This is a genomic window from Aeromonas sp. S15(2024) (genome assembly GCF_041402265.1).
Lineage (GTDB): Bacteria > Pseudomonadota > Gammaproteobacteria > Enterobacterales > Aeromonadaceae > Aeromonas > Aeromonas dhakensis.
This window is the reverse complement of sequence record NZ_JBGLQY010000002.1, coordinates 1-57,671: the sequence shown is the minus strand read 5'-3', so window position 1 is coordinate 57,671 and position 57,671 is coordinate 1. Positions and strand designations below refer to the sequence as shown.

General features: G+C 60.9%; 43 protein-coding genes (1 of these 43 running past the window's edge). 29 read left to right on the top strand and 14 right to left on the bottom strand.

All coding sequences use genetic code 11. The features are described from left to right. The 3 genes from glgC to ACB033_RS04290 all read right to left on the bottom strand — a co-directional run. Positions 1 to 849: the 5' portion of a glucose-1-phosphate adenylyltransferase gene (gene glgC / locus ACB033_RS04300; protein ID WP_139726036.1), read on the bottom strand. 423 nt of this gene lie to the left of the window's left edge; 849 of the gene's 1,272 nt are visible here — the first part of the coding sequence; the start codon lies at positions 847 to 849; the stop codon falls past the left edge of the window. Positions 850 to 1,107: 258 nt separating this feature from the next. Further along, positions 1,108 to 2,247 carry a type IVa pilus ATPase TapW gene (gene tapW, locus ACB033_RS04295; protein WP_139726035.1) on the bottom strand — a complete coding sequence of 380 codons (1,140 nt, stop codon included), beginning with the start codon at positions 2,245 to 2,247 and terminating at the stop codon, positions 1,108 to 1,110. A 59-nt stretch (positions 2,248 to 2,306) separates the two neighbouring features. After that, a complete protein-coding gene (locus ACB033_RS04290) occupies positions 2,307 to 2,663 on the bottom strand; it encodes a DMT family protein (protein WP_005302630.1) in 357 nt (118 codons plus the stop codon). A gap of 113 nt (positions 2,664 to 2,776) precedes the next feature. Between ACB033_RS04290 and ACB033_RS04285 the strand changes: the two genes are divergently transcribed. The 3 genes from ACB033_RS04285 (at position 2,777) to ACB033_RS04275 (ending at position 5,387) form a co-directional block, all read left to right on the top strand. Beyond that, entirely contained in the window at positions 2,777 to 3,508 is a 732-nt protein-coding gene (locus ACB033_RS04285) for an ABC transporter substrate-binding protein (protein ID WP_024942579.1), read from the top strand. A gap of 99 nt (positions 3,509 to 3,607) precedes the next feature. Next, a complete protein-coding gene (btuC, locus tag ACB033_RS04280) occupies positions 3,608 to 4,615 on the top strand; it encodes a vitamin B12 ABC transporter permease BtuC (protein WP_042052043.1) in 1,008 nt (335 codons plus the stop codon). Further along, on the top strand, positions 4,602 to 5,387 hold the full coding sequence (locus tag ACB033_RS04275) for an ATP-binding cassette domain-containing protein (protein ID WP_162519939.1): 786 nt from the start codon (positions 4,602 to 4,604) through the stop codon (positions 5,385 to 5,387). Before btuC ends, ACB033_RS04275 begins: the two co-directional genes overlap by 14 nt. A gap of 79 nt (positions 5,388 to 5,466) precedes the next feature. Here the strand turns inward: ACB033_RS04275 and ACB033_RS04270 are convergent, their stop codons facing one another. Beyond that, the gene (locus ACB033_RS04270) at positions 5,467 to 6,528 is read right to left on the bottom strand and encodes a 3-deoxy-7-phosphoheptulonate synthase (RefSeq protein WP_005302620.1); all 1,062 of its coding nucleotides are present in this window, start codon (positions 6,526 to 6,528) and stop codon (positions 5,467 to 5,469) included. 155 nt (positions 6,529 to 6,683) lie between these two features. Between ACB033_RS04270 and ACB033_RS04265 the strand changes: the two genes are divergently transcribed. Then, complete coding sequence (locus tag ACB033_RS04265; protein WP_010633544.1) at positions 6,684 to 7,064, top strand: diacylglycerol kinase; 381 nt, start codon at positions 6,684 to 6,686, stop codon at positions 7,062 to 7,064. 207 nt (positions 7,065 to 7,271) lie between these two features. Here ACB033_RS04265 and serA read toward each other — a convergent pair whose 3' ends face one another. The 4 genes from serA to ACB033_RS04245 all read right to left on the bottom strand — a co-directional run bounded on the left by serA (position 7,272) and on the right by ACB033_RS04245 (position 11,644). Further along, a complete protein-coding gene (gene serA, locus ACB033_RS04260; RefSeq protein WP_005302616.1) occupies positions 7,272 to 8,504 on the bottom strand; it encodes a phosphoglycerate dehydrogenase in 1,233 nt (410 codons plus the stop codon). A 238-nt stretch (positions 8,505 to 8,742) separates the two neighbouring features. Beyond that, positions 8,743 to 9,396: a ribose-5-phosphate isomerase RpiA gene (gene rpiA / locus ACB033_RS04255; protein WP_010633545.1), complete on the bottom strand. Its 654-nt coding sequence runs from the start codon at positions 9,394 to 9,396 to the stop codon at positions 8,743 to 8,745. 185 nt (positions 9,397 to 9,581) lie between these two features. Continuing rightward, positions 9,582 to 10,181: a 5-formyltetrahydrofolate cyclo-ligase gene (locus tag ACB033_RS04250; RefSeq protein WP_005302612.1), complete on the bottom strand. Its 600-nt coding sequence runs from the start codon at positions 10,179 to 10,181 to the stop codon at positions 9,582 to 9,584. A gap of 128 nt (positions 10,182 to 10,309) precedes the next feature. Continuing rightward, positions 10,310 to 11,644, bottom strand: a complete 1,335-nt coding sequence (locus ACB033_RS04245) for a Na+/H+ antiporter NhaC family protein (protein ID WP_005302609.1) — start codon at positions 11,642 to 11,644, stop codon at positions 10,310 to 10,312. A gap of 310 nt (positions 11,645 to 11,954) precedes the next feature. Here ACB033_RS04245 and dapB point away from each other — a divergent pair, with 310 nt between their 5' ends. From dapB to leuA, 4 genes are all read left to right on the top strand, one after another. Continuing rightward, on the top strand, positions 11,955 to 12,767 hold the full coding sequence (gene dapB, locus ACB033_RS04240) for a 4-hydroxy-tetrahydrodipicolinate reductase (RefSeq protein ID WP_019840272.1): 813 nt from the start codon (positions 11,955 to 11,957) through the stop codon (positions 12,765 to 12,767). Between the two features lie 687 nt (positions 12,768 to 13,454). Then, entirely contained in the window at positions 13,455 to 14,591 is a 1,137-nt protein-coding gene (carA, locus tag ACB033_RS04235) for a glutamine-hydrolyzing carbamoyl-phosphate synthase small subunit (RefSeq protein WP_117403064.1), read from the top strand. A gap of 16 nt (positions 14,592 to 14,607) precedes the next feature. Beyond that, entirely contained in the window at positions 14,608 to 17,844 is a 3,237-nt protein-coding gene (gene carB, locus ACB033_RS04230) for a carbamoyl-phosphate synthase large subunit (protein WP_139726034.1), read from the top strand. 481 nt (positions 17,845 to 18,325) lie between these two features. Further along, entirely contained in the window at positions 18,326 to 19,984 is a 1,659-nt protein-coding gene (gene leuA / locus ACB033_RS04225) for a 2-isopropylmalate synthase (protein WP_371140356.1), read from the top strand. Positions 19,985 to 20,032: 48 nt separating this feature from the next. Here the strand turns inward: leuA and ACB033_RS04220 are convergent, their stop codons facing one another. Then, positions 20,033 to 20,659, bottom strand: a complete 627-nt coding sequence (locus tag ACB033_RS04220) for a TetR/AcrR family transcriptional regulator (RefSeq protein ID WP_139726032.1) — start codon at positions 20,657 to 20,659, stop codon at positions 20,033 to 20,035. A 107-nt stretch (positions 20,660 to 20,766) separates the two neighbouring features. Here ACB033_RS04220 and ACB033_RS04215 point away from each other — a divergent pair, with 107 nt between their 5' ends. The 3 genes from ACB033_RS04215 to ACB033_RS04205 all read left to right on the top strand — a co-directional run bounded on the left by ACB033_RS04215 (position 20,767) and on the right by ACB033_RS04205 (position 24,545). Next, the gene (locus tag ACB033_RS04215; protein WP_240041791.1) at positions 20,767 to 21,795 is read left to right on the top strand and encodes an HlyD family secretion protein; all 1,029 of its coding nucleotides are present in this window, start codon (positions 20,767 to 20,769) and stop codon (positions 21,793 to 21,795) included. 2 nt (positions 21,796 to 21,797) lie between these two features. Continuing rightward, positions 21,798 to 23,312, top strand: coding sequence for an MFS transporter (locus ACB033_RS04210; protein ID WP_139726031.1), 1,515 nt, complete (start codon positions 21,798 to 21,800; stop codon positions 23,310 to 23,312). 84 nt (positions 23,313 to 23,396) lie between these two features. Next, positions 23,397 to 24,545 carry a DUF1615 domain-containing protein gene (locus ACB033_RS04205; RefSeq protein WP_371140355.1) on the top strand — a complete coding sequence of 383 codons (1,149 nt, stop codon included), beginning with the start codon at positions 23,397 to 23,399 and terminating at the stop codon, positions 24,543 to 24,545. Between the two features lie 80 nt (positions 24,546 to 24,625). On the opposite strand, the gene ACB033_RS04200 is transcribed toward ACB033_RS04205, so the two are convergent. Further along, the gene (locus ACB033_RS04200; RefSeq protein ID WP_371140354.1) at positions 24,626 to 26,305 is read right to left on the bottom strand and encodes a P-loop ATPase, Sll1717 family; all 1,680 of its coding nucleotides are present in this window, start codon (positions 26,303 to 26,305) and stop codon (positions 24,626 to 24,628) included. Positions 26,306 to 26,721: 416 nt separating this feature from the next. Here ACB033_RS04200 and ACB033_RS04195 point away from each other — a divergent pair, with 416 nt between their 5' ends. Beyond that, on the top strand, positions 26,722 to 27,093 hold the full coding sequence (locus tag ACB033_RS04195; RefSeq protein WP_139726029.1) for a hypothetical protein: 372 nt from the start codon (positions 26,722 to 26,724) through the stop codon (positions 27,091 to 27,093). Between the two features lie 216 nt (positions 27,094 to 27,309). Here ACB033_RS04195 and ACB033_RS04190 read toward each other — a convergent pair whose 3' ends face one another. Next, entirely contained in the window at positions 27,310 to 28,272 is a 963-nt protein-coding gene (locus tag ACB033_RS04190) for an autotransporter domain-containing protein (protein WP_139726028.1), read from the bottom strand. A gap of 222 nt (positions 28,273 to 28,494) precedes the next feature. Between ACB033_RS04190 and ACB033_RS04185 the strand changes: the two genes are divergently transcribed. The 7 genes from ACB033_RS04185 to ACB033_RS04155 all read left to right on the top strand — a co-directional run bounded on the left by ACB033_RS04185 (position 28,495) and on the right by ACB033_RS04155 (position 35,644). After that, positions 28,495 to 30,078, top strand: coding sequence for a CHASE4 domain-containing protein (locus tag ACB033_RS04185; protein ID WP_139726027.1), 1,584 nt, complete (start codon positions 28,495 to 28,497; stop codon positions 30,076 to 30,078). Positions 30,079 to 30,296: 218 nt separating this feature from the next. Then, complete coding sequence (locus ACB033_RS04180) at positions 30,297 to 30,947, top strand: DedA family protein (protein ID WP_005302578.1); 651 nt, start codon at positions 30,297 to 30,299, stop codon at positions 30,945 to 30,947. A gap of 97 nt (positions 30,948 to 31,044) precedes the next feature. Beyond that, positions 31,045 to 31,578 carry a spermidine N1-acetyltransferase gene (gene speG / locus ACB033_RS04175; protein ID WP_005302576.1) on the top strand — a complete coding sequence of 178 codons (534 nt, stop codon included), beginning with the start codon at positions 31,045 to 31,047 and terminating at the stop codon, positions 31,576 to 31,578. Between the two features lie 227 nt (positions 31,579 to 31,805). Then, a complete protein-coding gene (locus tag ACB033_RS04170; RefSeq protein WP_005302574.1) occupies positions 31,806 to 33,101 on the top strand; it encodes a DEAD/DEAH box helicase in 1,296 nt (431 codons plus the stop codon). Positions 33,102 to 33,196: 95 nt separating this feature from the next. After that, complete coding sequence (locus ACB033_RS04165) at positions 33,197 to 33,844, top strand: DUF2913 family protein (RefSeq protein WP_139726026.1); 648 nt, start codon at positions 33,197 to 33,199, stop codon at positions 33,842 to 33,844. Positions 33,845 to 34,101: 257 nt separating this feature from the next. Next, positions 34,102 to 35,145: a M35 family metallo-endopeptidase gene (locus ACB033_RS04160; RefSeq protein ID WP_017786182.1), complete on the top strand. Its 1,044-nt coding sequence runs from the start codon at positions 34,102 to 34,104 to the stop codon at positions 35,143 to 35,145. Positions 35,146 to 35,209: 64 nt separating this feature from the next. Beyond that, positions 35,210 to 35,644: a hypothetical protein gene (locus ACB033_RS04155; RefSeq protein WP_005302566.1), complete on the top strand. Its 435-nt coding sequence runs from the start codon at positions 35,210 to 35,212 to the stop codon at positions 35,642 to 35,644. A 29-nt stretch (positions 35,645 to 35,673) separates the two neighbouring features. Here ACB033_RS04155 and ACB033_RS04150 read toward each other — a convergent pair whose 3' ends face one another. Then, entirely contained in the window at positions 35,674 to 36,672 is a 999-nt protein-coding gene (locus tag ACB033_RS04150; RefSeq protein ID WP_371140353.1) for a questin oxidase family protein, read from the bottom strand. A 66-nt stretch (positions 36,673 to 36,738) separates the two neighbouring features. Here ACB033_RS04150 and soxR point away from each other — a divergent pair, with 66 nt between their 5' ends. The 3 genes from soxR (at position 36,739) to ACB033_RS04135 (ending at position 38,277) form a co-directional block, all read left to right on the top strand. Next, on the top strand, positions 36,739 to 37,209 hold the full coding sequence (soxR, locus tag ACB033_RS04145; RefSeq protein ID WP_139399386.1) for a redox-sensitive transcriptional activator SoxR: 471 nt from the start codon (positions 36,739 to 36,741) through the stop codon (positions 37,207 to 37,209). 68 nt (positions 37,210 to 37,277) lie between these two features. Then, entirely contained in the window at positions 37,278 to 37,856 is a 579-nt protein-coding gene (locus ACB033_RS04140) for an O-methyltransferase (protein ID WP_124250724.1), read from the top strand. Between the two features lie 10 nt (positions 37,857 to 37,866). After that, positions 37,867 to 38,277, top strand: a complete 411-nt coding sequence (locus tag ACB033_RS04135; RefSeq protein WP_017766677.1) for a nuclear transport factor 2 family protein — start codon at positions 37,867 to 37,869, stop codon at positions 38,275 to 38,277. Between the two features lie 221 nt (positions 38,278 to 38,498). On the opposite strand, the gene ACB033_RS04130 is transcribed toward ACB033_RS04135, so the two are convergent. Next, positions 38,499 to 39,914, bottom strand: a complete 1,416-nt coding sequence (locus tag ACB033_RS04130) for an FAD-dependent oxidoreductase (protein WP_019840289.1) — start codon at positions 39,912 to 39,914, stop codon at positions 38,499 to 38,501. A gap of 12 nt (positions 39,915 to 39,926) precedes the next feature. After that, positions 39,927 to 44,384, bottom strand: a complete 4,458-nt coding sequence (gene gltB, locus ACB033_RS04125; protein WP_139726024.1) for a glutamate synthase large subunit — start codon at positions 44,382 to 44,384, stop codon at positions 39,927 to 39,929. A 612-nt stretch (positions 44,385 to 44,996) separates the two neighbouring features. Here gltB and ACB033_RS04120 point away from each other — a divergent pair. From ACB033_RS04120 to ACB033_RS04090, 7 genes are all read left to right on the top strand, one after another. Continuing rightward, a complete protein-coding gene (locus tag ACB033_RS04120; RefSeq protein WP_139726023.1) occupies positions 44,997 to 45,932 on the top strand; it encodes a TIGR01212 family radical SAM protein in 936 nt (311 codons plus the stop codon). A 404-nt stretch (positions 45,933 to 46,336) separates the two neighbouring features. Continuing rightward, a complete protein-coding gene (locus tag ACB033_RS04115) occupies positions 46,337 to 48,481 on the top strand; it encodes a type I secretion system permease/ATPase (protein ID WP_010633572.1) in 2,145 nt (714 codons plus the stop codon). Beyond that, the gene (locus ACB033_RS04110) at positions 48,474 to 49,892 is read left to right on the top strand and encodes an HlyD family type I secretion periplasmic adaptor subunit (RefSeq protein WP_005302548.1); all 1,419 of its coding nucleotides are present in this window, start codon (positions 48,474 to 48,476) and stop codon (positions 49,890 to 49,892) included. Before ACB033_RS04115 ends, ACB033_RS04110 begins: the two co-directional genes overlap by 8 nt. 35 nt (positions 49,893 to 49,927) lie before the next feature. Beyond that, a complete protein-coding gene (locus ACB033_RS04105; protein WP_017766672.1) occupies positions 49,928 to 51,256 on the top strand; it encodes a TolC family outer membrane protein in 1,329 nt (442 codons plus the stop codon). Positions 51,257 to 51,414: 158 nt separating this feature from the next. Continuing rightward, positions 51,415 to 52,137: a transglutaminase-like cysteine peptidase gene (locus ACB033_RS04100; protein WP_139432598.1), complete on the top strand. Its 723-nt coding sequence runs from the start codon at positions 51,415 to 51,417 to the stop codon at positions 52,135 to 52,137. A gap of 3 nt (positions 52,138 to 52,140) precedes the next feature. Next, the gene (locus tag ACB033_RS04095) at positions 52,141 to 54,066 is read left to right on the top strand and encodes a LapD/MoxY N-terminal periplasmic domain-containing protein (protein WP_017766670.1); all 1,926 of its coding nucleotides are present in this window, start codon (positions 52,141 to 52,143) and stop codon (positions 54,064 to 54,066) included. Positions 54,067 to 54,326: 260 nt separating this feature from the next. Continuing rightward, the coding region (locus tag ACB033_RS04090) for a retention module-containing protein (RefSeq protein WP_371140352.1) at positions 54,327 to 57,671 on the top strand (3,345 nt) is incomplete at its 3' end.

Sequence of the window (57,671 nt, the reverse complement as noted above, 5' to 3'; positions counted from 1 at the left end):
CTCCCAGAACGAATCCACCGTGCCCACGTCGCGCCAGTAGGGGCGCTTTTGCGGGCAGCAGCCGACGCAAGACATGCCGAACGGGTGGGCGTAGGCGGTGCCCTCTTGCACCACCCGCGGGATCACGTCCATGCCGAAATCGTGGTGGGAGGCCGGGTTGGCGAGATCCTCTTCCAGCAGCTGGTAGAGGTAGTCCGCCTCGAAGATGTAGATCCCCATGGAGGCCAGCGCGGTGTCGGGCTTGCCCGGCATGGCGGGTGGGTTGGCGGGCTTCTCGACGAAGGCGTTGATCTTGCGATCCCCGTCCACCGCCATCACCCCGAAGGCGCTCGCCTCCTGGCGCGGCACCTCGATACAGGCCACCGTCACCCTGGCCCCCATGTTGACGTGATCGAGCAGCATGGCGGCGTAATCCATCTTGTAGATGTGATCCCCCGCCAGCACCACCACATACCTGGGGCCGTGATCGCGAATGATGTCCAGGTTCTGGTAGACCGCATCGGCGGTGCCGCGATACCAGGTGACCTCGTCCACCCGTTGCTGGGCGGGCAGCAGGTCGATGAACTCGTTCATCTGATAACGCAAAAAGGACCATCCGGACTGCAGGTGGCGCAGCAGGCTGTGGGATTTGTACTGGGTCACCACTCCGACCCGGCGAATGCCGGAGTTGATGCAGTTGGAGAGTACGAAGTCGATGATGCGGAACTTGCCGCCGAAGTGTACTGCCGGTTTCGCCCTGTTGTCCGTCAACTGTTTGAGGCGACTGCCCCGCCCTCCTGCGAGAACCAAGGCCATGGTCTCGTTCAGCAACTGTCTTGACTGTGCTGTATTGGCAGGTTGTAACGACATTTAATACCCCTTTATTGATAGAACTCTTTGATGGTGCCTCCTTTGAAGCCGGTATGAAAGAGCTTTCACTCACACTTCTTGCATGGTTTTTCGGTCAAGTGATGGTTTTGCCATTTTCGGTGACAGATTTTGTCGCAGATGGGCCGTTCGTTCACCAGATGTCGCTGTGTGCTACGGGCGAGCGAGGAGGGGGGAGGCAGCCGGGATATGAAAACACCCGCCGGGGCGGGTGTTTTCAGGTTCAAGGGGGGAGGTGGGTCAGAACAGATCGTCCTTCTCGTCCTTGGTGGGCTCCAGGCTCCAGCCGGTGGCATCGCTGCTGCTGGCGATCTGGCCCTTCTCCTTCCACAGCTTGATCTTGAGGCGCAGGTTGTTGGCCGAATCGGCGTTCTTCACCGCCTCCTCCTCCTCGATCACCCCTTCCACCACCAGATCGAACAGGGCACTGTCGAAGGTGACCATGCCGAGGGCCTTGGACTTCTCCATCACCTCCTTGAGGCCGCCAAACTCGCCGCGCTTGACCATGTCGCGGATGGTGTGGGTGCCCAGCATGATCTCCACCGCAGCCCGGCGGCCGCCATCAGTGGTTTTCACCAGCCGCTGGGAGACAAACGCCTTGAGGTTGTTGCCAAGATCGTTGAGCAGCTGGGGCCGGCGCTCTTCCGGGAAGAAGTTGATGATGCGATCCAGCGCCTGGTTGGCGTTGTTGGCGTGCAGGGTGGAGATGGCCAGGTGGCCGGTCTCCGAGAAGGCCAGCGCATGCTCCATGGTTTCGCGATCGCGAATTTCGCCGATAAGGATCACGTCCGGCGCCTGGCGCAGGGTGTTTTTCAGGGCGGCGTGGAAGCTGCGGGTATCCACCCCCACCTCCCGCTGGTTGATGATGCTCTTGCGGTGGCGGTGCACGAACTCCACCGGATCCTCGATGGTGATGATGTGGCCGCCGCTGTTGCGGTTGCGATGGTCGATAAGGGCCGCGAGCGAGGTGGATTTGCCCGAACCGGTGCCGCCGACGAACAGCACCAGCCCCCGTTTCTCCATGATGGTGTCGAGCAGCACGGGGGGCAGTTTCAAGTCCTCGAAGCGGGGGATCTCGGTCTTGATGTTGCGCGCCACCAGGGAGACTTCGTTGCGCTGCTTAAAGATGTTGATCCGAAAGCGCCCTATCTGGGGCAGGGAGATGGCGAGGTTCATCTCCAGCTCCTTCTCAAACTGCTGCTTCTGCTCGCCGTCCATGATGGCGTCGGCTATGCTGGCCACCTCGCCGGGCTCGAGCGGCGTCTCGCTCAAGGGGCGCAGGCCGCCGTTGAACTTGGCACAGGGGGGCGCGCCGGTCGACAGATAGAGGTCTGAGCCGTCCTGCTTGGCCAGGATCTGTAGCATGTCTCGCAATTCCATGGTTTTTGCCTCGTCTATCAAGGAGATGCCTTGCTGGGGATGTTATTGAGTGTACAGCGTCAGGCGCCGGTGAGTTTCTCGCGAAAGACAAAAAAGACCGCGCCCAGGATGCACAGGCCAGCCCACAGGTAATCCCATTTCAGATCCTCTTTCAGATAGAAGATGGAGAAGGGGACGAACACGGTGAGGGTGATCACCTCCTGCAGGATCTTGAGCTGGCCGACGGAGAGCACGGTATGGCCGATACGGTTGGCGGGTACCTGCAGCAGGTATTCGAACAGCGCTATTCCCCAGCTCACCAGGGCGGCGATGATCCAGGGTTTGTGATTCATACTCTTGAGGTGGGCGTACCAGGCGAAGGTCATAAAAACGTTGCTGCACAGCAGCAGGCCGATGCTGGTAAAGATAGGGTTCATTAGGTTCTCCTTTAAAATCAATCGCATTTTATCGCCGAACCATGGGTTCTCATAAGTGGGGCGGCAGGGTATTTTTAATCCATCAAGGATGAAGAGACAGAGGGTTGTACGAGATGGGCAAGACAAGCTGGGGTGTGCTTGGTCTGCTGTTTGCCTGCCAGGTGCACGGTGCGCCGACCCTGACGGTAGCTACCGATGTCTGGCCACCGTTTCGAATTGAAATGCCGGACGGTCGGCTGGGCGGACTGGACATGGATATCTTGCAGCAGTTGCAGCGGCGCAGCGGTATCCGCTTCGAAGTGAAGCAGGTCCCCTGGGGGCGGGCGCTCAAACAGATGCAGACCGGCCAGGTGGACCTGATGATCGGGCTGGCCATGACGGCGGAGCGGGCGACCTTCATCGACTATCTGCAGCCGGCCTATTACCAGTGCCGGCCCGCCTTCTATGGCAAGGGGACTGAGGTCTCGACCCTGCGCAGCTATGCCGATCTGCAGGGGCACAGGGTGGGTTATGTGCTCAATTCGGCCTATTTCGAACCGTTCGATTCCGACAGCCGGCTCGACAAGCACGGGGTGCCCACCGAGGAGCAACTGCTGCGCATGGTGCAGCGCGGCCATCTGCCGTTGATGATCGGCACCGACTGCCAGGTGGACTATGCCTTGAGTCGGGGCAAGGAGGCGGGGCTGCGCAAGGCGGCCTACCAGCCATCCCAGCCCGTGGTGCTCTATCTGGGCATGAGCAAGCGCTCTCCCCACCAGGCGCTGCAGCAACCGCTGGCACTGGCCCTGCAGGAGCTGGTGGCAAGCGGTGACATCGCCACCCTCGCCAAGCCTTACCAGCCTTGACCTTGGGTAGTAACACGCTGTTATCATGACATTTTCATGCTGGTGCCCGGTGGCTGACGCCGCCTGGGCACGGGTCACTCTCACCTTCGGGGAGCCTCTGTGTATCTCTCTTTGCTCGCCCGCCAGCAGCGCTGGCAGCGGCGCTGGTTGCTCGGCCTGCTGCTGCTGACCCTGGCGCTGTTTCTCTTCTCCCTGATCTGGGGCGAATTCCTGCTGTTGCCCTGGCACCCCTTGGGGGAGCTCGAGCAGCGCATTCTGCTGGAGCTGCGCCTGCCGCGCGCCCTGCTGGCCCTGCTGGCGGGGGCTGCGCTCGCCTGCGGTGGCGCCGTGCTGCAGGTGATGTTGCACAACCCGGTGGCCGAACCCGGCCTGCTCGGCGTCTCGAGCGGGGCGGGACTGGCCGCCATGGTGGCGATGGCGGTGGCCAAGGCCCTCGGCGTCTATCTGCCGGGCTGGGGGTTGTCGCTGGCGGCCTTTGGCGGCGCCCTGCTGGTGACCATGCTGCTTATCCGGCTGGCGCGCCGGGCCCGGCTCGGTCATGCCAGGCTGCTGCTGTTTGGGGTCGCCATCGGCATCCTCAGCAACGCCGCCATGACCTGGCTGATGTACTTTGCCGATGACGGCTCCTTGCGTGAATTCATGTTCTGGATGATGGGGAGCCTCGCCTATGGCAGCCAGCAATTCGCCTGGTGGTGGCTGCTGTTCCCGCTCGCTCTCGGTTGGCTTGGCTGGCAGGGCAAGGCGCTGCAGCAACTGCTGCTGGGAGAGACCCAGGCCCGCCTGATGGGGCTCGATGTGGACAAAATGCGGGTACGGCTGGTGCTGGCGGTCTGCCTGCTCACCGGGATGGCGGTGGCGCTGTGCGGCGTCATCGGCTTCGTCGGATTGGTGGTGCCCCATCTGCTGCGCCTGTGTGGCGGCAGCGATCAGCGCTTCCTGCTGCCCGCCTCGGCGCTGGGGGGCGGTGCCCTGCTGCTGGCGGCCGATCTCATCGCCCGCTCCGCCCTGCGGGCGGGGGAGCTGCCCATCGGGGTCATCACCGCCTCGGTCGGTGCCCCGCTCTTCATCTATCTGTTGTTGAGGCAAGATGCCCATGCCAGCACCTGATCACCTCGGGGGCCAGCCTCCCTTGCTGGCTGCCCGCGCCCTCGCCGTCGCCAACCGGCTCGCGCCCCTCGACCTTGCCTGGCAGGGGGGCCAGCTGGTGGCACTGCTCGGCCCCAACGGCAGCGGCAAGTCGACCCTGCTCGGCGCCTTGGCCGGCCTCTTGTCGGGGCAAGGGGAGGTGCGCATCGGCGGCGAGTCGCTGGCGGAATTGAGCTGGCCGGAACTGGCGCAGCGGCGCGCCATGCTGCCTCAGCGCCAGCCCCAGCTGTTCCATATCCCGGTATTTCAGGTGCTGAGCCTGGGGCTCGATGAGGCTCAACCTGCGGCCAGGCAGAACGAGGCTATTCAGGCGCTGTGTCAGGCGCTGGAGCTGGAAGCCTTGCTGGCGCGGGACTTCAGCCGGCTGTCTGGCGGAGAGCAGCAGCGGGTGCTGATCGCCCGCACCCTGCTGCAGGTGTGGCCGAGCCTCAACCCGGATGGCCGGATACTGCTGCTGGACGAGCCGCTGGCCGGGCTCGATCTGCACCATCAACTGGCGCTGCTGCGGCTGCTCAAGCAGCTGGCCGGGCAGGGGCTGCTGGTGGTGCTCGCCCTTCACGACATCAACCTGGCCATCGACTGGGCCGATCGCCTGCTCTGTCTGCAACAGGGCCGGGTGGTACGGGAGGGGGGCGTCGAGCTGGTGGACGAGGCGCTGCTGGCACAGGTATTCCAGATCAAGACCGAGCGTATCGAGGCGGGCGGTCGGGTCTGGTTTATGCCCAGTTTGTAGGAGCGGGGCGCGGCCTAGTCGGCCGCCCAAGAAAAAGGGGCCAGTATCGAACATACTGGCCCCTTTGCTTATTGGCTGTTCAGCCCAGCTTGTGCAGGCGCACCTGGGCGGCCTCGGCCAGCATGGCCAGCAGGGTCTCGGTGTCGCTCCAGGAGAGGCAGGCATCGGTGATGCTCTGGCCGAAGGTGGCGGCGCAGCCGTTCTCCACATCCTGCCGCCCTTCCACCAGGAAGCTCTCGGCCATGATACCGGCGATGCCGGTGCGGCCGCGGCGCAGCTGATCGCAGATGTCCTGCGCCACCAGCAGCTGGCGACGGTGATCCTTCATGCTGTTGCCGTGGCTGAAATCCACCACCAGCCGCTCGGGCAGGCCGACGTCGGCCAGCGCTTCGCACGCTTCATCGATGCTGGCGGTATCGTAGTTGGGTCTGTGGCCGCCGCGCAGGATCACGTGGCCATAGGGGTTGCCGGCGGTGCGGTAGATGGTCATCTTGCCGTCCTTGTCCGGGGAGTAGAAGATGTGGCTGTGACGGGCGGCACGCACCGCATCGATGGCGATGCGGGTGTTGCCGTCGGTGCCGTTCTTGAAGCCGACCGGGCAGGAGAGGGCGGAGGCCATCTCGCGGTGCACCTGGGATTCGGTGGTGCGCGCGCCGATGGCGCCCCAGGTGATGAGGTCGCTGATGTACTGGCCGGTCACCATGTCGAGAAACTCGGTGGCGGTGGGCATGCCGAGGGCGTTGATGTCCACCAGCAGCTTGCGGGCCAGTTTCAGCCCTTCATTGACGTCGAAGCTGCCATCGAGGCGCGGATCATTGATGAGGCCTTTCCAGCCGACGATGGTGCGCGGCTTCTCGAAATAGGTACGCATCACGATGCACAGGCTCTCTTTATACTGCTGGCGCAGGGCATTGAGGCGCAGGGCATACTCGTGGGCGGCGGCCGGATCGTGAATGGAGCAGGGACCGACGATGACCAGCAGGCGCTGATCCTCACCGGCCAGGATCGCTTCCACTTCGCGGCGGGCATCCAGCAGATTCTGGGCAACGGTGTCGCTTAACGGGAAGGCGTGCGCCAGCTCGCTGGGAGTGATCAGGGACTCCAGGCGACGGGTGCGCAATTCATCGGTGTGAATGGACATACGACTCGATTCTCGAAATGGGTGGCGTGGGCAGTAGCAATGACTGAGTGCCGAAGAGGCAAAGGGATAAAATAAAGCAAAAAACCCCTGATGGAAACCTCGAGGGGCTCTGATAGGATGTGAGCCCCAAAACGATTCCAAATGAGGTAGATAGCGTGGCAAAGCCAGGGGCAACCGGGGTCACCCGCATCATCAATGCAACCGGTTACAGCATGAAGGGGCTCAAGTCAGCCTGGATCAACGAGGCCGCTTTCCGGCAGGAGCTGATGCTGATCCTGCTGCTGATGCCGCTGGCGTTCTGGATCGGTGACTCCCTCGATCAGATCCTGCTGCTCATCTGCATCAGCTGGCTGGTGGTGATCGTCGAGGTGCTCAACTCCGCGGTCGAGGCGGTGGTGGATCGCATCGGCTCCGAACATCACGAGCTCTCCGGTCGCGCCAAGGATCTGGGCTCTGCCGCCGTCTTCATCGCACTGGCCCTCAACGCCCTGGTGTGGGGCGCCCTGGTGGGCCGCAACCTGCTGGGTTGGTGGTAAGCCGGGCCTTATTTTCTGTCGCGTATTTTACCGCTCTCTTTGCAAGAGGGCTGGATCAGGGCGGTTTCATCTCCCCTTCATCCCCAACCCTGCTCCCGCGAGGGGAGAGGGGGATAAGGTGCAACGACGTGGATCTGCGCTGAGCATCACAGCATAAAAAAGCCCGTCGTTGCGACGGGCTTTTTGCTGTTCTGAAAAACGGGTCTATCAGTGGAGGATGCGGGCACGGATGGTGCCGCCGATCTCCTTGAGCTTGGCCAGCGCCTTCTCGCTGTGTTCGGTCTCCACGTCGATCACCACGTAGCCGATGTGGCTGCTGGTCTGCAGGTATTGGCCGGCGATGTTGATCCCCTCGTCGGCGAAGATCTGGTTGATCTGGTTCATCACGCCGGGCTGGTTGCGGTGAATGTGCAGCAGGCGGCTGGAGCCCTTGTGACCCGGCAGGGAGACTTCCGGGAAGTTGACAGCGGAGAGGGTTGAGCCGTTGTCGGAGTATTTGACCAGCTTGTTGGCCACTTCCAGCCCGATGTTCTCCTGGGCCTCCTGGGTGGAGCCGCCGATGTGCGGGGTCAGGATCACGTTGTCCAGCCCGCGCAGCGGGGTGAGGAACTCCTCGTCGTTGGACTTGGGCTCGACCGGGAAGACGTCGATGGCGGCGCCGGCGAGGTGGCCGCTCTTGATGACGTCAGCCAGGGCGTCGATGTCCACCACTGTGCCGCGGGAGGCGTTGATGAAGATGGCGCCCGGTTTCATCATGCGCAGCTGCTCGGCACCGATGAGATCCTTGGTGGAGGCGGTCTCAGGCACGTGCAGGCTGATGACGTCGGACATGTTGAGCAGCTCGACCATGCTCGGCACCTGGATGGCGTTGCCGAGCGAGAGCTTGTTCTCGATATCGTAGTAGTAGACCTTCATGCCGATGCTCTCGGCGATGATGCCAAGCTGGGTGCCGATGTGGCCGTAGCCGATGATGCCGAGCTTCTTGCCGCGGGCTTCCACCGAACGGTTGGCCAGCTTTTCCCACACACCGCGATGGCACTTGGCGTTCTTCTCCGGGATGCCGCGCAGCAGCAGCAGGATCTCCCCCAGCACCAGTTCGGCCACCGAGCGGGTGTTGGAGAAGGGGGCGTTGAACACCGGGATGCCACGCAGGTGGGCGGCATCCAGGGAGACCTGGTTGGTGCCGATGCAGAAACAGCCGATGGCCACCAGCTTGTTGGCGGCATCCAGCACCTTCTCGGTGATCTGGGTGCGCGAGCGCAGTCCCACGAAATGCACGTCACGAATACGCTCGATCAGCTCTTCTTCGGAGAGAGAGGTCTTCAGATACTCCACACTGGTGTAACCTGCGGCACGAAAGGTTTCCACCGTGTTGGGGTGAACCCCCTCCAGCAGCAGCACCTTGATTTTATCCTTGTCCAGTGAAAACTTGGCGGTCATGACGATCCCTCTATGTTTGCAAAAGTGAGTGCAGATATGGTGTGTGAAGAAAACCGTAAAGTAGCAAAAACGTTGGGGAGAGGGAATATTTGTGACGAAAGTCAAATTCTTTGAAGTTTTCAACGATAGTTGTAAACGAGGGTTTGCAACTCATTGAGCAACAAATAAAAACGGCGCCATGGGGCGCCGTCTTTCATTGCGAAGGGATCATGGGTGACCTGATCCTGTCCATCGGAGGTCAGCTGATGATCACGCCGTCCGGGGTGCCGATCACCACCACGTCTGCACCGCGGTGGGCAAACAGACCGTTGGTGACGGTGCCAACGATGGCGTTGAGCTGCACTTCCAGCCCCTTGGCATCTGTGATGGCCATGCCTTTCACGTCCAGGATGTGGTTGCCGTTGTCGGTGACCACCCCTTCACGCCAGACCGGGTTGCCGCCGAGTTTCTTGATCTCGCGGGCCACGTATTCGCGGGCCATGGGGATCACTTCCACCGGCAGCGGGAAGGTGCCGAGCACGTCGACCGTCTTGGTGTTGTCGATGATGCAGATGAACTTGTCGGCCACGGCGGCGACGATCTTCTCGCGGGTCAGGGCCGCGCCGCCGCCCTTGATCATGTCGCGGGTGCCGTTGATCTCGTCGGCACCGTCCACGTAGACGGAGAGGGCGTCGATCTCGTTGAGGTCATACACAGGGATGCCGAAGCCCTTGAGGCGTTCGGTGGAGGCCACGGAGCTGGATACCGCTCCCTTGATCTCGTCCTTCATGGTCGCCAGTGCATCGATGAAGTGGTTGACGGTAGAGCCGGTGCCTACCCCGACGATGGTGCCGGGAACCACATACTTGAGCGCAGCCCAACCGGCCGCCTTCTTCATTTCATCTTGAGTCATGATCGATCCTTTGGAAAAAAGCGGCCGCATTATATCCAAGGCGCCACCCCAGAGCGACCACCCAGCTCACGTTCCGGGCCAAAAACCCGCAAGATGTAAATCGTTTGCCTGTTTATTGCGCCATGTCATTGCACACATGGCTGTGTCAGCAAGAGCCGATCAGTGCGGCAAGGCCGCTTCCGGCCTCAGTCGGGAAAGTGCCAGCAGCGGCTGGGGGTGATGATCTGGGGCAGCGGCACGTCCCACTCCTCCTGCGGCACCGCGTCCACCTGCTGGCAGTCGTGGGCAATCCCCAGCGGCTTGGGGCCGAGCCTGTGCTCGTGCCAGCAGGCGAGGGTGCGATCATAGTAGCCGCCGCCCATGCCGAGCCGGTTGCCTGCCGCATCGAACGCCACCAGCGGTGTGCAAATCAGATCGAGGGTGCTGTGGGGCACCACCTGCTGCATGTCGAGCTCAGGTTCGGCGATGCCGTAACGGTTTCGGGTCATGGGACTGGTAGCGGTGTAGCGCAAGAAGAGCAGGTGGCCCGGGGTGAAGGGGTGCAACACCGGCAGATAGACCTCTTTTTGCTGGGCCCACAGCCAGTGGATGGCGGGCAGGGGGTTGAGCTCGCCGTCGTTGGCCAGATAGAGGGCGATACGTTTGGCCGCCAGGATCTCGGGATGCTGCTTGAACTGGGCAACCAGCTGCTGGGCCGCCTGCTGCTGCTCGGCCTGGGTCAGGCTCTTTCTGCGCTGACGGATGAGCTGGCGCAGGGATTGTCTTTCAGGCTGGGTATCCGGCATGGGGGCTCCTCTGATGAACGGGCGACGGGGCGATACGTGGATCGCACTGGCAGGCGATCACCTTAACAAGGCCGCGCCGGGTTGAACAGCGCGGCTCGGCCGCCGGGTGGGGCCCGGCGACCGCACTATCAGGCGTGGGCGGCTTTGCGCATCTGGTGCTTGACGAACACCGCCACCAGGGCGGCCAGCGCCAGCGCCATGGGGTAGAAGCTCATGCTCACCACCGCCAGCGGCGAGAGGGCGAAGATGGAGCCCAGCAGCAGCGCCTGGGCGCCCCAGGGGATCAGCCCCTGCACCACGCAGGAGAAGATGTCGAGCATGGAGGCGGCGCGGCGCGGGGTAACCCCGTGGTGATCCGCCAGATCCTTGGCCACCTTGCTGGCGACGATAATGGCCACCGTGTTGTTGGCGGTGCAGAGGTTGGTGAGGCCCACCACCCCGGCGATGCCGAGCTCGGCCGCCTTCTCGTTCTGCTCGCCGTCGTGCTGACGGGTGAAGCGGGCGATGAGGGCGCTGATGCGGGTGCTGATCCAGGCCAGTCCCCCCTGGCGTTCCATCAGGGCGCCGAGGCCGCCGATCAGCATGGAGAGCAGGAAGATCTCCTGCATGCCGGTGAAGCCCTGATAGATGTCCTTGCTGAACTGGCCGAGGGGGTAATCCCCCAGCAGACCGACCCCGCCAGCGGCCACAATGCCGAGCCCCAGCACCATGAAGACGTTCATGCCAGAGAGGGCCAGCACCAGGATCAGCAGGTAGGGCATCACCTTGAGCAGCTCGATATGGGCCTCGGTGGCGGGGGCATCCCCGACCGACCCCAGGGTCAGATAGAGCAGGATCACCCCGATGGCGGCCGGGGCGGCAATCTTGAAGTTCTCGCGAAACTTGTCCTTCATCTCGCAGCCCTGGCTGCGGGTGGCCGCAATGGTGGTGTCGGAGATGATGGAGAGGTTGTCGCCAAACATGGCGCCGGAGAGGATGGTGCCCGCCATCAGCACAGGATCGATGCCGGCGGCCTGGGCCACACCCAGCGCCACCGGTGCCACGGCGCCTATGGTCCCCATGGAGGTGCCCATGGCGGTGGCGATGAAGGCGGAGATGAGGAACAGTCCAGGCAGCAGGAACCAGCCGGGGATGAGGGAGAGGCCGAGTGCGACCGTGGCATCTACCCCGCCGGTGGCCTTGGCCACGGTGGCGAAGGCGCCCGCCAGCAGATAGATGAGGCACATCGCCATGATGTTGCTGTCACCAACCCCCTTGAAGAAGGTCTCGAGGTTCTTGTTGAACCCCTCCTTACCCAGCACCAGCGCCAGCATGACGGCGGGGAGGGCGGCGACGGGGGCGGGCAGCTGATAGAAGGCGAACTCGACCCCCTGCAGGGTCAGCCAGGTGCCGGTACCGATAAAGAGAGCAAGAAAGACCAGCAGAGGCAGCAGGGCTCTGGCGCTGGGTTGAGTCTGGATCATGTGTTCCTCGATGGTTGAACATGACCTCCCTGTCTCAGCCAGCCCGCAGTGGGGTGAGCGTGGCGGGCATCCTGCCGCTATGGGGTGCCTACAGTAGTGAGTCGCGCCCGCCCGGTCAAGATAGACGTCCAGATGGATGCTGCTTTTTGTCTGGTGATTTTGTTGAATTGATTAAATCCGTGAAATATTCGGATTTAAGTAAATATATTGTTGATTTTTCGGGTGGCCAACGACGGCCACGGCGGGCTTTTCAAAGCGGGCGCAGGCTGGTAAAACGGTCTCTTTCCTTAATAGAGATGAGAGGGTGGAGATGGACAATCCGATCCGTGTGGCCGTGATGGGCTGTAATGGTCGTATGGGCAAGGTGCTGCTGGAGGCGATCAGCCATGCCGAGGGCGTGGTGGTCGGGGCGGCGCTGGAGCGACCGGGCTCCGCCGTGATCGGGCTGGATGCCGGCGAACTCAACGGGCTGGGGCGGCTCGGTGTCATCATCAGCGACAGCCTGGACAAGGTACGGGACGAGTTTGATCTCATCATCGACTTCACCCGCCCCGAGGTGACCCTAGCCAACCTGGCTTTCGCCCGGGCCCACCAAAAGCAGATGGTGATCGGCACCACCGGTTTTGACGATGCGGGCAAGGCAGCGCTCCAGGCCGCCGCCGGCGAGATCGGCATCGTCTTCGCCTCCAACTACTCGGTGGGCGTCAACCTGGTGTTCAAGCTGCTGGAGCAGGCCGCCAGGGTGATGGGGGATTACACCGACATCGAGATCATCGAGGGGCACCACAGACACAAGGTGGATGCACCGTCCGGCACCGCCCTCTCCATGGGCGAGGTGGTGGCCAAGACGCTTGGACGTGACTTGAAAGAGTGCGCCGTCTACGGCCGCGAGGGGATCACCGGCGAGCGGGATCGCAACACCATCGGCTTTGCCACCATTCGCGCCGGCGATCTGGTGGGGGAGCACACCGTCATGTTTGCCGACATCGGCGAGCGGGTGGAGATCAGCCACAAGGCCTCCAGTCGTCTCACCTTCGCCAACGGTGCGGTGCGCGCCGGCAAGTGGCTCAAGGGGCAGGGCGCCGGCCTCTATGACATGCAGGACGTGCTCGGCCTCAAGTAACCACATCCACTGACATCACGGCACCCGTGGTGTGCACGAAGGGGCTGCCCGGCCCGTCGTCTGCTCAAAACCCCGCTCATGCGGGGTTTTTTATTGGTGATTTTGTATAAATACCGCTTACACGGTGATTTTTGCACGAAACGAGATAAATCGCCCCTCTCTGCTGTTTTACCGGATCCTGCATTGCATGAATGTCATCGGCTGGTAACGAAAATGGGCCTCAATAGCCCCTGCCAGGGCATTTTTTTACATCCATCAAAACAGACTAAAAATTCAAACGCAGAAAAACGTTTTCCATTTTTCAAGGCCACTCATCCTCCATAAAAAAGCTGATTGCAGGCGTTGAGATTTTTTATATGAAACTTAATTGCATTGTTTTTTAAGGATTTAAAATTGGTTTTTGTATCAATGATGGTCTCTTGGTCTGGATTGGTAGCAACTTTTGCCTTTTCTTTTCAGGGAGGGGGTTGCAAAGCAATGAAGTGCATAGATAATGGGTAATGTTGCTTTTTTATTGAATTTAGATGCATTTCGAATGAGAAAAGACGTTGAAATGCGATCGTTTTTAAGTAGAATGCGCCCAATTTGCCAGAAATCTGCCGGGTTCGAGTCCTGTCCAAGGCCGGAACCGAGCCCGCAACACCCAGGTAAATTGCTGAATTTAAAGCTAAATAACTGGAGGTTGTCTTGAATCACACTGCATTGCTAGTGCTGGAAGATGGAACTGTGTTCAAAGGCGTGTCGATAGGCGCCGAGGGATGTTCCGTTGGTGAAGTGGTTTTCAATACGTCGATGACGGGCTATCAGGAAATCCTCACCGATCCCTCTTATTCCCGTCAGATAGTCACCCTCACTTACCCCCATATAGGCAACACCGGCACCAACAGCGAAGATGAAGAGTCCAGTCAAATCCACGCTCAGGGATTGATCATCCGGGACCTTCCGATACTTGCCTCCAATTTCCGCAATCAGCAATCCCTCTCCGATTATCTCAAGTCCCACAACATCGTTGGCATCGCCGACATCGACACCCGCAAACTGACCCGCATCCTGCGCGAGAAAGGCGCCCAGGCCGGCTGCATTCTGGCCGGGAAACAGGTTGATGAAGCCTATGCCCTCGAACAGGCGCGCGCCTTCCCCGGTCTGAAGGGGATGGACCTGGCCAAAGAGGTCACGGTTGGCGAGGCGTACAACTGGACCGAAGGCAGCTGGCAGCTTGGCAAGGGGCACGTCACCCCGGATGCCGACCAGCTCAAATACCACGTGGTGGCCTACGATTTTGGCGTCAAGCGCAACATCCTGCGCATGCTGGTGGACCGCGGCTGCCGCCTGACCGTGGTGCCGGCCAAGACCCCGGCTGCCGAGGTACTGGCGCTGAACCCGGATGGCATCTTCCTCTCCAACGGCCCAGGTGACCCCGAGCCGTGCGACTACGCCATCGAGGCCATCAAGACCTTCCTTGATACCACCACCCCGGTGTTTGGCATCTGCTTGGGTCACCAGCTGCTGGGTCTCGCCTCCGGTGCCAAGACCGTCAAGATGAAGTTCGGCCACCACGGTGCCAACCACCCAGTGAAGAGCCTGGACGACAACACAGTGATGATCACCGCCCAGAACCACGGCTTCGCGGTGGACGAGAACAGCTTGCCGGAGTGCCTGCGCGCCACCCACGTCTCCCTGTTCGATGGGTCCCTGCAGGGCATCCATCGCACCGACCGTCCGGCCTTCAGCTTCCAGGGGCACCCCGAAGCGAGCCCGGGCCCGCACGACTGTGCCGGTCTGTTCGACCACTTTATTGAATTGATTAAGCAGTATCGCGCCTAAGAGGATAAAGAGAGCCATGCCAAAACGTAACGACCTTCAGAGCATCCTGATCCTCGGCGCCGGCCCCATCGTCATCGGCCAGGCCTGCGAATTCGACTACTCCGGCGCCCAGGCGTGCAAGGCCCTGCGCGAGGAGGGCTACCGCGTCATCCTGGTGAACTCCAACCCGGCCACCATCATGACCGACCCGGAGATGGCCGACGCCACCTACATCGAGCCCATCACCTGGGAAGTGGTGCGCGAGATCATCAAGAAAGAGCGCCCGGACGCCATCCTGCCCACCATGGGCGGCCAGACCGCACTGAACTGTGCGCTGGATCTGGAGAAGCACGGCGTGCTGGCCGAATTCGGCGTCGAGATGATCGGTGCCACCGCCGACGCCATCGACAAGGCCGAAGACCGCTCCCGCTTTGACAAGGCGATGCGCAGCATCGGCCTGGAGTGCCCGCGGGCCGGTATCGCCCACAACATGGAAGAAGCCTGGAAAGTGCAGGCCGAAGTGGGCTTCCCCTGCATCATCCGCCCCTCCTTCACCATGGGTGGCTCCGGTGGCGGCATCGCCTACAACACCGAAGAGTTCGTCGAGATCTGCGAGCGCGGTCTGGATCTGTCGCCGACCAAAGAGCTGCTCATCGACGAGTCGCTGATCGGCTGGAAAGAGTACGAGATGGAAGTAGTGCGGGATCGCAACGACAACTGCATCATCGTCTGCGCTATCGAGAACTTCGACCCCATGGGCATCCACACCGGTGACTCCATCACGGTCGCGCCAGCCCAGACGCTGACCGACAAGGAGTACCAGATCATGCGCAACGCCTCCATGGCGGTGCTGCGCGAGATCGGCGTCGAGACCGGCGGCTCCAACGTCCAGTTCGGCATCAACCCCAAAGATGGCCGCATGGTCATCATTGAGATGAACCCGCGGGTCTCCCGCTCCTCCGCGCTCGCCTCCAAGGCGACCGGCTTCCCCATCGCCAAGATCGCCGCCAAGCTCGCCATCGGTTACACCCTGGACGAGCTGATGAACGATATCACCGGCGGTCGCACTCCGGCCTCCTTTGAGCCGGCCATTGACTACGTGGTCACCAAGGTGCCGCGCTTCAACTTCGAGAAGTTCGCCGGCGCCAACGACCGTCTGACTACCCAGATGAAGTCCGTCGGTGAAGTGATGGCCATCGGCCGCAACTTCCAGGAGTCCCTGCACAAGGCCCTGCGTGGCCTCGAGACCGGCAAGACCGGCTTCGACCCCATGCTGGATCTCAATGCCCCTGACGCCCTGACCCGCATCCGCCACGAGCTGCAGGATGCCGGTAGCGACCGTATCTTCTACATCGCCGACGCCTTCCGCGCCGGTCTCTCCATGGACGGCGTATTCCGCCTGACCAAGATTGACCCCTGGTTCTTGGTGCAGATTGAAGAGCTGGTGAAACTCGAAGAGCAGGTGAAAGAGCGCGGCATGGCTGGCCTTGATGCCGACTTCCTGCGCAGCCTCAAGCGCAAGGGCTTCGCCGATGCCCGTCTTGCCAAGATCCTCGGCGTGGCCGAAGGTGAAGTGCGTAAATTGCGCGCCCGCCACAACATCTTCCCGGTCTACAAGCGGGTCGATACCTGCGCCGCCGAGTTCGCCACCAACACCGCCTACATGTACTCCAGCTATGACGAAGAGTGCGAGGCCAACCCCACCAACCGCGACAAGATCATGGTCATCGGTGGCGGCCCGAACCGTATTGGTCAGGGCATCGAGTTTGACTACTGCTGCGTGCACGCGGCGCTGGCCCTGCGCGAAGACGGTTACGAGACCATCATGGTCAACTGCAACCCGGAAACCGTCTCCACCGACTACGACACCTCCGACCGCCTCTACTTCGAGCCGGTGACCCTGGAAGACGTGCTGGAAATCGTGCGGGTCGAGCAGCCCAAGGGCGTCATCGTCCAGTACGGCGGCCAGACTCCGCTCAAACTGGCTCGCGCCCTGGAAGCGAACGGCGTGCCGGTCATCGGTACCAGCCCCGATGCCATTGACCGCGCCGAAGACCGCGAGCGCTTCCAGTCCGCCGTCGAGCGCCTCGGCCTCAAGCAGCCGGAGAACGGCACCGTCACCGCTCTGGAGCAGGCCGTTCTGCTGGCAGAGCGCATCACCTACCCGCTGGTGGTTCGTCCCTCCTACGTGCTGGGTGGCCGCGCCATGGAGATCGTCTATGACGAACAGGATCTGCGCCGCTACTTCGCCGAGGCAGTGAGCGTCTCCAACGAGTCGCCTGTGCTGCTGGACCGCTTCCTGGACGACGCCACCGAGGTGGACGTGGACGCCATCTGCGACGGCGTGGATGTGGTCATCGGCGGCATCATGGAGCACATCGAACAGGCCGGTATCCACTCCGGTGACTCCGCCTGCTCCCTGCCGCCCTACACCTTGTCCAAGGCCATTCAGGACGAGATGCGCGAGCAGGTGCGCAAACTGGCGCTGGAGCTTGGCGTAGTGGGCCTGATGAACGTACAGTTCGCGGTCAAAGACAACGAGATCTACCTCATCGAGGTGAACCCCCGTGCCGCCCGTACCGTACCGTTCGTCTCCAAGGCCACCGGTGCGCCGCTGGCCAAGATCGCCGCCCGTGTGATGGCCGGTCAATCGCTGCAAGAACAGGGCTTCACCAGCGAGATCATCCCGCCCTACTACTCGGTGAAAGAGGTCGTGCTGCCGTTCGCCAAGTTCCCGGGTGTCGACCCGCTGCTGGGCCCGGAGATGCGCTCTACCGGTGAAGTGATGGGGGTGGGCAGCAGCTTTGCCGAGGCCTATGCCAAGGCGCAGCTGGGCGCCGGTCACCAGGTGCCGCGCGAAGGTCGCGCCCTGCTCTCCGTGCGCCACGGCGACAAGGAGCGGGTGGTGAACCTGGCCGCCAAGCTGCTGGAGCTGGGCTATGACCTCGACGCTACTCACGGCACTGCGGTGACCCTGGGTGAGGCGAGTATCAACCCGCGCCTGGTCAACAAGGTACACGAGGGCCGTCCGCACATTCTGGATCGCATCAAGAATGGCGAGTACACCTACATCGTGAACACCGCCGAGGGCCGCCGCGCCATCGAGGACTCCAAGCAGCTGCGCCGTGGCGCCCTGCAGCACAAGGTGGCTTACACCACCACGCTGCACGCGGCGTTCGCCACCTGCATGGCCATCACAGTCGATGCTACCGCCAACGTGAGCTCGGTGCAGGAGTTGCACCAGAAGGTCGAGAGCCAGCTGAAGAGCCACTAAGAGCGCGTGATGAAGGAGGGACGCCTCCTTCGTGACCCGATAAAACCCCGCCAGCGATGGCGGGGTTTTTTATTGGCCGAAGGCTGCGGGACAGAGGGGAAAATGCCTGGTCAGGGAACCTGAGGGAGATAGTCACTCAATAATCAGATAAAACATCACAATGATTGTGCAATAGATGTATTTGACAGCGTTCTTTGCAATCTCTCGCCCGCGTTGCCTCTCTATACTGGGTTCTCGTCACAGGAGTCAACGGATCAGATCGTCTGCGCCTGCCGATGCAGGGGCGAACAGATCGGGCCCGCAGCCTTATCGGGTTGTGCGGCCGGCCCTTCTTACCGGGAAGGGCCACAGGATACCGGGCGTGGGGTTACCGCCTCGCGACTCGTCAGGGCCGGCGTTACCGCGCCGCCCCGCTTCCCTCTCTTCGTCCCTCTGTCAGCCGCCAGTCAGCCGTTCGTCTATCAGCCAAGGGAATCAGAATATGAGCTTCGATCATCGCAAATACCGCCGTGCCCCCGTCATCAATCTGGCGGATCGCCAGTGGCCCAACCGGGTGCTGGAGCGGGCGCCGCTCTGGTGCGCCGTGGATCTGCGCGACGGCAACCAGGCGCTGGTCGAGCCCATGACGGTGGCCCAGAAGCTGCAGATGTGGGCGCTGATGGTGCACATCGGCTTCAAGCATATCGAGGTGGGCTTCCCGGCGGCTTCTCAGCCCGATTTCGACTTCGTACGCGAACTTATCGACCGCACCCTGATTCCGGACGACGTCACCATCCAGGTGCTGGTGCAGGCGCGCGAAGATCTCATCGCCCGCACCTTCGAGGCCCTCAAGGGGGCGAAGCGGGCCATCGTTCATGTCTACAACTCGGTCAACCCGACCCAGCGCAACTATGTGTTCAACACAGGTCGCGACGGGGTCAAGGCTATCGCCGTGCAGGGGGCGCGCTGGGTGCGGGAGTATGCGGCCCGCAATCCGGGCACCGAGTGGAGCTTTCAGTACTCGCCGGAGAGTTTCAGCAGCACCGAGGTGGAGTTTGCCGTCGAGGTGTGTGACGCCGTCATCGATGAGTGGCGCAGCGCAGCCCGCCCCATGATCCTGAACCTGCCCGCCACCGTGGAGGTGAGCACCCCCAACGTTTTTGCGGATCAGGTGGAGTGGTTCTGCTGCAATTTGAAGGCGCGGCCCGAGGTGAGCATCTCCATCCACACCCACAACGATCGGGGTTGCGGGGTGGCCGCCGCCGAGCTGGCGGTGCTGGCGGGGGCGGATCGCATCGAGGGCACCCTGCTCGGCAACGGTGAACGTACCGGCAACATGGACATCGTCACCATGGCCATGAACCTCTACAGCCAGGGGATCGATCCCGAACTCAACCTTTCCGACATGGATGCCATCGTCGCCACCGTGGGGGCCTGTACCCAGATTGCCCTGCACCCGCGCCATCCCTATGCCGGCGAGCTGGTCTACACCGCGTTTTCCGGCAGCCATCAGGATGCCATCCGCAAGTCTCTCGCGGCAGAAAAACCGGATCACTACTGGGACGTGGCTTACCTGCCCATCGATCCTGCCGATCTCGGTCGCAGTTACGAGGCGGTGATCCGCATCAACAGCCAGTCCGGCAAGGGGGGCGTCACCTATCTGCTGGAGCGCGACCTTGGCCTGCAGTTGCCGCGCTGGCTGCAAATTGACTTCAGCCGCCGGGTCCAGGCCGAGGCCGAAGCCAGCAGCAGCGAAATCAGCCCGGAGCAGATCCGCACCCTGTTCGAGCGCCACTATCTCGAGCCTGCCCACGGCTATCGCATCGGTCGCTTCCAGCTTGGTCGCGACAGCCAGGAGAGCCTGCGCCTGGAGCTGCAGACCCCGACCGGCTCGCTGCAGCTCAGTGGTGAAGGGGAGGGGGCCATCACGGCCCTGGTCAACGGCTGGCAGCGCCAGACCGGGATGCATATCGACGTGCTGGATTACTCGGAACATGCCCTCACCGCCGGTACCGAGTCCCGCGCCGCTGCCTACGTGCTGCTGAGCGTCGACGGGACCCGCACCTGCGGGGTGGCCATCGGCCGCGATGTGGTCAGCGCCTCCCTGCAGGCGGTGATCAATGGCGCCGCCCAGATAGAGGCGCTGCGCCAGAGCGCCTGATCCTGCTCACCTTTGTCCCGATAGCAGCGCCACCGCAAGGTGGCGTTTTTATTGGTGTCTGCCCGGTTCAACCGGATGGCGGCTGTGGCCGGCGAGGAAGGCATCCACCGCCGACTCGGCGCTGCGGCGCATCTCGGCGGGGCTCGGGATGGTGTCGGCGTAGAGGGCCTCGAAGTGGCTGTTGCCCCGCAGCGCCCCGAGCAGTTGCTCGCAGGCCAGATCGGGATCGTCGAAGTGCAATGTGCCCTGGCGGTCGAGCGCCTTGAGGAAGGTGCCGAGCACGCTCTGGGAGTGGTAGGCGCTGCGCTCGAGGAAGAAGCGGATGAGATCGGGGTCCTTGTGCACCCGGGTCATCACCAGGCGACACAGCTTGAGGCGGCGCGGATCGTAGACAAAGTGCAGGTAGTTGACGGCGAAGCTCATCAACTGCTGGCGCGGCGGGCGCGCGTCGGGCAGCGGCAGGGTCAGCGCCTCGCCGGAGGGCTCGGTCAGTTCGGCCACCACGGCCCGCAGCAGCCCCTGCTTGTCGCCGAAGTAGTTGTACAGGGTCAGCTTGGAGCCGCCACAGCGCTCGATCAACTGCGCCATGTTGGTGTTGTCATAGCCCTGCTCCAGAAACAGCTCGATGGCGCTCGCCAGGTAGCGTTGGCGCTTCTCCAGACTCGATGGACGCATAGTTACAGTACTCCTCGGTACATTTTTTATCGTCGGGGGCTTGTCACCGTCCACGACGCTCTCTATGATTTTGTACTGTACAGTACAGTATCATGTGCGGAGTGAAGATGAAAGCGACGATGAAGAAGGGGGCTGTGGCCCTGGTGCTGCTGGGGGCCGTGGCCGGTCTCTATGTTTACCTGATGCCCCGCGCGGGGGAGGTGGTCACCGACAATGCCTACGTGCAGGGGGAGATAGCCCAGATCAGCGCCGAGGTAGCCGGCGTGGTGACCCGGGTTCATGTCGCCGACAACCAGTTCGTGCTCGCCGGCGATCTGTTGGCGGAGGTAGATGCGCGCGACTACCAGGCCCTCAAGACCCAGGCGGAGGGTGCACTGGCCGCCGCCGAGGCGGCGCTGGCCAACGTGCGCGAGCGCATCGCCATGCAGGAGATCGGCATCGGGGAGGCGGCAACGCGCATCGAGGCGGCTCAGGCCGATGCGGAGCTTCAGCGCGCCGAGTGGGCGCGCTATGACAACCTGCTCGGCAAGAAGCTGGTGGCCAAATCGAGCGCCGACGCCCAGCGCACCCGGATGCGCCAGGCCAACGCCAGCCTGGAGGCGACCCGCCTTGGGCTCGCCAGCGCCAAACGCCAGCTGGGTTCCCTGCAGACCGAGCGTGCCCAGCGGCTGGCACAGCGGGATCAGGCCCGCGCCGCCCTCGAGCTGGCCAGCCTGAGCCTGGAAGACACCCAGATCCGGGCCCCCATCAGCGGCGTGGTCGGCAATCGCAGCGTGCGCAAGGGGCGCTTCGTCACCAAGGGGACCAACCTGCTGGCCATAGTGCCGGTGGACGATGTGTGGGTGGAGGCCAACTACAAGGAGACCCAGATCACCCACATCCTGCCCGGCCAGGCGGTGGAGGTGAGGCTCGACAGTTTCCCTGAGCGCCCGCTGCGCGGCCACGTGATCGGCGCCTCGCCGGCCACAGGCGCGCGCTTCAGCCTGCTGCCGCCGGACAACGCGACCGGCAATTTCGTGAAGATTGTACAGCGGGTGCCGGTCAAGATCGCCCTCGACATCCCAAGCGAGCTGCGCGGTCGGGTAGTGCCCGGCCTCTCGGCCGAGGTGGCGATCGCCGTCGGCGGGCGGGGCTGATCATGCTGCGCATACCCCAACTGCTGGTGCTGACCCTGCTGCTCTTGCTGCCCCAGGGGATCACGGGGGAGGTCTACAGCACGGGGGCGGCCGAGATTGCCGGTGCCCTCGGCCTCTCCGGGGATGAGGCGAGCTGGCTCAAGACGCTCAACATGATGGGCCAGCTGATGACGCTGCCGCTGGCGGCCTGGCTGGCACGCCGGCTGGGTTATCGAAACATGACCCGGCTGGGCGCCCTGATTGGCCTCGTCGCGGCCCTGCTTGCCTGCCTGTGTCGGCAACCGGCGCCGCAACTGCTTGCCTGGTGGGGACACGGGGTGTCGGCCAGTTTGCTGCTGCTGGTGGCCCACGGCCTGGTGCTGCGGGGGCTCGGCTATCGGGCCATCGCCCTGGTCGAGGGGGCCATGCTGCTTGGCGTCGTGCTGATCCCCATGGGGCTCTACCCGCTGCTGCTGGCCCATCTGGCCGAGGATAACCTGTGGCACTGGGCCTTCGCGGCGCAGGTGCCGGTGTTTCTGGCCCTGCTCTACTGGACCCGCTTCGGCCCCTGGTTTGCGCGCGGCGAACGCGCTCCCCTGCGCTTCAACCTGTTGCAGGCGCTGCTGCTGAGCGGTTTCATCGGCGGCCTGACCTACCTGCTGCTGCGCGGCGAGCGTTTCGACTGGTTCCAGGCGCCCCATCTGGTGACCCTGGGCTGGCTGCTGCTCGGCCTCGGCGGACTGACGGTGCTGGCACTGCGCCGGCGCTGGGGGCGCGGCGCCTACCTGCGCCCCGATCTGCTGGCCGCCCCCCTGTGCAAGGCGGGCATGCTGGATGCGGTGATGGCCGGCTTCGTCATCCTCGGCACCAACCAGCTGGTCACTGTCTATGTCACCCAGGCCATGGGTTACAGCCACGTCGAACTCGGTCGTATGGAGCTGGTGGGCTTTGCCGGCATGCTGGTGGGCCTGCTGATCGCCCTCTACGCCACCACGAACCCGGCGCGGGATCCGGAGAAGGTGATCCCCATCGGCATCGCACTGATGCTCACCGCCTGCTGCCTGCTCACCGGGCGCAGCGCCGGCAGCGGCTTCGATGACTTCTGGCCGGCCATGCTGCTCAAGGGGGTGGCCGTCGGCATCCTCAACATTACCCTCACGGTGCACGTGCTGCGCAGCCTGCCGCGGGTCTATCTCGACGAGGGGGTGGCCTGGTTCTACCTGTTCCGCAACCTCGGCTCCCTGCTGGCGGTCGCCCAGTTCTCGCACCTGATGCATCAGGAGACGAGCCAGGCCGTCAACCGGCTGGGGGAGCACTACAACAGCGCCAGCCAGGCCTTCCTCGACTATCAGCAGGCCGCCGCTACCCTGGGGCAGGAGGCCGCCCCGGCCCTGCTCGCCAAGCCGCTGCACACCCAGGCCATGGCGGTGGCCGGGATCAACAATGTGCAGTGGTTCCTGTTTACCCTGGCGTTTCTCATTCCGGTGGTGATTGGCACCATGCGCTGGGCCCACCACAAGTCGCAGCAAGGGCAATAGGGGGTACACCGGGCGGCGGTGCTCCTCTACAATGGCGCGGTTTGTTTCTCGCGCCGCCTGCCGGCGCCCGACTGGGAGCCCCCGATGACCCGATTGCCATGCCTGCCGCTGGCCGCCCTCTCTCTTGCCTTGCTGCTCGCCGGTTGTGCCAGCGAGCCGCCTGCACCGACCAGCCCGGCAACCCCGGCGGGACGCCCTGTCCCCAAGGCGATGCAGCCACAGAAACCGGCCGACATGAAGACTCGCATCGTGCGCTTCCTGCCCAAGCAGGTGCCGGACAAGCCGGGTTGGGCCAACGACGTGGTGACGGCCCTCAGCACCCAGAAGTTGACGGTGAGCGATCACAACGTCTGCACCGTGCTGGCGGTGGCCGAGCAGGAGGCTACCTACCAGGCCGATCCCGTGGTCCCCGGTCTTGGCAAGATAGCCTGGAAGGAGATCAACGCCCGGGCCGGCAAGCTGCTCATCCCCGAGTTCATGGTGCGCACCGCGCTCTCCATCAAATCCCCGACCGGCAAAACTTACGCCGAGCGCATCGACAAGCTGCGTACCGAGCGGGAGATGAGCGAGATCTTCGAGGACATGATAGGCACAGTGCCCATGGGCAAGCAGCTCTTTGGCAACATGAACCCGGTGCGTACCGGCGGCCCCATGCAGGTGAGCGTCGCCTTTGCCGAGGCCAACGCCCGCGGCTACCCCTATCCCGTCAAGGACTCCATCCGCCATGAGGTGTTCACCCGTCGCGGCGGCATCTGGTTCGGCACCAAGCACATCTTCGGCTACCCGGCCGACTACCCCGACACCCTCTACCGCTTCGCCGACTTCAATGCGGGCTGGTACGCGAGCCGCAATGCCGCCTTCCAGGCCGCGGTGAGCCGGCTAAGCGGCAAGAACCTGGCGCTGGACGGGGATCTCATTCGCTACGGCTCCGATCTGCCCGGCAAAACCGAGCTCGCGGTTCATGCCATCGCCGGCCAGCTCAGCATGAGCAAGCAGGCCATCCACCAGAGCCTCAAGCTCGGCGATACTGCTGAATTTGGCCAGAGCGACCTCTATCATCGTGTGTTCACGCTGGCAGACCAGAAAGCGGGCAAACGACAGCCGCGCGCCATCCTGCCCGGCATCCAGTTGAAAAGCCCCAAGATCACCCGCAACCTCACCACCGCCTGGTTTGCCAAGCGGGTGGATGAACGCGAACAGCGCTGCGTGCAGAAGATGGCGACGATCCGCTGATTGCTAAAAGTAACAAAGGCGGCCAATTGGCCGCCTTTGTTACTGAATCTAAAGAGCTTAGAGAAAAATGAAATTTATAGTTAAAAACTATCATCATCTATAGCATCAAATCTTGTATGTCCATCGACCTCAACATCTAGAGAACGATATAGCATTTTATGTATTTTCAATTGCTGCGCTCTCTTAACTTCACCCCTTGATACAGAGGTTTGGTCTAGAAAAGACCAAATGAACGTACTAAGAGAGCTCATTTTTATCCCTATTGCACCTACATGATAAAGACAGACCAGCATTTTATTCAATACTTCTGTAAGCTTTGTTTCTCCAGTTGTTTCTAAATACTCCTTGGATGAGGTGACACATGGGTCATTATTGTTTTGTACGCATAGGTCAGATATGACATTCTCTAAGCGAGCACCGCTAAGAATAGAGCGAGTAAATGTATGTGGAAGACCACGTAATATTTCTACAGTATCATCAAAGGACGGGTATATTTCACCCCATTCCTCCTTCAATGACTTTAGTCTTTTTTCAGAGTATTGAGCTTCTGCTGCATATATTGCACGCCATGATACACAGTCTCTTCCGTAAGCGGCCTTAAAACATTCATTTATAAATTGCAATACGTCTCGAGGTCTATGTAGTGTTCTCTCAAGAATGAAGTCTGCGGATGTTTGATCTTTCCCTTTTTTGGCAGAGGGAAATATATCATCAAAGGATACCTGCTCTCTTGTATATTGTTTTCGAAAAACCTCATTTATTCTTTTTTCAATAAGCTCTCTTAGTTCACCTTTGTCCCAATGGATTTGAAGTATATAGGATTCATACTTCTCCTCTTGAAATCCTGGGCTTCTAGTCATATCAAAAACCAAATCAAGCAGATCTTTTCTCATCGCAGCTATAATCTTTACATTTTGTAAATTTCTAAATGTTTTTATTTCCTCAATAAGTGCTCTAATGAACCTGCATCGTGTTTCAGTATTGGCCCAGTGCTCATCTAGCTGATCTATTAATATATAAAATCTTTTCTGAGGATCACTGAAAGAATGGACTGACAATAGTTCTAGCATTTCGTTTAGTTTTTTGATTTGCAAGCCACTTACAATTTGACTAGCCCGTTGTTTTACTTCGGTCTTCTCCTCATCACTAAGCTTTTTGGCTCCCTGTAAATTAAGGTCGACATTATTATATTTAACTCCCAATGTCGCTTTTGTATCATTTTCAAGTTTTCGCGTGATTACTTTTAAATGTTCGTCGGTGTCTAACCAAAATTTATCCCCCCACTCTCTAAAGTATTCAATGGCTTTCTTCTTTATTTCATCTTTCCTAAAGAAATTTGTAATATTGTCAAGGAAGTTTCTGTTATCTAGGTCATTCTTTATGTCGTATCTTATTTTAAGTACTTCAACAATCAGAATGTGTCTCCATAGTAATCTATAAAAAAGATCTAAATTTACACCAATAGTATTCATGAATTGAATTATGTCTGAGTATTCAAGGAATCGCACGGAAATATCATTGGGGTCTATCTTTATATTTTTTTCTGCAGTTTGAGATATTTTGTAGAGAATTGCACTCTTACCTGCACCAGTCCTTCCTAAAATTATTGATTTTGGGCTGTGCACATTACATAGTTGTTCGATATAGCCTTTATCAATAAAACAAGAATCAAGTAGGCTAGTATCGGTTTCTGCATCTAAATCACCAATCTGCAAATTTTGTCTAATAATAATTTTGTTACTGTTTTTTGCTGTGTTCATCATTCATACCTATTAAAAAGTTATGAAATGCCGCTAAATACAGCTTTCATGGCGACGGTAAAGTGCGTTTGCATATAGGGTATTCACTGCATCCCCAGAACTGGTTTCCCCTTGTTGTTATCCCCTACAGGTGGTGTACAGCACTATGGGGTTGCCGCAGCAGGTAAGGGCGTTCTCTTTTTATACAGGGTCATCTGGCGATGTTAAATCACTCAATGATGAAAAAGTGCGAGGGGGATCAAGTGGTTGGTAGCGACAGCCTGGCGTAGGGAGCCGCGTTGAGGGAGGCCCCCTGTGCTATGCGATGAAAACTGGTTAGGATTGCCACCTTTTTGTAAAGCAAGAGCGGGTTGCCTGCTGGCAACCCGTTTACCTTGTGCCACGGCAATACCATATGAACCGGGAAGGAAGTCATCATGACAAACGCCATACTCTTTAGCCTGCTGCTCGCTGGCTCTGCCGCGAGTGCGACGGAATTGACCGTGCAGCCACTGTCAGCGCAAAGCCGTTACATCGAGATCCCTGCCCAGGGTGGCCCCGTGTGGCAGTTCGAAAGAGGGGGGGAGCGGGTGAAGGTGACACGCGATAGTCAGGACGCGGGTGTCTACCACATCACCATCTTGCAACTGGGCAAGAGTGGCGAGCGGCGCGAGCTCAGCAACCAGGTTTTCCTCTCTCCGGGGCCGGCAAAAGTGATAGGCGGTGTGTCTGATAGCCAGCGGGGCATGACGGTCTATTTGGTGTCCCTGGCCGCCACTTTTGACGAGGAAGGCGGCACAATGCCCTGAGCCAGCGGCGCAGGCAAATAAGTGCAGGGGTTGGCCTGGAGGTGCATCGCCAGCCCGATGCTGTCGCCGTGGTGGCTGGATCCATGGCGGAGCCAGCGGCGCAGGCAAATAAATGCAGGGGTTGGCCTGGAGGTGCATCGCCAGCCCGATGTTGTCGCCGTGGTGGCTGGATCCATGGCGGAGCCAGCGGCGCAGGCAAATAAATGAAGGGTTGGCCTAGAAACTCATCGCCAGCCCGACACCATAGCCGCTGGTGTTGTGGCTGAACATATAGCGGGCCACCAGCCGGGTGCGGGTGACGAAGATATCGTACTTGCTGCTGTCGAGCTCCAGTCCGAGGCCGAGGGAGTTGAGGGAGTTGAAGCCGAGCAGGCCGCGCTGCTCGCCCAGATATTCGGTACGGGCCCCCTCCAGCACGTAGCGCACGGGTTTGCCCAGCAGCGTCAGACTGCCGATGGGGGCGCGGCGGCGCAGATAGAGGCCGAGGTTTTCGGCGTTGGCCTGGCCGGTCACGCTGGCGGCGGTGCCGCCAAAACTCTGCAGGTGCTGATAGGAGTAGCGCAGCTCGGCGTCGATGTCCTGAACGGGGGAGAAGAGCTCGTAGTCCAGCATCATGGCGCCGCCGAGGCCATAGACGTCGAGCCGGCCGCCATCGAGAAAGTCGAGGTTCTTGCCGGTGTACTGACCCAGCAGCCAGTTGCCGATGCGCAGATCGCTCGCCACCGTGCCGAGGGTCACGTTGCCGATGGGGCGCAGCACCAGGTTGCCGCCGTGTCTGTCCCGGTGCAGCCCTATGTCCCAGCCGATCCCGCCGGTGGCCGTCAGGCTGTTCCACTTGGTGGGGAGGGTGCGGCTCTCGCTGCCGTTGCTGATCACGAACTGGGGATCGTAGCGGCTGAATCCCAGGGTCCCTTCCAGATAAACCGGTACGCTCTCGCTCATGGTGGCGCCGCCGCCGACCTGGGTCATGTTGAGGGCCGAGGATTGATTGGTGCCGCTGCCGATGTTGATGTTGCTGGCGGTGATGTCGGGCACCACGGTGAAGGTCATCAAGGAGACCACCGCATTGGCGCGCTGTTGCACCCGCGACTCCTCCTCGGCTATGGCCGGCTGGCCGAGGCCAAGCAGCGGGGTGAGCAGCAGGGCGCTGCGCAGCGGGTGAACGAGTGGTATGAGCATGGCGGGCTCCGTGACGCCTCTTGCGCTGAGGCACGGTTACACTGTAGCGATTTTTGGCTGGCTTGGCAGCTCATATGCCGAGTCGAATGAACCTTTCCAGGCGACGTTTTCTCCCCGCGGCGAAGGGCTGAGCGCCCTGGCGAGGTTTTTCGCACACAAGGCGGATGGCGAGGCAAAATCCATTAAACTCAATGGGTCACCTGTTCGGGAGTGTGGGTAAAGATGAAGATCAGCCGCAAGATTACGCTGACCATAGTGCTGACGCTGCTGCTGTTGCTGGGGGTCGGCTATGTCGGCCTCCATTATGTGGTGAGCAACAAGTTCGGCGAGCTGGAGCGCCTGAGCGTGGAGCGCAACCGCGAGCGGGTCAGGGCCGTGGTGCAGGCCGAACTGGATCAGCTGACCATCCTGGGGCAGGACTGGTCCGAGTGGGATGACACCTACGCCTACATGGCGAGCCGGGATCCCGCCTATCTGGCGGCCAACCTCAACGCCCGCACCTTCGAGACCCTGGCGGTGGATCTGGTGGCTCTTTATGACGCCGACAAGCAGCCGCAGGTGGCCTTTGCCTATCACGGCGGCAAGCTGCTGGCGCAGACGCCGGACGAGCTCGCGCCGCTCACCGACTATCTGGTGCGCTACGGCAGCCTCAAGCCCAATGGCGGCATCTGGTTCGACGGGGAGCGCTACTACCTGCTGGCCGCCACCCAGATCCTGTCCAGCGAGGGGGAGGGGCCGAGCCGCGGCACCCTGCTGCTGCTCAAGGCTTTCAATACCCGACTGGTTCATCAGCTGCAAAAGCGCACCAATCTGTCGCTCTCGTTTCTCAGTCCGCAGCAGCTGGCCACCAGCCTGGGGGTCACCACCCTGGCCAGGCTCAGGGCCAATGACAGCCTGATCCTGCCGCAGGAGGAGCGGCTGCTCACCCTGGCCCAGATCGATACCCTGCGAGAGGAAGATCCCCTGATCTTTCGCTTCACCCTGCCACGGGATCTGATGCTGGAGGGCAAGGCCGTCGAGCGGCGCATCTTCTGGCTGCTGAGCCTGGGGGTACTGCTGTTTGGTGGCCTGGTGCTGCTGATCCTCAACGGCTATATCGCCGCCCGCCTGCAGCGGTTGAGTGCCAATCTGCGGCTCATCGGCGAGGACGGCGCGGTGCGCCGCCTGCTGGTGGAGGGCAGTGACGAGATCTCCCAGGTGGCCGTCGACTGCAATCGGATGCTCGATCATCTCGACAGTCTGCGCCAGCAGCAGGCCGACAGCGAAGCCCGCCAGAAGCTGCAGCATGGCGCCCTCATTCACCTGGCCAAGAGCGATCTGCTGACCGGCGAGGATCCGGGCCAGGCCGCCCGTCACATCAACGAGGCGATCTGCGCCGGCACCGGGGCGGTGCGGGCCAGCGTCTGGTTCAGCGCCGAAGACAGGCAATCCATGTACTGCCAGGATCTCTTCTTCCTGCCCAAGCTCCATCATCAGCAGGGATTTCACCTGCCCTATGCGCTGATCCAGGGGCGTTACGAATCCTCCAAGCCCGAGCACGAGCCCTGCCTCATCCTGCGCGAGCCCTACGATCTGACCCGCTTTGGCGCCATGCTGGCCCAGCTCGGGCTGGAGGGGCTCTCCGGTACCATTCTGATGGCCCCCCTCAAGCACGGGGATGAGCTGCTCGGTTTCATCATCGCCGAGCGGGCCAGGCTGGAGGAGGTCTGGCACCCGGACGAGCTCGCCTTCGTGCTGTCGGTGTGCGATCTCTCGGCCCAGACCCTGCTCACCCTCACCAAGCTGCAGCGGCTCAAATACAGCTGAGTACCTGGATGGCCGGGGCCCGCACGACAGATGCGGGCCTCATTTTTTTAGGGCCCGCAGCCGATTATCTCGCCTATCCGTGACCTGTATTAATTTCTTGTTCACTTGGCCGGGTGTATAACGGGCCACCCTCAGGGAAGAGAGGGGTTGGCGACAGGGGAGGGTCTGCCGCACCGGAGGCCGTCGGGCCACCTCATGAAGTTGATGGGAGTCACCAGATGCAGGAGATGCTGCTTGCCATATGGCAACAGGACTTTGACCAATTGATCCAGATGCAGGCCGTGGGTCTGCTCGTCACCTGCCTGGTGGTGATCCTGTTTCTCGAATCGAGTTTCGTGTTCCTGCCCCTGCCCGGCGACAGCCTGGTGCTGCTGGCCGGCGGCCTGGTGGGCATGGGGGTGCTCGGCCCCGAGGTGACGTTGCTCTACATGCCGCTTGCCGCCGGGCTTGGCAGCCTCATCGCCTACGTGCAGGGCCAGGCGCTGCACGGCACCTCCTTCATGGGCCACGTGGAGCGGATGATCCCGGATGGCAGCCTGCCACGGGCCTCTCGCCTGCTGCACAACTACGGCTTCTGGGCCATGTTCTCCTCCCGCTTCGTGCCGTTCGTGCGGGTGTTGACGCCCATGCTGATGGGGGTCTCGCGCCTGCATCTGCCACGGGTGATGATCGCCAGCTTCGCCAGCGCCTTCCTCTGGGCCCTGGTATTGAGCCTGGTGGGCAAGTTCGTGATGGCGACCCCGGTGTTCGCCCAGCACCACGAGCTGTTGACCAAGTGTCTGCTGGTGACCTCGCTCGGCCTCTTCATCATCGCCATGGCGGCCATCGCCATCCGTCTGCTCAAGCGACCGACCAACCGCATCCGCTAAGGGGGCAGGGGCCTTGCCTCTGTTTCTCCCCTCTTCATGTCATGGCGCCGCCCCCTTGGGCTGGCCGGCGCCCTTCCAATCTGCAAGCAGGTACCTTATGTCATCCCCCGACACCCTGACCCTTCGTCCCCTCGAGCGCGAGGATCTCAAGTTCGTTCATCAGCTCAACAACAACGCCAGCATCATGCGCTACTGGTTCGAGGAGCCTTACGAGGCTTACATGGAGCTGGCCCAGCTCTATGACAAGCATATCCACGACCAGCATGAGCGCCGCTTCATCCTCGAGGTGGCAGGCAACCAGGTGGGGCTGGTGGAGCTGGTGGACATTCGCAGCATCCATCGCCGCGCCGAATTCCAGATCATCATCGCCCCCGCCCATCAGGGGAAGGGGTATGCCAGGAGCGCGACCCTCAAGGCGATGACGTACGCCTTCAACGTGCTCAACCTGCACAAGCTCTATCTCATCGTCGATCGGGACAACGCCCGGGCCATCCACATCTATCAGGCGCTGGGGTTCGAGCCGGAAGGGGAGCTCAAAGAGGAGTTCTTCATCGATGGCCACTACCGCACCGCCATCCGCATGTGCCTGTTCCAGCGCGATTTCCAGGTCAGAAACGGGCGGGGAGGCTAAGCTGGAGCCAGCCCGGACCGGCCCATGGGGGGCGAGCCGGGATGCCGTGAAAAGGGGCGTTTTTGAGGCAGAATTTGCGCCGCCTATCTGTTACACTTCGCGCCCGCCATTTTCCGGCCACTCTCTGACTTGATGTCAGGCACAGCCGTCGGTGGTCATAGCCGACTTCTTGCTCATGCCGAGCCAACCAGGCCAGCCACAGTCCCGCTGGAACACAGGAACCCATTATGAGATTTGAATCGTTCGATTTTGCCCCCGAGATTTTGCGCGCCATCTCAGAGTGCGGTTATCAGGAGATGACCCCTGTGCAGAGCCAGGCCATCCCGGCCGTGCGCCGTGGCCGTGACCTGCTGGCCAGCGCCCAGACCGGCACCGGCAAGACCGCCGCCTTCGCCTTGCCGATCCTGCAGCGACTGGTGGACAATCCGGCGCCGGTACAGCCTTCCAACGCCCGGGTACTGATCCTGACCCCGACCCGCGAGCTGGCGGCCCAGGTGGCGAGCAACATCAATGACTTCGCCAAGTATCTGGATATCACCACCCTCACCATCGTGGGTGGCGGCAAGCAGGACGTGCAGGCCAAGCGGCTGAAAGCGGGCGCTCACATTATCGTGGCGACCCCGGGCCGTCTGCTCGAACATCTCACCGCCTGCAACCTGAGCCTCTCCGGGGTCGAGACCCTGGTGCTGGACGAAGCGGACCGCATCCTCGACATGGGCTTTAGCGCCGATGTGCAGAAGATCCTGCAGGCGGTCAACAAGACCCGCCAGAACCTGCTGTTCTCCGCCACCTTCTCCGAGGCGGTGAAAAAGCTGGCCAACCTGATGCTGGACAAGCCGCAGGTGGTGGCCGTCAACAAGCAGAACTCCACTGCCGACACCGTCAGTCACACCGTTTACCCGGTGGAGCAGAAGCGCAAGCGCGAGCTGCTCTCCGAACTCATCGGCAAGCAGAACTGGCAGCAGGTACTGGTGTTCGCCAGCACCCGCGAGAGCTGCGACGAGCTGGTGGAGGAGCTGAACCTCGATGGCATCAAGTCCGCCGTGGTGCACGGCGACAAGGCCCAGGGCAGCCGTCGCCGCGCCCTGCGCGAATTCAGCGAAGGCAAGCTGCGGGTGCTGGTAGCCACCGAAGTGGCCGCGCGCGGGCTGGACATCCCGAACCTCGAATACGTGGTCAACTATGATCTGCCGTTCCTCGCCGAAGACTATGTGCACCGCATCGGCCGTACCGGTCGCGCCGGCAAGAGCGGCATGGCCATCTCCTTCGTCAGCCGTGAAGAAGAGCGCACCCTGCTGGAGATCGAGGCGCTGATCGGCCAGAAGATCCGCCGCATCATGGTGCCGGGCTACGAGGTGAGCAGCCGCGACGAGCTGATCAAGCAGCTGCAGGAGCGCCGTCGTTTCGGCAAGCGCCCCCAGCGTGAAGACAATGCCGCCGCCCAGGCCATGGCTGAGTCCAAGCTGCAGGGTCAGCGCCTCAAGCGCCTGGCGGCCGCCAAGAAGCCGCGTCAGCCTAAATAAGGGCGCACGCTCTATTGAACCGCAAAGGCGCCACTGGCGCCTTTGCCTTCTCTGTCATCGGTGTTGACCCGTGGTGGTCGACTGAAGGATTGCTTATGACCTCTCCCACCTACAATCAGGCCCTGCTCGAGATGGCCGGCCAGAGCCTGGCCGAACTGGCCCGTACCGCCGAGCAGAAGGCTGGCAAGCGCACCCCGGCGCAAGAGAGCCACTTTCTCTGCAGCTGGATGGCGGAATCCCTCAAGGAGAAACGCTTCTCCCGGCTGGTGATGGAAGATTTGAAAGAGTGGGTGCAGCTGGGCCGCACCCTGGGGGCCGGCGCCGATCTCAAGGGGCTGCTTGAGCGGATCATTCGCCAGTATGAGCGGGCCACATGTGAACCACTGCAGCTGGGGAGCAAGCTGGCGGCCCTGCTGGCCGAGCTCGTGGCCGAGGGTTGGTTAGTGATCACCGACAGCGAGGTGAGCGCCAAGCTGCGCCTGCAATCGGGCGGTCAGCCTAGCCTCATCATCAGTGCCAGCGAATATCAGGGCCATATCGAGGCGGGTGAGCTGGTCAAGCCGCTCACCCTCTATGTGCGCGGCGACGAGGCCCGACTGGCGCAAGGCGCCTTCACCCACGGCCTGCTGCTGAGCCAGGGCAACAAGAAGACCTCCCTGGTCAAGCACCACAAGGCCTACCGGCTGGTGCCGGGCAATGCGCTGCCGGCGCTGGCCCTGCTGGCGGGCTCTTGCAAAGAGTGAGTGCCATTTGTCTGAGACCCCGGCCCGGTGCCGGGGTTTTTTATGGGTACAATCCGCCGCAGACAAGAGGCAAGGGGGAGGGGCCGCGATTGTTGTCGCAGCAGCGAGGGATGCCCGACGCTCCCCCTATCCTGGGGGGCGTCACCCATATGGTGGGATGGTCGCGGAAAAAAACTGCTCTAGGGTGGTTGAGCCCCAAAGAGGGCCTTGAAGGAAGCAAACCGCCTGACAAGGCGACACTCAATGAATGAGGAAACATGATGAAAGCGACTCCCATTGCCCTGTTGCTGGCCGGCGTGCTGGCCTCTCCGCTCTGCGCCGCCGGGCTCGATGCCAAGCTCACCCTGGTGGATGGCAGCAGCGACGACGTGCGCGTCAACCTGACCCTGACCAACACAGGGGACAAACCGGTTCGCCTGCTCAAATGGCAACTGCCGGGCAGCGAGGATGCCCCCCTGTTCCTGGTGGAGCGGGACGGCCAGCCGGTCAGCTACGAGGGGGCCCTGATCAAGCGGGCTGCCCCGACCGACAAGGACTTCCAGCTGCTCAAGGCCGGCCAGAGCCTGACGGTGCAGGCTGAAGTCTCCGGTCTCTACGACATGAGCGCCCAGGGCCAGTACAGCATCCGCTATCTGCTGCCGACGCTGCCACAAGAGGCGAAAGCCGCCAAGGCCAAGCAGGCCCAGGCGAGCGAGTCCAATGCCGTGACCCTGTGGGTGGAAGGGGTGAGCGACGAACGGGTGCTGGCCAAGGCGGCTCCCCTGGTCGAGCCGCAGGCGGTGACCGCCTCGGTCAGTTTCAGCGGCCGCTGCACCAACACCCAGAAGAGCGACATCCTGGCGGCGCTCGATGCCGCCAGCGGCATCACCAACAACTCCAGCAGCTACCTGGCGGTGGACAAGCCGGATGGCCAGCGTTACCGCAGCTGGTTTGGCGCCTATGATGCGTCGCGCTGGGATCAGGCCGAGACCCACTTCAGCAAGATCAAGGATGCCATCGATAACAAGCCGCTCACCTTCGACTGCGGTTGCAAGCAGAGCTACTTTGCCTATGTCTATCCGGATCAGCCTTACAAGGTCTACCTGTGCAAGAGCTTCTGGACCGCACCGGTCAGCGGGACTGATTCCCGTGCCGGCACCATTGTTCACGAGCTGAGCCACTTCAATGTGGTGGCGGGCACCGACGATCTGGGTTACGGTCAGGCCAATGCCCGCAACCTGGCGAAGACGGATCCGGTCAAGGCGCTCAACAACGCCGACAACCACGAGTACTTCGCCGAAAACACGCCGAGCGAAAACTGATTTGCCGACCGGGGGCCGCAAGGCCCCTTTTTGTCCATGTCGTTTGTCACAGGAAGGAGCGACCATGATGACACTCTTGCTCACCACCCTGGCGCTGGCCCCCCTGCAGTGCGAACTGTCGGTCAAGGCACAAAGCCGGGTCAACGAGCCGCTGCCGCTGGTGATGACCCTGACCAACCGGGGGGAGGGGCCGCTCGAGGTACTGAGCTGGTTCACGCCGTTCGAAGGCTGGTTTGCCGATGCCATCGATCTCACCCTCGATGAACAGCCGCTGCCCTACAAGGGCCCGCTGGCCAAACGGGGCAACCCGGGCGCCGAGGATTTCTTCCTGCTGGGGGCTGGTCAGCAGAGTCAGGCCGACGCGGACCTGACCCTGGTCTACGATCTCTCCCGGCCCGGCAGCTACCGGCTGAGTTACCGTGCCCAGCCGCTGACCCTGACCCGGGGCGTGGCTCCCCGCTGCCCCGTCATTCACTTCACCCGGCTGCCCGCCTCCTAGGGGCGGCCCCATCCTGTGGAGCCCAGCCCTTAGATGGCATCCGGCCTGCTAAGGGGTGCCAGCAGATCCGTTGCACGGGCAGCTACCGCCAGATAACGCTCCGCCAGCAAAGGCCTGGCGAGCCCTTCCCGCCAGCAGCAGTGCACCAGCTTGATCACATGATCGTCGAGGCTCTCCACCGCGCTGGCCAGCACGTGTTGCCACGCCAGCTTGCCGGTATCGGGCCAGACCGGCCTTTGCAGTGACGGTGCGCCGACCGTGACATAGGCGGCCGCCACCGCCTGCCACATCAGGGTCTGCCAGCACCCTTGCCATGACGCGGGCAAATGGCGGGCGACGATGGCGGCGGCGCGGCTGCCGGTCACCATGTGCAGCACGGTAAAGTTGCCGGTCTGCCAGTAGAGGGCGAGGGCCGCGTCGGCTAGCTGCACCAGCAGATCCGAGGATGACGGGAGCCCGCCCGGCAATCCCGCCGCCCAGGTCGGCGCATCCGTCACCTGCCGCAGTCGCTCGGTGATCCACTCGCCCTGCCAGCGCGACCCTTCCCACTGCTGCGTCAGTACGCTCAGCAGGTCGTCGATATCCTGCACCGGTGCTCCCTGCCCGGCCGGCACCCGCAAGGGACTGCATTGCCAGGCAGCCAGGGCGGCGGCCTGCTCTCCCAGGTGGCCATTTTCCAGCGCGCAGGCCAGGCGGATCAGCGGATGAAAGGCGCCGCCTGCCGGGGAGAGCCCCTGCTCCAGCAGGTCGCCAAAGGCGGGCAGCCATCCCTCGTCGGCCAGCCGTGCTGCCAACTGCTGACGCAGCCGGACAAACTGCATCTCCTTTTCATACCCCTGCTGTTGTTCACCCCCCGGCAGGGCATGATTGGCCTGCCAGTGGGCAAAGAAACGCTGCAGCCGTACTGGGCTGGCGCCCATCTCATGCAGGGCGTGCAGCGCCATCGGGCAGTGGTTGGTGGTGCCGCGACCATTGAGGGCAAATGCCTGGTTGGCATCGAGCAGTTGATGAAGATGATGCATAATCATTTGACTCCTTTCATGAGGGGAGACAGGATTGTGCAAGTTAAAGCTAACTTGAGGTCAAGCGTGGCGATGGAACGCAAATGGCTGGCCATCGGCCAGATAGCCAAACGCTCCGGCGTCAAGGCCAGCGCCCTGCGCTTTTACGAGCAGAAGGGGCTGATCCGCAGCGTGCGCAGCGACGGGGGGCAGCGGCTCTATCCGCAGGATGTGCTGCGTCGCATCGCCTTCATCCGGGTGGCGCAGGGCATGGGACTGAGCCTTGGCGAGATAGGCGAGGCCCTGGCCGGCTTGCCCGAGGGGCGCACCCCGGATCGCAGCGACTGGATCGGGATTGCCGGCCAGTGGCAGGGGCTGCTCGATCGGCGCATCGCGGCCCTGCAGCAGCTCAAGGAGAAGCTCGGCGCCTGTGTCGGCTGTGGCTGCCTCTCCCTCGAGCACTGCGCACTTTACAATCCGGATGATCAGGCCGCCGCCCTTGGCAGCGGCCCTCGCTACCTGCTGGGGGATACGCCCCCGGATGACGAACAGGCAGTCACATGATGAACATCGGGGTCGGCCCAGCCATGCCATGCACCGGGCCGACTCGTTTACACCGTCAAGGAGGAGACATGGCACTGGAACAACTGAAACGGGAGCTGGAGCTGTTTGGCGAGCGGCACGACGGCGCACAACACTCCCGTGGTAGCAAGATGCTCAACATTACCCGCGACACCGGCGAACTGCTGGCGGTGCTGGTCCAGACGAGAGGGGCGCAGGCGGTGCTGGAGATAGGCACCTCCAACGGCTACTCCACCCTCTGGCTGGCTGAAGCAGTGAAACGGCTGGGGGGCCGGGTCACCACCATAGAGCTGGACGAGGGCAAACGGGCCATGGCGGCCGCCAACTTTGAGCGCGCCGGGCTCGACGCCTGGATTGAGCAGCTGGCAGGGGACGCAGGCACCCTGCTGCCCACCCTGCCGAAGGCCGCTTATCAGCTTATCTTCCTCGACTCCGATCGCCGCCATTACCAGGCCTGGTGGCCCGAGATCCAGCGCCTGCTGGCCCCCCGCGGCCTGCTGGTGGTGGACAATGCCGTCTCCCATCGGGAGGAGCTGGCCGAGTGGATGGCAGAGGTGGAGCAGGATCCGGCCTTCGCGACCTCGCTGGTGCCGGTGGGCAAGGGGGAGTGGCTGGTGGTGCGTCTGTAGGAGGGCTGGCATGGAAAACAAGACCATGGAACCAAGAGCGGTGGTGGAGGCCTACTGGCAGGCCATGCAGAGCAATGATTTTGCCAAGGCAGCCCGCTGGCTGTGTGAAGACTTCATCTGCGACTGGCCCCAGTCGGGGGAACGGATCGAGGGGCGCAGCAACTTCGTCGAGATCAACCGGCGCTATCCGGCGGCCGGGCCCTGGAACTTCGACGTCGTCCGCCTGCTGGAGCAGGGGCGGGAAGTGGTGACCGAAGTGCTGATCACCGACGGTGAAGTGGAGGCACGCGCCATCACCTTTCACACGGTGCGCGGCAATGCCATCTGGCACCAGACCGAGTTCTGGCCCGATCTCTACGAGGCGCCGCACTGGCGTCGTCACTGGGTCACCACCATACCGCGGGAGCCGCAACCCGCCTGATCCCCTCCGCTGGCGCGCTACCGCCAGCGGAGTCGTTCATGATGTGCCGTGACCATCCCGCCGCCTGCCTCATGTCCCCTTTTTCATGATCTCCAGGCGCCTCCCCGACATGACCTGGCTAGGGTGTTCCCGGTATTGCATCGCGGTTTGCGACAAACATAAAACAACAGCCCCGCATAAGCGGGGCTGTTTGTTAGTTGGTACAGGTCAGGGATGGCGGGTTATACGGCCAGATAGTCCATGATCCCTTCGGCGGCCTTGCGACCCTCGTAGATGGCGGTCACCACCAGATCCGAGCCGCGCACCGCGTCGCCACCGGCAAACACCTTGGGGTTGCTGGTCTGGAAGGCGTACTCGGCCTGCTCCGGCGCCTTGATGCGATCCCGGCCGTCGAGTTCGATGCCGTACTCCGCCATCCAGGGCTGGGGGTTGGGCTGGAAGCCGAACGCCATCACCACCGCATCGGCAGCCAGCACCTGCTCGGAACCTTCGATCACGACAGGATTGCGGCGGCCGTTGGCATCGGGGGCGCCAAGCTCGGTGCTCACCACCTTGATGCCGCAGGTACGGCCATGGGCGTCCAGCTCCACGCCGATGGGCTGGAGGTTGAACATAAATTCCACCCCCTCCTCCTGGGCGTTCTTCACCTCCCGCTTGGAGCCTGGCATGTTCTCGGCGTCGCGGCGGTAGGCGCAGATCACCCGATCGGCCCCTTGACGGATGGCGGTGCGCACGCAGTCCATGGCGGTGTCACCACCGCCCAGCACCACCACCTGCTTGCCGGCGAAGTCGATGTAATCGGCTTGCGCCTTCTCGAAGCCCAGCAAGCGGTTCGCGTTGGAGATGAGGTAGGGCAGGGCGTCGTAAACCCCCGGCGCCTCTTCGTTGGCAAAGCCGCCCTTCATATATTTGTAGGTGCCGACCCCGAGGAAGACCGCATCGAACTCGCCAAGCAGGTCGGCGAAGGTGACGTCACGGCCCACTTCGGTCTCGAGGCGAAACTCCACCCCCATCCCCTCGAAGATCTCGCGCCGGCGCTGCATCACTTCCTTTTCCAGCTTGAAGGAGGGGATGCCGAAGGTGAGCAGGCCGCCTATCTCCGGATACTTGTCGAACACCACCGGGGTCACGCCATTGCGTGCCAGCACGTCGGCACAGGCGAGGCCCGCGGGACCGGCGCCGATGACGGCGACCCGTTTGCCGGTCTTCACCACCTTGGAGAGATCAGGGCGCCAGCCCATCTCGAACGCCTTGTCGGTGATGTATTTTTCGATGTTGCCTATGGTGACGGCACCGAATCTGTCGTTGAGGGTGCAGGCACCCTCGCACAGACGATCCTGCGGGCAGACGCGGCCGCACACCTCCGGCAGGCTGTTGGTCTGGTGGGAGAGTTCCACCGCCTCCAGGATGCGCCCCTCGTTGGCCAGTTTCAGCCAGTTGGGGATGTAGTTGTGCACCGGGCACTTCCACTCGCAATAGGGGTTGCCGCAGTCGAGGCAGCGATCCGCCTGCATGCCGACCTGGGCTTGGTTGAAGGACTCGTAGATCTCCACAAACTGGATCTTGCGGATCTTGAGCGGCTTCTTGGGCGGGTCGACCCGCTGGACGTCGATAAACTGGAATACGTTCTGGCTCATAGGGTTCCCTCCTTATTGCGCCTGGATTCTGAGTTCTGCACTGGAACGGCTGGTGTGGCCCAACAGGGACTTGACGTCGCTGGACTTGGGTTTGATCAGCCTGAACTTGGGCACATAGGAGTCGAAATTGGCCAGGATCTCCTCGGCGCGCGAGCTGCCGGTTTCGTTGAGGTGCGCCGTGATGATGCCGCGCAGGTGCTCCTGGTGGATGGCGAGATCCGCCACCTCCAGCAGCTCGACCAGCTCGGGGTTGGTGCGCTTTGCGAAGCTGCCGCACTCGTCGAGCACGTAGGCGAAGCCCCCTGTCATGCCCGCCGCGAAGTTGACGCCGGTCTCGCCGAGCACAGTGACGATACCGCCTGTCATGTATTCACAGCCGTTGTCGCCAATCCCCTCGACCACCGCGAGCGCCCCTGAGTTGCGCACCGCGAAGCGCTCGCCGGCGGTGCCGGCCGCATAGAGCTTGCCGCCAGTGGCGCCGTAGAGGCAGGTGTTGCCGATGATGGCCGCCTCGTGGGACTTGAACGCCACGCCGACGTGGGGCTTGATCACCAGCTTGCCGCCGGTCATCCCCTTGCCCACGTAGTCGTTGGCATCCCCGGTGAGGATCATCTCAAGACCGCCTGCGTTCCAGACGCCGAAGCTCTGGCCTGCGGTGCCGTTGAAGTGAACCCGAACCGGATCCGCAGCCATCCCCTGGTTGCCATGGCGCTTGACGATCTCGCCGGAGAGGCGCGCACCCACGGAGCGATCGGTGTTGCGGATGTCGTAGCGGAACTCGCCGCCACTCATGTTCTCGACGGCCTCCAGAAGGTCTTCCACCATCTTGAGGTTCAGCGGCCCCTTGTCGAAGGTGGGGTTGTGCTGCTGGCTGAACAGGCTGGAGCCTTCCGGTGCTACCGGGCGGGCCAGGACGCCGGACAAGTCCAGCTTGGCCTGACGGGCGGTGAGGCCGGGCAGGGCTGCCAGCAGGTCGGTGCGACCGATGAGGTCGGTCAGCTTGGTGACACCGAGTTCGGCCATCAGCTCGCGGGTCTCCTCGGCGATGAACTTGAAGTAGTTCATCACCATCTCCGGCAGACCGGTGAAGTGCTCGCGGCGCAGCTTCTCATCCTGGGTGGCGACGCCGGTGGCGCAGTTGTTCAGATGGCAGATGCGCAGGTATTTGCAGCCGAGCGCCACCATGGGGCCGGTACCGAAGCCGAAGCTCTCGGCGCCGAGGATGGCCGCCTTGATGATGTCCAGACCCGTTTTGAGACCGCCATCCACCTGCAGGCGCACCTTGTGGCGCAGGCCGTTGGCGACCAGGGCCTGCTGGGTTTCGGCCAGGCCCAGCTCCCAGGGGGAACCGGCGTATTTGACCGAGGTAAGCGGGCTTGCACCTGTGCCTCCGTCGTAGCCGGAGACGGTGATGAAGTCCGCATAGGCCTTGGCCACGCCGCAGGCGATGGTGCCGACGCCGGGCTCGGAGACCAGCTTGACCGACACCAGGCAGTTCGGGTTGATCTGCTTGATGTCGAAGATGAGCTGGGCCAGATCCTCGATGGAGTAGATGTCGTGGTGTGGCGGCGGGGAGATCAGGGTCACGCCGGGCACGGAGTAACGCAGCTTGGCGATCTGGGCCGTCACCTTGTCACCGGGCAGCTGGCCACCCTCGCCGGGCTTGGCGCCCTGGGCGACCTTGATCTGCACCACGTCCGCGTTCATCAGGTAGTGGGGGGTGACGCCGAAGCGACCCGATGCCACCTGCTTGATGCGGGAGTTTTTCTCGGTGCCGAAGCGCTTGGGATCTTCGCCACCTTCGCCGGAGTTGCTCTGACCGCCGAGGCGGTTCATGGCGATGGCCAGGGCCTCGTGGGCTTCCGGCCCCAGGGCGCCGATGGACATGGCGGCGGAGTCGAAGCGGGGGAACAGCCTGGCCGCAGGCTCGACCTGATCCAGCGCCACCGGTGTGGTCTCTTTCTTGAGCACCAGCAGATCGCGCAGGGTGGCGACCGGGCGCTCGTTCACCAGGCGCGCGTACTCCTTGTAGTCGGCATAGTTGCCGGAGCGCACCGCCACTTGCAGGGTCTGCACCACGTCCGGGTTGTAGGTGTGGTACTCGCCGCCGTGGACGAATTTGAGCAGGCCGCCCTGGGTGAGGGCCTTGCGGGCCAGCCAGGCCTGGCGGGCCAGGTTGAACTGATCCTGCTGGATGTCGACAAAATCGGCACCCTGGATGCGGCTCGATACGCCGCGAAAACACATCTCGACCACGGCTTTGGAGAGGCCCACCGCTTCGAACAGCTGGGAGCAGCGGTAGCTGGCCACCGTGCTGATGCCCATCTTGGACATCACCTTGTAGAGCCCCTTGTTGATGCCGTTGCGGTAGTTGAGCATGGCCTGGCGCAGGCTCATCTTGAGCACGCCCTCTTCTACCTGCTTGGCGAGGGTCTCGTAGGCTAGGTAGGGGTAGATGGCGGTGGCGCCAAAGCCCAGCAGCACCGAGAAGTGGTGCGGGTCGCGCACGCTGGCGGTCTCCACCAGGATGTTGGCGTCGCAGCGCAGGTTGTTGTCCACCAGGGTGCGCTGCACCGCCCCCACCGCCATGGCGGCCGGGATGGGCAGGGTGTCGGCACTGACGTCCCGATCCGAGAGCACCAGCAGCACGGTACCAGCCTTGGCGGCAGCCTTGGCTTCTTCACAGACGCGCAGGATGGCCGCTTCCAACCCCTCTTCGGGTCTGAAGTTGAGGCTGATCACCTGATGGCGATAGTGCTCCCCTTCCAGGGCCAACAGCTGGTGGAAGTCGGAGTAGAGCAGGATCGGCGACTGGAACAACACCCGGTGGGCGTGGCCGAAAGTCTCGTTGAACACGTTCTGCTCGCGACCGATACAGGTGGCCAGCGACATCACGTGGTTCTCCCGCAGCGGATCGATGGGCGGGTTGGTGACCTGGGCGAACATCTGGCGGAAGTAGTCGTACAGGGTGCGCTGGCTGGAGGAGAGCACCGCCATCGGGGTGTCATCCCCCATGGAGCCTACCGCTTCCTGGCCGTTTTCACCCAGTACCCGGATGATCTGATCCAGCTCCTCATAGGAGTAGCCGAACAGCTTCTGATAGGTTTTCAGCTGCTCGTCGGAGAACTCGCGGGCACCGGTGCTGGCGTCATCCATCTGCTCGAACGGCACCAGCCGCTTGCAGTGCTTGTCCATCCACTGCTTGTAGGTGTGGCGGCTCTTGAGGTCGTCGTCGATCTCGAAGCTGGTCCAGATCTTGCCGTTGCTGGTATCCACCACGAACAGCTCGCCCGGGCCGACCCGGCCCTTCTCCAGCACCTCGTCCGGGGTGTAGTCCCAGGTGCCCACTTCGGAGGCGAGCGTGATGAACTTGTCCTTGGTGATGACGTAACGGGCCGGACGCAGGCCGTTTCTGTCGAGCGCGCAGGTGGCGTAGCGGCCGTCGGTCATGACGATGCCGGCCGGGCCATCCCAGGGCTCCATGTGCATGGAGTTGAAGTCGTAGAAGGCGCGCAGGTCGTCATCCATGTTCGGGTGCTTCTGCCACGCAGGCGGGATCAGCAGGCGCATGGCACGGAACAGGTCCATGCCGCCGGCCAGGAAGAGATCCAGCATGTTGTCCAGGCTGGAGGAATCCGACCCTGTGGTGTTGACGAAGGGGGCGGCCTCTTGCAGATCCGGGATGAGCGGGGTGGCGAATTTGTAGCTGCGCGCCTTGGCCCACTGGCGGTTGCCGGCGATGGTGTTGATCTCGCCGTTGTGGGCGAGGTAGCGGAACGGCTGTGCCAGCGGCCAGCGCGGGCTGGTGTTGGTGGAGAAACGCTGGTGGAACACGCAGATGGCCGCCTGCATGCGGATGTCGGCGAGATCCAGATAGAAGCGCGGCAGGTCCACCGGCATGCATAGCCCTTTGTAGACGGTGACCAGGTTGGAGAGGCTGACCACATAGAAGTAGTCGTCGCTGATGCGCTTCTCGATGCGGCGGCGCACGATGTAGAGGCGGCGCTCTAGATCCTTGTCGACCCAGCCAGGCGGAGCGTTGACAAAGACCTGTTCGATGCTGGGCAGGGACGCCTTGGCGATGGAGCCGAGTACATTGGTATCGATGGGCACCTTGCGCCAGCCGACCAGACTCAGGGTCTCCTTTTCCAGCTCCTCGTCGATGATGTCGCGCGTGGCCTGGGCCAGGATGGGATCGGGGTTGAGGAACAGCATGCCGACCGCGTAGTTGCGGCCCAGGTGCCATCCCTTCTCTTCGGCGACGGCTCTAAAGAAGCTGTCGGGTTTTTGCAGCAACAGACCGCAGCCGTCGCCGGTCTTGCCATCGGCGGATATACCGCCGCGGTGCTGCATGCGAGCCAATGCTGACATCGCGAGACGGACAAGCTTGTGGCTGGCTTCACCTTCCATGTGGGCCAACAGGCCGAAGCCACAGTTATCCCTCTCCAGCTTTGGATCATATAGTGACATTGCATTTCTCCCTTGCTCGGCCTTGCATCGCGCTGTCGTCAACAGACTGCATAAATTGCGATTGGCTCTTGTGGTTCCGTCCGCCTGAGGTGGCGAATCTCCAAACTAATGGGATTTTTCGGCAAGGTCAATTGGACATCCCGGCTGTTTTCATTATTACAATGTCATAACAAAATCTCGGTGTGCGAGGATAAATGGGGTGGTAATTAGATATTGCTCTGGTGTTTTTTATTTTTGCGAGATTAAATCCTGATGCGTCGGGTTTTGTTGGTTGACTCGGTGGGTGTGGGTGTTTGTAGTAAATTTACCAATTCACTGCCGGAGTGGCTGGTTGAGATCACATTACTGATGTGAATGACTTGCATTTGCCAAATCCCCGTCTAAAGAAAAATTTTCATTATTCAATAGAATGTTAGCTAACAATTATGCAGCCATGCTGAAGGTTGGTCAGAAGGGGGATGGGTCTCGAAAGCGTCGAGAATGTCCGGTTAACTGATATTTATCCTGTTATTGATGAATATTTATATGTTTTCTGACTCTCGTATCCCTTGATCCAGCGCAGCGCCCCGTACGAGCAAGCTCGTACAATGACGCTCCTTTACTGGAGGTGTCATGCAGTTACACGAACTCGTCAATACATTCGGTCAGGATCTCAAGCAGCGCCATGGCCAGAAGATCCACAAGCTATCCATTCACGGCGCCTTCACCTGCCCCAATCGTGATGGCACTCTGGGGCGTGGTGGCTGCACCTTTTGCAATGTTTCCTCCTTTGCCGACGAATCGGCCCAGCAGCTCTCAGTGGTGCAGCAACTGCTGGCCCGTCGGGACGAAGTGACCCGCGCCAAGCGCTATCTCGCCTATTTTCAGGCCTATACCAGCACCTATGCCGAAGTGGAGTACCTGCAGCGCATGTATGAAGAGGCGCTGTCGGTGAGCGACATGGTGGGCTTGTGTGTGGGGACGCGCCCAGATTGCGTGCCGGATGCGGTGCTGGACCTGCTGGCCGGTTATCAGGCCCGGGGTTACGAGGTGTGGCTGGAGCTGGGGCTGCAGAGCGCCAACGACAAGACGCTGCAGCGCATCAACCGGGGACACGGCTATGCCGCCTATGTGGATGCGGTGACCCGGGCCCATCAGCGGGGCATCAAGGTGTGTGCCCACCTCATCGTAGGTTTGCCCGGTGAGGTGCCGATGGACAGCCTGGATACCCTGCACCGTATCGTGGATACCGGCGTGGAGGGGATCAAGCTTCACCCGCTGCATGTGGTGGAGGGCAGTACCCTCGGCAAGGCCTGGCTAGCGGGGAGGCTCGATGTCTTGAGTCTGGAGCAGTATGTCGAGGCGGCAGTCGCTATGATCCAGCACACCCCCCCCGAAGTGGTGTATCACCGCATCTCGGCTTCAGCGCGCCGGCCAACCCTGCTGGCCCCTGCCTGGTGCGAGAACCGCTGGACAGCGATGGCTGATATTGCTAGTGCGCTGGCCCGCACCGGTCCTCAGGGGCAGGCGTTGGGGCGCCCGTTTTCCCTTGTGGGCAATATTGATTAGGTCGTCAGATTTCATTAAAAAAACAGTGGGTTATTAGATGAAATTCAGTCTTTGCGGTATAGTTTCGGTAAAATTGTCTTGATATAGTACTTGGCTTGAAAAAGATATCATTATCAATAAGCTTGTATTATTTCCAATTTGGACGGGATATATCGGGCATGGCGCCACCCTGTGTCGCGATCAACAGCCTGACCTGCCGTCCCCGCTTTGGGCATAATGCCGTTCAGGTCTGTCGATGACATCCAGTGTCATGTACCTGTGCTTTTAGTGTGTATCAGGCTGTAGCTCCTTTTTTGGGGAGCGCTGTTCTTTATGTCACGGGCATGTCTACGCCAACGATGCCCGTGAGGCTTGAATATCGGTATGGCGAGACAGCCGGCCCAATCATGCAGTGACAGGATGCTATGCAAGCAGAAACTAACCGTATTGACGAGTTGTTGGAGTGCCTGGTCTTTCTGACCCGCTTTTATGGGGTACCCAACAGCAAGGACGCTCTCACCACCGGCCTGCCACTGGTGTCCGGTCTGCTGACACCCAATCTGTTCGGCCGTGCCGCCGAGCGGGGTGGCTTGTCCGCCCGGGAAGTCATCCAGTCTCTCGACGAGATCTCCCCCCTGTTGCTGCCCTGCGTGCTGCAGATGCGCAACGGCGGCGCCTGCATCCTGCTGGAGTGGAACGAAGACAGAACCCAGGGCAAGGTGATCTTTCCTCAGGCGGGGGATGCGGCCCAGTGGCTGAGTGCATCTCAACTGGGTGATGAGTATCTGGGGCGACTGTTTTTCGTCAAAAAGCAGTTCAAGTTCGATGAGCGCTCACCCAAGGTGCTGGAGACCCGCGATGGTCACTGGTTCTGGAGCACCCTGCTCGAATCCCGCGGCATCTATCGGGATGTGCTGGTCGCCTCCATCCTCATCAACCTGTTTGCCGTCGCAAGCCCTCTGTTCACCATGAACGTCTACGACAAGATAGTGCCCAATCTGGCGTTTGATTCGCTCTGGGTGCTGGCGGTCGGCGCCATGGTGGTGTTCACCTTCGACTTCGTGATGCGCCAGCTGCGCAGCTACTTTATCGACATCGCCGGCAAAAAGTCCGATGTGCTGCTGTCTGCCAAGATCTTTGCCAAGGTGATGGGGATGCGGATGGAGTCGCGTCCTGCGTCGACCGGTGCCTTTGCCAAGCATCTGCAGGAGTTTGAATCGGTGCGGGAGTTTTTCACTTCCGCGACGGTATCTACACTCATCGATCTGCCCTTTGCCATCTTCTTCCTGTTCATCATCTGGATCTTTGCTGGCGTCATGGTGGTGGTGCCCATCGTGGCCATGGTGATCCTCATCATTTACAGCTTCTATATCCAGGCGCCGCTCAAGCAGTCCATTGAAGAGGGCTCACGGCTGGCTTCCCAGAAAAACGCCAACCTTATCGAGAGCATCTCGGGCCTCGAAACCGTGAAGATCTTTGGTGCCGAGAGCATGTTCCAGCACCGCTGGGAGCAGGCCGTATCCCACATTTCGACCTGGGGCGTACAGACCCGCCGCATCACCAACTCCATGTCATCGCTGGCCAGCTACATCCAGCAGGTGGTGACGGTGGCACTGGTGATTGTCGGGGTTTACCAGATCTCGGAAGGACTGGTCACCATGGGGGGCATGATTGCCGCCGTCATGCTGTCGAGCCGCGCCATCGCGCCCATGGTACAGCTGTCGGTTCTCTCGACCCGCTACAACCAGGCCAAGTCCGCATTGGAAATCCTGGAGAAGATCATGATCACGCCGGGCGAGCAGGAGGAGGGCAAGCAGTACATCCACCATCCTGTGATCTCCGGTCGGATCGAGTTTGACAAGGTGTCGTTCAAGTATCCCGGGATGGAAACCAGCACCCTGCACAATATCAACCTGCGCATCGAGCCGGGTGAGAAGGTGGCCATCATTGGCCGGATCGGGGCGGGCAAGACGACGCTCGAGAAGATTTTGATGGGCCTCTATCGGCCCACCGACGGCTCGGTACGGCTCGATGGTTTTGAACTCGATCAGCTGCCGGCCTCGGTGATCCGCCGCAATATAGGCTGTGTGCCACAGGATGTGACCCTGTTTTTTGGCTCGGTACGCGACAACATCATGCTGGGCAATCCGCTGGTGGATGATGTGCGAGTCATGCGGGCTGCCAAGCGGGCCGGTGTGACCAACTTCACCAACCGGGATCCCAATGGGCTGGATAGACAGATAGGGGAAGGGGGGCGTCAGCTCTCCGGTGGCCAGCGTCAGGCCATCTTGCTGGCCCGGGCCTTGCTCAATGATCCCCCCATACTGGTGATGGACGAACCGACCTCCAACATGGATAACCAGTCGGAGATGCAGGTCAAGCATGAGCTGGCCAGACTTGGGCCGGAAACGACCCTGATCGTCATCACCCACAAAACCACCATGCTTGACGTAGCCTCACGGGTCATCGTGATCGAGCAGGGCCAGGTGGTGGCCGATGGTCCGAAGGAAATGGTGTTGCAACAGCTGAAAGAGGGCAAGGTGCGCGTACAGGAGGCCTCCAATGGCTAAGTTTGGCCTGTTTAAGAAGGCGCCTTCCGATACTGTGTTGCCGGCTCCGGAACACCTTGAGTTTGTGGATGACGGGGCGGCTGCCGTCCTGCTGAGTACCCCGACGCGGGCACGTGCCCTGCTGTGGGCCTGCTTCCTGTTTTTCATGAGTGCCATCATCTGGGCGGCCTGGGCCGAGCTGGATGAGGTGACCGTCGGCCAGGGCAAGGTGATCCCGTCACGTCAACTGCAGGTGATCCAGAACCTGGAGGGGGGGATCGTCAAGGAGATCTTCGTGAAGGAAGGGGATATCGTCGAGAAAGGGCAGCCACTGCTGCGCATCGATGATACCCGTTTCCGTTCCGACTTTCGGGAGCGGGAGCAGGAGCTGGTGACCCTCAAGGGGGACATCGCCAGACTGCGGGCGGAGATCCAGAGCGTGGTGGTCAAGACTGGCCCCAATCTGGGTTGGCGTGAACAGGTGGTGGTTGAAAAGCAGCCTATCGTTTTTCCGGACGGTTATGAGAACGTGTTTGCCGAATATGCGACACGGGAAAAATCGGTGCAGAATGAGCGCCTCAACAACCTGAGCAACCAGCTCTATATTCTGGGTCAGCAGATCGAGCAGAAAGAGCAGGAGACCATAGAGCTCAATGCCAAGATAAGGACGGTGGCACGCAGTGTGGATCTGGCGCGCCAGGAGCTCAATATCAGCCGTCCCCTGGCCAAAGAGGGGATCGTGCCCCAGGTTGAGTTGATCAAGCTGGAACGCCAGGTCAACGAGATGCAGGGGGAGCTTGAGAGCAATAGGCTGCTGATCCCCAAGCTTGACTCCGTATTGCGGGAAACAATTTCCAAGCGCAACGATATTGCGCTGAAGTTTCGGGCCGATTCGCAAACCGAACTCAACGAGCGGCAGGGCAAACTGAGCCAGTTGTCCGAGGGGCAGGTGGGATTGCGTGACCGGGTGGATCGCACCAGCGTCATCGCCCCGCTCAAAGGCACTATCAAGAAGCTCAAGATCAATACCCTGGGTGGCGTCGTCCAGCCCGGCATGGATCTGATGGAGATAGTACCGCTGGAAGACACCCTGCTGGTCGAAGCCAAGGTGTCGCCGAAAGATATCGCATTCCTGCGACCGGGGCTGGAAGCCGTGGTCAAGATCACTGCCTATGACTTCACCATTTATGGTGGATTGCATGGCAAGGTTGAGCAGATAAGTGCCGACTCAATTCAGGATGAAGATGGCAATTCCTTCTACCTGGTTCGGGTACGCACCGAGAAGAGTTACTTGGGCGATGAGCTTAACGCACTTCCCATCATCCCCGGTATGTTAGCCAGTACAGATATTATTACTGGTAAAAAAAGTGTCCTAGACTATTTGCTTAAGCCGATATTACGGGCAAAGCAGTCGGCACTGAGAGAACGATAAGCCAACAATCTAAAAACAACATGACTGGAGATACCATGAAGAAGACGATTGTTGCCATGTTAGTAAGTGGCGCCGTGCTGTTCCCGGGCCTAAGCCAGGCACAAACACTGGAGGAGTCAGTGGCACAGTCATTGGCTACCCATCCCAAAATCAAGGAAGCTTTTGATCTCTATCAGGCGCGACTGTATCAGCATGACGGGGCCAAAGGGGGTTACTACCCCACCATCGATCTGCGTGGCGGTGTCGGCTACGAGAAGACTGACAGCCCGACCACCCGTGCGGCCGGCGCAAACTCGACCACCATCGATGACTCCATGACCCGTAAAGAAGCCGGCATCAGCCTGCGCCAGATGTTGTTCGACGGCTTCAACGTCAGCAGCAACGTGGCGCGTACCGATGCCGAAGCCAATGCCCAGCGCCTGGCCATGATCTCCGAGGCGGAGAACACGGCACTGCGGGTGGCCGAGGTCTACCTCAACATGTTGCGCCAGCAGGAGATCCTAGAACTGTCCAAGCAGAACCTGGAAACCCACGAGCAGATCCGCAGCGACATCAGCAAACGGACCGATTCGGGGTTGGGGTCGACTGCTGACCAGACTCAGATCGATGGTCGGGTAGCCAGAGCCTACGCTAACCAGGCTGCCGCCGAGAACAACTATCGCGATGCCGAAAGTGAGTTCATCCGGGTGGTCAACGAGATGCCAAAAGATTTGGTACAGCCGGTTCCGGATGCTCAGCTCATTCCTAGCAGCTTGGATGCTGCACTGAAGACGGCAACCGAAGTTCACCCGACGCTGCTCTCCTCCCTGCAGGATATCGAAGCCGCCAAGTACCAGCATGAAGGTTCCAAATCTGGTTTTTATCCCAACGTCACCTTTGAAGTGGATCAAAACTGGAATGAGGATATCGATGCCGTCAAGGGGCGCAACGATGACCTGACCGCCATGGTACGGATGCGCTACAACTTGTTCCGCGGTGGTTCCGATCTGGCCCAGAGCAAGGCCACTTCCGCACTCTATTCCCAGGCCAAGGACATTCACATGAATGCCTTCCGTCAGGTAGAGGAAGGAACCCGCCTGGCCTGGAACGCAAAAGAGTCTTTGGCTAAACAGAAGACCTTCCTGAAAGAACACGTGGATGCAAGCTATGACACTGTGCAGGCGTACAAGAAGCAGTTTGGTCTCGGTCAACGTACCTTGTTGGACGTATTGAACACCGAAAACGAACTGTTTGAAGCGCGCCGCAGCTACATTACAGCCGAGTATGACTCCCTGTTTGCGGATTATCGGATCCTCAATGCCACTGGCAGCCTGCTCAACGCATTCAATGTGAAGCAGCCGGCCGATTGGCAAGCCAAACAGTAATGGAGTGCGCATCAGGTTTGATGCGAGTGAAAGGGATGGTTGCAGCCGGGCTGCCGCCATCCCTTGTCTCTGACGGCCATCTCTGGCCAATGCAGTGAGTACCATTGGATCTGTCGAAGATGCATGTGACCGGATGGGATAGAGCAAGCAGTATCGGCATGGCGTCAGCCTCCGGTTTGACCCAGCTGCTGCGCGCTCGCTGGTTACGCTGGTCACTTTGGCTGCTGCTGATATCTCTGCCGCTACTGCTCTCCGCCAGCCAGCCTCTTACCCCTGAAGATCTCAAACTGGTACAACGGGCTCAGGAGACCTACGGTGTCAGAGCCGGCAAACGGGTCACCACCTGGCGCACACTGGTAATGCAAAATCGCGCTGCCGGCCTGACCGACCGTCAGAAACTGGAGAAGGTTAACCAGTTTTTCAACCAGATGCGGTTTATCGACGACATCAAGTTGTGGCGAAAAAAAGACTACTGGGCAACCCCGCTGGAGTTTTTGGGAGCGGCTGGTGGCGATTGTGAAGACTTCAGCATTTCAAAATACTTTACCCTGCTGGAGCTGGGTGTTCCGGATGAAAAGATGCGGATGGTCTATGTCAAGGCATTGGATTACAACCAGTTTCATATGGTCGTCGCTTACTATGAAACACCGTCTGCGGTGCCCGTCATTTTGGATAATTTGATAGGGTCGATCCGGCCTGCCAGTCAACGTAGGGATCTGGTGCCGATATACAGCTTTAACGGTAGTCACTTGTGGTTGATGAAGGCGCGTGGTCAAGGGGAACTGGCTGGACAGTCCTCACGCCTGGGATTATGGAATGATTTACGCAATCGCATGACGTCGGGGCGATTGGCTCAGCCTGTGTTGAATTTGGATGATTAACCTATGACGCTCTACAGACAATTATTGGCAACCATGTTGATCCTGTTCGGGTTGTTGTTTGCAGCTACCTATTGGGTGCAATTCAACTCGACTCGTACCTATCTGGCCCAACAGCAGGAAACCACCGTCATCAATACAGCCACATCTCTGGGGCTGGCTCTGACCCCTTATTTGGAAAATGGTGACAAGGTGGGGGCTGAGTCCGTCATTCAGGCGATATTTGACGGGGGATATTATCGTCTGGTCCGTCTGGACTTGCTGGCTTCCAAGGATGTCATCGAGCAGGAAAATACCAATAATATTCAAGGTGTTCCCCAATGGTTCATCAATCTTGGGTTGTTTCCCGAGGTATCCAATGAGTCGATCCTGACGTCGGGCTGGCTGCAACTGGGTAAATTGAAGGTCGTTGGTCATCCCGGCCAGGCCTATTACGAGTTGTGGCGTGGAATGAGTGAGCTTGCCAGCTGGTTCCTGATAGGTTTTCTGATCACCACCATCTTGCTCATGCGGGCACTCAACTACCTGCTCAAGCCGCTCAAGCAGATTTGTGAGCAGGCCGTCGAGATAGAGCTGCATCACTTTGGTCATGCCATTCCCGAACCCAAGACCCATGAATTGAAACAGGTGGTTCAGGCCATCAATACCCTCTCCAGCAAGTTAGCCGTGCAATTCAAAGAGCAGGCCGACGAGGCTGAAAAACTGCGGGAGCGGGTCTACGTCGACGCCGTTTCCGGCTTGGGCAACCGGGCTTATTTCGTGGGTCAGGTCAACGCCTGGATTGCAGAGGCTGGTCAAGGGGGGGTCATGCTGGTTGCCGTCGACATGCTGGACGAGCTGTACCGCGAAGAGGGATTTGCTGCGCGTGACAACATGGTCAAATCGATAGCCCAGGCTTTGAAAGAACAATTGAAAGGGTGGGATGGCTCTGCTGTGGCGCGGATCTCGGCAACGGAATATGCCCTGTTGTGCCCGACTGATGACCTTTCCCAATTGAAGGATTTGGCTGAAGTGATTAACAGTCGCATCGCCGATCTGGTGGTAAATCCCATGGGTGAGGGGGGCGCCTTGTCCGTCATTGGTATTGCTGGCCGAGATGGCAACGATGATTTGTCGGCACTGCTGACCAAGGCTGACAATGCGCTGGGCAGGGCCCGCAATGAACGTCGTGGTGCCGTGGTCATGGAAGGGGGCACAGATCAGGGGTTGATGGGACGCTTGGCTTGGCGTGATCTGGTTCAGGATGCGATTGCACGGCATTTGTGGCGTTTCAAGGCGCAGCCAGCCTGCCGGTTTGATAATGGTCTGCGTATGCATGCAGAACTGTTTGCCTCCATCTCTCGCGATGGTACCGATTATTTCGCAGGCCAGTTCCTGCCTGCCATCGAGCAGTTCAAGCTGGGTGGTGAGTTTGACCAGGCAATACTGGATGCGTCAGTTCCATTACTACAGCAGCAACCTGATCTGGTCCTGGCGGTCAATATTACGGCTGGTTCGCTGTGTTCAGATGAATTCCGTACTTGGCTGACCGGCTATCTGAGCGACAATGCCGGATTGAAAGAACGCTTGCTGTTCGAGATCCCTGAAGCCGCCATCATGAAGCACAAGGAGCATGTGACCGCTCTGGTTAATGTTCTGCAAGAGCATGACTTTCAGTGGGGGGTGGATCACTATGGACGCCACTTCCAGTCACTGGGGTATCTGGAGGAGCTTGCGCCTTCCTATGTCAAGGTTGACCACGGCTATACCAGCCAGGTTATGGAGCCTGGGGCTGATACTTCCTTCCTGGCTGCGGTATGTCGTGCCGCCCACAATGCCGGCGTTACAACCATTGCGACCAGAGTGGAAGATCAACACCAGGTCGAGTTGCTTTCAAAGCTTCATATCGATGGTTACCAGGGCTTTGTACACCCGGCATTTCCGTTGCCGTGAGCATGACCAAGTATTTCAGGGGCCCACAAGGGCCCCTTTTTTATTCGAAAAATTAATAAGCATGCTTATTCTCAGTTTAATTAGACTAGATGGCTTCATTTGGTGTCGCACAACTGATTGATTTGATGATATAAAAAAGAACATTCGATTTCGTACATTTCCCCTCCCCAGTTTTGACACGAATCCCATACATTTTTGCAACGGATGCAAGAAGCACGGACATCTATGGTGTAGACATCGAGATCCGTCACGTTGGAGCAATGGACATGCGTACCCAAATCATCGACAAAACCGTTGTGGTTTCTGCAGTTGAAGGCAATGTGCAAATCGTGCTGGCTGATGGAAGCAGCCGCCCTCTGCAAAAAGGAGAGATCCTGCAACCCGGGGCAAAGCTCAACATTGCAGATGATGCCAAATTGTTATTGGCGCCCTACGATGATTCACCGGCGGCTGCCACACCGGATACTCCAGCCCATGATGCGCCTGCTACCGGCCAGCCACCGGCTCCGGATGCCGGAAATGCGGCCTCTCCTGATATAGCCGCCTTGCAAAAGTCGATTTTGCAAGGGGTTGACCCGACGCAAAACTTTGAAGCGTCAGCTGCGGGTGGTGCTCCGGCTGCAGGTGGTGGCGGTGGGATCGGTGGGGTTGCTGGAGCCAGCGGTAACGGTGGTTTTGTAACCATCGACAGGATTGGCGATGCCACTATCGCCGCCGCCGGGTTTGACACTACCTACCAAGCTGAGCCGGTGGTGGATACCCAGCAGATAGCAGAGCCCTTGCTGGTCAATGAGCTGACGGATCAGGGAGAGCAACTGACCGTTGCTGAAGACGGAGCTCTGAGTGGTAATCTGCTGGATAACACGGTGAATACCGATGGGCCGCAGGCTGCGTCAGTACTGATCTTCACTTGGGGGGACAATGCCAATATAGCTGCCGGTACCAGCGTGACCATCGATGGGGTTGGCACACTCATCGTCAATACGGATGGCAGCTTCACATTCACACCGGCCCCCAACTACGATGGCGCCGTTCCACCAGTGATATATACCGTGACTGATGGCACCGACACGGTGCAATCCACCTTGGAGTTGACGATCACCCCCATCAATGATCTCGCCGATGAGGGAGAGAGTGTGGTGGTGACGGAAGATGTAGCCGTATCGGGCAATCTGCTTGCCAACACCATCGACAATGATGGTCCGCAGGCGGTTTCCGTGTCTGGATTTAGCTGGGGTGGGGTTGCCAATGCCACCTTGGGTACACCTGTCAGCCTGGCAGGGATCGGTACTCTGTTGATCAATGCGGATGGTAGCTATCAGTTCACGCCGGCTCCCAACTACGATGGTGCCGTTCCACCAGTGATATATACCGTGACTGATGGCATCGACACGGTGCAATCCACCTTGGAGTTGACGATCACCCCCATCAATGATCTCGCCGATGAGGGAGAGAGTGTGGTGGTGACGGAAGATGTAGCCGTGTCGGGCAATCTGCTTGCCAACACCATCGACAATGATGGTCCGCAGGCGGCTTCCGTGTCTGGATTTAGCTGGGGTGGGGTTGCCAATGCCACCTTGGGTACACCTGTCAACCTGGCAGGGATCGGCACTCTGCTGATCAATGCGGATGGTAGCTATCAGTTCACGCCGGCTCCCAATTATGATGGCCCCGTTCCCGTCGTCAGCTACACCGTCACCGATGGTGTAGATACCGTCCAATCCACTTTGACCATCGCCATCACGCCGGCTGATGAACCAGCAGAACTGGCTGGTTTGCAGGTGGAAGGGGGAGAGCTGACGCTCAATGAAGCCTCTTTGGCAGATGGCAGTAATCCCAATGCAGCAGCCTTGACCCAGAGCGGTATTTTTACCTTCAGTGCAGCCGATGGAGCCCAGAGCTTGACCCTGGGTAGTGTTGCATTGATCACCAATGGACAAACCATCACTTCGTTCCCGCAAACCATCGTCAGCCCGTTGGGCAATCAGTTGACAGTTACCAGCATCAATTACAACCCTGTAACTGGAACGGGGAGCGTGAGTTACAGCTATACGCTGAACGACAACGAGACACACACTCAACCAGCTAACGATGCATCACTGGTGGAGAGTTTCAATGTTGTGCTGGTCGATTCGGATGGTGACACGGCCAATGGCAGTCTGGATGTCGTTATTCTGGATGATGTTCCCAGTGTCACCCTGACTTCCAATACGGAAGGGCTGGGGATTGTCTCTGTGGACGAAAGCCTGGTCAGCCTGGGCGGGGTGGGCGGCGACGGGGTGGCCAGTGCCAGCCTGAGCGCGGCCGACGTGCAGGCCCAGTTCAACCCGGCCTTCGGGGCCGACGGGGCAGGCAGCATCGGCTACAGCCTGGCGCTGAGCGGCAGCAACGTGGCAAGCGGCCTCTATGCGGTGGATCCGCTGGCTGCCAACGGCCAGGGGGCGGCGATCCTGCTCAATCAGGTGGGCAACGTCATCACCGGCAGCGCGGGCGGGGTGGATTACTTCACCCTGACCATCAACCCGACCAGCGGGGAAGTGACCCTGGCCCTGCTGGACAACGTCTGGCATGGCGACACCAGCAATGCAGATGACAGCGTGGCGCTGACCGTGGGGCAGGGCGTACTGACCCTGGTGCAGACCATGACCGACGCCGATGGCGATCGCGCCAGTGCGGCGGTGGATCTGGGCGCCAACAGCGTGTTCCGCTTCGAGGATGACGGCCCGCGGGCTGGCCTGGCAGAAGAAGCGCCGAGCCTGGGGGCGACCGTGGACGAGAGCCTGGTCAGCCTGGGCGGGGTGGGCGGTGACGGGGTGGCCAGTGCCAGCCTGAGCGCGGCCGACGTGCAGGCCCAGTTCAACCCGGCCTTCGGGGCCGACGGGGCGGGCATCATCGGCTACAGCCTGGCGCTGAGCGGCAGCGACGTGGCAAGCGGCCTCTATGCGGTGGATCCGCTGGCTGCCAACGGCCAGGGGGCGGCGATCCTGCTCAATCAGGTGGGCAACGTCATCACCGGCAGCGCCGGCGGGGTGGATTACTTCACCCTGACCATCAACCCGACCAGCGGGGAAGTGACCCTGGCCCTGCTGGACAACGTCTGGCATGGCGACACCAGCAATGCAGATGACAGCGTGGCGCTGACCGTGGGGCAGGGCGTGCTGACCCTGGTGCAGACCGTGACCGACGCCGATGGCGATCGCGCCAGTGCGGCGGTGGATCTGGGCGCCAACAGCGTGTTCCGCTTCGAGGATGACGGCCCGCGAGCTGGCCTCGCAGAAGACGCGCCGAGCCTGGGGGCGACCGTGGACGAGAGCCTGGTCAGCCTGGGCGGGGTGGGCGGTGACGGGGTGGCCAGTGCCAGCCTGAGCGCGGCCGACGTGCAGGCCCAGTTCAACCCGGCCTTCGGGGCCGACGGGGCAGGCAGCATCGGCTACAGCCTGGCGCTGAGCGGCAGCAACGTGGCAAGCGGCCTCTATGCGGTGGATCCGCTGGCTGCCAACGGCCAGGGGGCGGCGATCCTGCTCAATCAGGTGGGCAACGTCATCACCGGCAGCGCGGGCGGGGTGGATTACTTCACCCTGACCATCAACCCGACCAGCGGGGAA

Bases quoted from the DNA above. Each gene is read 5' to 3' on its own strand.
- ACB033_RS04190 (WP_139726028.1), bottom strand. From the start codon at position 28,272: ATGCTCATACCACTCGTTCACCCGCTGCGCAGCGCCCTGCTGCTCACC.
- ACB033_RS04115 (WP_010633572.1), top strand. From the start codon at position 46,337: ATGCAAGCAGAAACTAACCGTATTGACGAGTTGTTGGAGTGCCTGGTC.
- tapW (WP_139726035.1), bottom strand. From the start codon at position 2,247: ATGGAATTGCGAGACATGCTACAGATCCTGGCCAAGCAGGACGGCTCA.
- ACB033_RS04205 (WP_371140355.1), top strand. From the start codon at position 23,397: ATGACCCGATTGCCATGCCTGCCGCTGGCCGCCCTCTCTCTTGCCTTG.
- carB (WP_139726034.1), top strand. From the start codon at position 14,608: ATGCCAAAACGTAACGACCTTCAGAGCATCCTGATCCTCGGCGCCGGC.
- soxR (WP_139399386.1), top strand. From the start codon at position 36,739: ATGGAACGCAAATGGCTGGCCATCGGCCAGATAGCCAAACGCTCCGGC.
- ACB033_RS04200 (WP_371140354.1), bottom strand. From the start codon at position 26,305: ATGAACACAGCAAAAAACAGTAACAAAATTATTATTAGACAAAATTTG.
- ACB033_RS04095 (WP_017766670.1), top strand. From the start codon at position 52,141: ATGACGCTCTACAGACAATTATTGGCAACCATGTTGATCCTGTTCGGG.
- ACB033_RS04215 (WP_240041791.1), top strand. From the start codon at position 20,767: ATGAAAGCGACGATGAAGAAGGGGGCTGTGGCCCTGGTGCTGCTGGGG.
- ACB033_RS04130 (WP_019840289.1), bottom strand. From the start codon at position 39,914: ATGAGCCAGAACGTATTCCAGTTTATCGACGTCCAGCGGGTCGACCCG.
- gltB (WP_139726024.1), bottom strand. From the start codon at position 44,384: ATGTCACTATATGATCCAAAGCTGGAGAGGGATAACTGTGGCTTCGGC.
- ACB033_RS04245 (WP_005302609.1), bottom strand. From the start codon at position 11,644: ATGATCCAGACTCAACCCAGCGCCAGAGCCCTGCTGCCTCTGCTGGTC.
- ACB033_RS04165 (WP_139726026.1), top strand. From the start codon at position 33,197: ATGACCTCTCCCACCTACAATCAGGCCCTGCTCGAGATGGCCGGCCAG.
- leuA (WP_371140356.1), top strand. From the start codon at position 18,326: ATGAGCTTCGATCATCGCAAATACCGCCGTGCCCCCGTCATCAATCTG.
- ACB033_RS04105 (WP_017766672.1), top strand. From the start codon at position 49,928: ATGAAGAAGACGATTGTTGCCATGTTAGTAAGTGGCGCCGTGCTGTTC.
- ACB033_RS04160 (WP_017786182.1), top strand. From the start codon at position 34,102: ATGATGAAAGCGACTCCCATTGCCCTGTTGCTGGCCGGCGTGCTGGCC.
- ACB033_RS04170 (WP_005302574.1), top strand. From the start codon at position 31,806: ATGAGATTTGAATCGTTCGATTTTGCCCCCGAGATTTTGCGCGCCATC.
- ACB033_RS04285 (WP_024942579.1), top strand. From the start codon at position 2,777: ATGGGCAAGACAAGCTGGGGTGTGCTTGGTCTGCTGTTTGCCTGCCAG.
- ACB033_RS04220 (WP_139726032.1), bottom strand. From the start codon at position 20,659: ATGCGTCCATCGAGTCTGGAGAAGCGCCAACGCTACCTGGCGAGCGCC.
- ACB033_RS04180 (WP_005302578.1), top strand. From the start codon at position 30,297: ATGCAGGAGATGCTGCTTGCCATATGGCAACAGGACTTTGACCAATTG.
- ACB033_RS04135 (WP_017766677.1), top strand. From the start codon at position 37,867: ATGGAAAACAAGACCATGGAACCAAGAGCGGTGGTGGAGGCCTACTGG.
- ACB033_RS04290 (WP_005302630.1), bottom strand. From the start codon at position 2,663: ATGAACCCTATCTTTACCAGCATCGGCCTGCTGCTGTGCAGCAACGTT.
- ACB033_RS04155 (WP_005302566.1), top strand. From the start codon at position 35,210: ATGATGACACTCTTGCTCACCACCCTGGCGCTGGCCCCCCTGCAGTGC.
- ACB033_RS04210 (WP_139726031.1), top strand. From the start codon at position 21,798: ATGCTGCGCATACCCCAACTGCTGGTGCTGACCCTGCTGCTCTTGCTG.
- ACB033_RS04270 (WP_005302620.1), bottom strand. From the start codon at position 6,528: ATGTCCATTCACACCGATGAATTGCGCACCCGTCGCCTGGAGTCCCTG.
- serA (WP_005302616.1), bottom strand. From the start codon at position 8,504: ATGACCGCCAAGTTTTCACTGGACAAGGATAAAATCAAGGTGCTGCTG.
- ACB033_RS04150 (WP_371140353.1), bottom strand. From the start codon at position 36,672: ATGATTATGCATCATCTTCATCAACTGCTCGATGCCAACCAGGCATTT.
- ACB033_RS04110 (WP_005302548.1), top strand. From the start codon at position 48,474: ATGGCTAAGTTTGGCCTGTTTAAGAAGGCGCCTTCCGATACTGTGTTG.
- ACB033_RS04140 (WP_124250724.1), top strand. From the start codon at position 37,278: ATGGCACTGGAACAACTGAAACGGGAGCTGGAGCTGTTTGGCGAGCGG.
- ACB033_RS04185 (WP_139726027.1), top strand. From the start codon at position 28,495: ATGAAGATCAGCCGCAAGATTACGCTGACCATAGTGCTGACGCTGCTG.
- dapB (WP_019840272.1), top strand. From the start codon at position 11,955: ATGGACAATCCGATCCGTGTGGCCGTGATGGGCTGTAATGGTCGTATG.
- ACB033_RS04195 (WP_139726029.1), top strand. From the start codon at position 26,722: ATGACAAACGCCATACTCTTTAGCCTGCTGCTCGCTGGCTCTGCCGCG.
- ACB033_RS04100 (WP_139432598.1), top strand. From the start codon at position 51,415: ATGGCGTCAGCCTCCGGTTTGACCCAGCTGCTGCGCGCTCGCTGGTTA.
- ACB033_RS04120 (WP_139726023.1), top strand. From the start codon at position 44,997: ATGCAGTTACACGAACTCGTCAATACATTCGGTCAGGATCTCAAGCAG.
- speG (WP_005302576.1), top strand. From the start codon at position 31,045: ATGTCATCCCCCGACACCCTGACCCTTCGTCCCCTCGAGCGCGAGGAT.
- ACB033_RS04275 (WP_162519939.1), top strand. From the start codon at position 4,602: ATGCCAGCACCTGATCACCTCGGGGGCCAGCCTCCCTTGCTGGCTGCC.
- ACB033_RS04250 (WP_005302612.1), bottom strand. From the start codon at position 10,181: ATGCCGGATACCCAGCCTGAAAGACAATCCCTGCGCCAGCTCATCCGT.
- rpiA (WP_010633545.1), bottom strand. From the start codon at position 9,396: ATGACTCAAGATGAAATGAAGAAGGCGGCCGGTTGGGCTGCGCTCAAG.